This is a genomic window from Micromonospora sp. MP36 (genome assembly GCF_008119785.1).
In the GTDB taxonomy this organism is placed as follows: domain Bacteria; phylum Actinomycetota; class Actinomycetes; order Mycobacteriales; family Micromonosporaceae; genus Micromonospora.
The window spans coordinates 1-56,380 of sequence record NZ_VSFA01000006.1; the positions used below are offsets into that span (position 1 = coordinate 1).

Below are 56,380 nucleotides of genomic sequence, written 5' to 3' on the forward strand. Positions count from 1 at the left end.
AGCGAACCGCCACGGTCCACACAGTTAACCTAGGATCACCGACGATCCCTAATCAAGTTGGTCAGCCTTCCCGCCGGCCCTCCGCGTAACCGACTCCAGGTACGGGATGTGGCGGTATCGGCGGCTGCCGGATAACGCCGTTTCCGCGACATGGAGTGGATCAACCGAGACTGGTCGCCGCAGGACGATTTTGCTCGCACCGTCGGCCGAACACGACGGGACGTACCGGAAAGAAGCGCAAGGGGGCGGGCGGCGAGGGCGCGCGACGGGCTGGGGGCGAGGGTGACCGGCGCAGGGATCAAGCCTGACCGCCCGGAGCCGGTCACCCTCGCCCCCGCCCCCACCGCTAAGCAGGACGGAGGATGAAAGTCCACGTGGTGGTGGTCGTGCTCGCCGCCGCCCCCACCGCCACGAGCCCGCCGTAGCTGCCGGCCGGCACGGTGCTCCCCGAGTCGGCGAGCAGCACGGTCACCCGTCCCCCGCCGGTCTGCGAGCTGTTGCTGCGTACCGCGACGCCGGCGGGCGGGGTCAACATGGTGGACGCGCCGTCCCCGTGCAGCCAGTACGACACCCCCCAGCTCTGGTCCGCGGTCACCGACACGTACGGGGTGGTCCGGGTGGCGGTGCTGGCCGGGTCGGTGGCCCGGGCGAAGACCGGCGCGGTCGGGGCCACCCCCCGGTACGCGGCCACGATCAGGTTGCCCTTGGACTGCGCGTCGAGGGCGACCCGTACGGTCGATCCGGCGTCGCCGGCCGCCGCGACCTTCCACCAGGCGGTGGTGGTGGCGAAGCCGCCGTCGAGGCGGTCGAGCTGGGTCCAGCCGGTGACCCCGGTGGGCTGCCCGGTGCCGGTGTGGGTGTTCTGGCTGAGCAGGAGCAGCAGGGTGTCGCCCGGCTGGACGGTCGACGGCACCGTCACGGTGTGGCTGGTCCAGTTGGCGTTCGCGGTGGCCTGCCCGACGAAGGAGATCCGCTCGGCGACCGGCGCGACGGTCACCTGGACGGTGGTGGTGCCGGTGGCGCCCCGGTCGTCGGTGACGGTGAGCGTGACCGGGTAGGTGCCGGCGGCCGGGTAGGCGTGCGAGGTGGTCGGCACCGAGACGGTGTCGGCGCCCGTCCCGTCGCCGAAGTCCCAGCGGTAGTCCTGGATCGCGCCGTCGGCGTCGGTGGAGCCGGCGCCGGAGAAGGTGCAGACCAGGCCGGCGCAGGAGGGTACGAGGTCGGCGACCGGCGGCTGGTTCGCGGTGCCGCCGGCGCCCTTGAGGATCTTGACGTAGTCGATGTCGCCGGCGAAGTAGTCGCAGGTGACCTTCACGCCGTCGCAGGAGCTCTTGCCGCCGATGGAGAGCTGCCAGTTGTTGGCGATGGTGCCGGTCGGGCCGGTCAGCCGGCTGGTCCGCACCCCGTCGACGTACATCTCCACGTAGCTGGAGGTGCGGTTGCAGGTCACGGTGTGCCACTGCCCGTCGGCGATGGACACGTCCGTGTAGCCGGTACGCGAGGCGCCGTCGCCGCCGCGGAACAGGCACTTCGGCTTGCCGCCGGGGGCCTCGAACTTCCAGTAGCCGCCGACCGTCGCGCCCTGTCCCTTCTGGAGGATGTTGCCGAAGGAGTACGTGGTCCGGTAGCGGATGGTGAACGAGAAGTCCCCCGCGTCGGGGTTGAAGTCGGTGCTGTGCGGGACCAGGTCCACGTGCCCCGGCACGTACTCCATGTCGCTGGGCAGGTGGGTGGCGAACCGGTGCCCGGTCGAGCCGGCGTAGCGCACCCCGGTCACCACCTCGGCGCCGACGGTTCCGTTGCGGCCGTTGCCGCTGCTGTCGGTGAGCACGGTCGACCCGGCCGGCTCGTCCATGCTCCAGAACGCCACGGTGCGGGTGGCGGTCGCCTGGGCGGGTGATCCTCCGACGAGCACCCCCATCCCGGCCAGCAGGGCGGCGACGCCGAGCCGGCCGATGATGCGGGTGCCGCGTCGTACGGTGCCTGACCGCATGCGGTCGCCTCCTCTGGTCTGCGGATCCTCACCCTGTCACGGGCGATCCCGCGCCATCCATGGCCCGTTGGGTGGACCCGCGAGATGCCGTTGACGGAGCGGCGGGTGACCGATGTGCCGGTGCGGGCGGCCCGATTGCGGCCGGCCGGGCACCGGCGACCAGCCGAAGGAGACGCCCGGCTGGGCTCGGCGAGCAGGCGGCCGGAGACCACCGCGGCGCCGCTGGCGCGGCGCACCTGGTCCGCGGCCGGCCGCCGTACGTGGCGGGGCGGGTGGTTGCTGTGGGCGGCGTCGAGGCTGTCTCGAGGCCCGGTTGCTTCAGTCGATCGCCGAAGCTCGACGGCGTACGCCACGAGGACGAGCCGCGGTCGAGAAGACGCGCGTGGTGGGGCGCGCAACCACGAACAGCGTTCAGCACAGACGGCGGAGGCGAGAATTGACCAGGGAACGGGCCAGGGGAACGAGGAATGTGGCCGCCCGTGTCGGCGGGTGGAGCGCACGTCATCGGTGGTGGGCCATCCTGCTCTGGCTGGCGTTCGTGGTGCTCGCGACCGTCGTCGGCAACGCGGTGGGCACCACCCCGATGAAGAGCTACGAGGGCCAGAACGGCGACTCGCGCCGGGCCCAGCAGATCATCGACGAGGCCGGCTTCCCCGATGTGGCCGGTGAGATGGTGCTGGTCCAGGCCCGCGACGGGCGGATCACGGTGGACAGCCCCGAGTTCCGCCAGGCGGTGCAGGACGTCGCGAGCGCGGTCCAGGCCACCGGGCAGGTGGAGCACCTGCGCACGCCGTACGACCCGGCCGCCCCGGCACCGCGGACCGCCGACGGGACCACCGCGCTGGTGCTGTTCGACATGACCGGGGCCGGCGACACCGCGGACGAGCGGGTCCAGCCGGTCCTCGAATCGGTCGCCGGCGTGCAGGACCGCCACCCCGACCTGCGGGTGGAGCAGGCGGGCGCGGCCAGCATGCAGCGGCTGGCCGGCGTGGCGGTCAACGAGGACTTCCAGCGGGCCGAGGCGCTGTCGCTGCCGATCACCGCGCTCATCCTGCTGATCGCCTTCGGCACCCTGCTGCCCATGCTCATCCCGCTCGGGGTGTCGATGACCGCGTTCTTCGCCGCCACCGGCCTGCTGGCCCTGGCCAGCAAGCTGCTGCACGTGGCCGACACGACCACCAACATGATGCTGCTGATCGGGCTGGCCGTCGGCGTGGACTACTCACTGTTCTACGTGCGCCGGGAACGGGAGGAGCGGGCCAGAGGCCGGTCCAAGGAGCACGCCCTGGAGATCGCCGCGGCCACCTCCGGCCGGGCGGTGCTCATCTCCGGCGTCACCGTGATCGTGGCGATGGCCGGCATGTTCCTCACCGGCCACGGCGTGTTCATGGGCTTTGCGCAGGGCACCATCCTGGTCGTCCTCACCGCGATGGTGGCCTCGGTGACCGTACTCCCGGCGACGCTCGCGGTGTTCGGTGACGCGGTCGACGCCCGGGTGATCCACGGGATCGTCCGGGTGGTCACCCGCGGCCGGGTCACCTGGCCACGGCGACTGGGCGGCCGGGACGGCGGCGGCCGGGTGTGGAACGTGATCCTCACCGGCGTGCTGCGCCGGCCGTGGCTGTCCACCGTGCTCACCGTGGGCGTGCTCGTCGCGCTGGCGGTGCCCGCCGTCGGGATGCGGCTCGGCCAGCCCGGCATCGACGACCTGCAGGGCGACTACCCGATCGCGGCCACGTTGAAGGCGATCGACCGGGCCTTCCCGGGCGGCAACGAGCCGGCCACCGTGGCGGTCCAGGCGCCGGACGTGTCCAGCCCCGCGATGCAGGAAGCGATCGGAAGGCTCAAGGATCGGGCGCTGGCCACGGGCGTGGCGCACGAACCGGTGAGCGTGCAGGTGAACCCGGCGAAGACGGTGGCCACGGTCTCGCTGAGCATCGGCTACGGCGAGCAGGGCCGGAAGTCGGTGGCGGCGCTGCGGGAGACGATCGTGCCCGAGACCGTCGGCGCACAGCCGGGCGCGCGGGCGTACGTCACCGGCGCCATGGCCGCCACCATGGACTTCAACCGGCAGATGTCCCGCACCGCGCCGCTGGTCCTCGTGTTCGTGCTGCTGCTGGCGTTCTTCCTGCTGCTGAGCAGCTTCCGGTCGATCATGGTGGCGATCCAGGCGATCGTGCTCAACCTGCTCTCGGTGGCCGTCGCCTACGGCGTGCTGGTGCTGGTGTTCCAGGACGGGCACGGCGCGGACCTGCTCGGCTTCACGCCGGGGGCGATCGTCAACTGGCTGCCACTGTTCCTCTTCGTCATCCTGTTCGGCCTGTCGATGGACTACCAGGTGTTCATCCTCAGCCGGATCCGCGAGGCGTACGACAGCGGGATGTCCACGGAGCGCGCGGTCACCCACGGCATCAAGGCCTCCGCGGGCGTGGTCACCAACGCCGCGCTCATCATGGTGGCGGTGTTCGCGGTGTTCGGCACCATGTCGCTGCTCAGCTTCAAGCAGATGGGCGTGGGACTGGCGGTGGCCATCCTGATCGACGCCACCATCGTGCGCGCCGTCCTGCTGCCGGCCACGATGAAACTGCTCGGCGACCGGGCCTGGTATCTGCCGAGCTGGCTCAACTGGCTGCCGACGCTGTCGCACGGTGAGGCGGCCGAGGAGAGGGAGGACGAGCCGGCGCCCGCCCGCGAGCCGGTCCCGGTGAGCTAGGAACGAAGGAAAGGACCCGCGCCCCGGCGCGGGTCCTTTCGGCGGGGTACGCCGTGTCAGCGGCCGTGTCAGGGTCGTGTCAGGTGGGTGACAGGCCGGGCGCCCATGGTGGTCGCATGACAAGTTCAGCGATTGCGGTTTCCGGGCTGCGGAAGGCATACAAGGACAAGGTCGTGCTCGACGGCATCGATCTGGATGTCCGGGCGGGCACGATCTTCTCCCTCCTCGGTCCCAACGGAGCGGGTAAGACGACGACGGTGAACGTGCTGACCACGTTGGTGAAGGCCGACGGTGGGTCGGTACGCGTCGCCGGACATGATGTCGCGACCGAGGCCAAGGCGGTGCGCGCGGCGATCGGGGTCACCGGTCAGTTCGCGGCGGTGGACGAGCTGCTGACCGGGCGGGAGAACCTGCAGCTGATGGTGGACCTGAGCCCGGTGCCCGCCAATGGCGGCAAACGGGTCGTCGCGGAGCTGCTGGAGCGCTTCGACCTGGTCGAGTCGGCGCAGAAGCCGGTGTCGACCTATTCCGGGGGTATGCGCCGGAAGCTGGATCTGGCGATGACGCTCGTCGGCAACCCGCGGATCATCTTCCTCGACGAGCCGACGACGGGGCTGGATCCGCGCAGCCGGCGCACGATGTGGTCGATCATCCGTGACCTGGTGGCCGACGGCGTGACCATTTTCCTCACCACCCAGTACCTCGAGGAAGCCGATCAGCTCGCCGACCGGATCGCGGTCCTCGATCAGGGCCGGCTGGTCGCCCAGGGCACTCCGGACGACCTCAAGCGCCAGATCCCCGGGACCCACGTCCGGCTCCGGTTCACCACCGTCGCCGAACTCGACGCGGCCGCGCGGGTCCTCAGCGACTCCACGCGGGACGACGAGGCACTGGCCCTGCGGGTGCCCAGCGACGGCGGGACGACGTCGCTGCGGGCTCTGCTGGATCGGCTCGACGAGTACGCGATCAGCGCCGAAGGCCTCTCCGTCCAGACGCCGGACCTTGATGACGTTTTCCTCGCCCTGACGGGCCGTACCACGGAGGTGGCTGCGAAATGAGCACCAAGTCCCACTCGATGGTCATGTTGCGTCGCAACTTCAAGCACATCGCCCGGAATCCGACCTCGGTGTTCAACGCGGTCCTGATGCCGATCGTGATCATGTTGATGTTCGTGTACATGTTCGGCGACGCCTTCAACGTCGGCGTCGACTACATCGACTACGCGACGCCAGGACTGATGCTGCTGGCCGTCTGCTACGGGCTGGGGTCCACCGCGACGGCGGTGAACTCCGACATGACGAAGGGCATCATCAACCGGTTCAAGGTCATGCACGTCTCCCGTGGCGCGGTGTTGACCGGCCACGTGATCGCCACCGTGCTGACCAACCTGGTCGCCATCGCGGCCCTCATCGGGGTGGCCTTCCTGCTGGGTTTCAGCCCGTCGGCGAGTGTCCTCGACTGGCTCGGCGCGATCGGCATGATCGTGCTGCTCGGCTTCGCGGCCAGCTGGCTCACGGTGGCTTTGGGGCTGGCGGCGAAGTCTCCGGAAACGGCGGGACTGGCCTCCGTGCCGCTGGTCATGCTGCCGTTCTTCAGCAGCGCGATCGTGCCGGCGGACAAGATGGGGCCGGGGCTCCGGCAGTTCGCGGAATATCAGCCCTTCACGCCGATCATCGAAACGCTGCGCGGTTTCCTCAACGGCGCGCCGTCCACCGGCGACGTGATCCCCGCCCTCGCCTGGTGCGTCGGCATCGCCCTCGTCGGGTACCTGTGGGCGCGTTCCACGTTCACGAAGCGAGCGTGACCTCGACCAACTGACGCCAGCTCGTCTCAGTGCCCTCCCGAGCCGCCTCGGCGAACCGCGCTTCGCCGAGGCGGCTCCGCGCCGTCTGCTCGATCCGGGCCGCATCCGGATGGGAGCGGTCCGGCAATCCCCGCACACCGGCGCTCGCCGCGAGCAGCCGCGCGGCCTGCTCGGGCTGGTCGCGACGCAGCGCCAGGTCCGCGACCCCGACGAGCACCTGCGCGATCAACGGTGCGTAACCAGCCTCGAGCGCCGCCTGACACGCCGCCACGCGATGGGTACGGGCCTGGCCGATGTCGTCGGCCAGATAGCCCAGCAGGTCGTGCGTCCCCGCCCGGACACCCGCCAGCTCAGCCTCCTTGCCCAGCATCGCCGTCATGACGCCGAGTTGCCGGTACGCCTCCCCGGCGTCACCGCGCCAGCGCGCGAGCTCCGCCTTCGACAGCGCCAGTTCGGCCAGCGCACCCGGCCAGGTGACCCGTTCCGCGAACCGTTGCGCCTCGGCTATGGCGGCCCCGCTGGTATCCTCATCGCCCAGCAACCAGTACAGCCGCGCCTGCCGCGACCGCATCCGGATGACGTCCTCGACGGCACCGACTTCGGTGACGACGCCGATCGCCTCTTCGTAGTGCTCGCACGCCGCGGCGAACTCACCGCGTACGGCGATCAGCTCCGCCAGCTCGGTCAGGGCGAACGAGATCCCGAACCGTTCGCCGAGGGCCCGGAACTCGACGAGCGCCCGCTCGAGATACGCGTCCACATCCGGCCCGTCCTGGCCGAGCCCGATCCGCATCTTGCCGAGGTGCAGCCGGGCCAGCGCGCGTACCCAGGGGTCCTCGTGGTCCAACAACGGTTCCCATGCGGGCAGGAACGCATCCGGCGCCTGCAACATGCGTTCCAGCGGGACGACGAGCGCCATGCCCGGGTGGCTGCCTCGACTGCGCTGGCTGAACCGGTACGCCTGGTGGATCCACTCCGCCGCATGGCGTTCGTCGCCCGGCCCGGAGTTCAGGAACAGCACGACGAGGGCGTACACCGTGGCCCGGATCTCATCGCTCACCTCGCCGGGCGTCTCGGTGGCCGCGGTGATCAGCTCCATGCCCTCGGTCCGGTGGCCGCCGAGCCACCAGTACCAGCCGGCGCCCGCGGCCAGCCGCATCGCCGCATGCGCCTCGCCGGCGGCGAGCGCACCGCGCATCGCGGATCCGATGTTGTCGTGGTCGGCCTCGAGTGCGGCGAGCCAGGTCAGCTGCTCGGCGCGGCGCAGCTGCGGCTCCGCGGTCTCGGCGAGTTCGGTGAAGTAGGCCAGATGCGCGTGGCGCGCCAGGTCCGCCTCCCCCGCCTCGGCGAGCCGGTGCGCGGCGTACTCCTTGATCGTGCCGAGCATCCGGTAGCGCGGTGCGCCGTCGCCCTCGGCGACCAGCAGCGACTTCTCGGCCAGCGCGGTGAGTAACTCGAGCACCTCCTCCGGCTCGACCGCGTCGCCGGCGCAGACCCGCTCGGCCGCTTCCAGGCTCGCCCCGCCGGAGAACACCGAGAGCCTGCGCAGGACCGCCCGTTCGGCGTCGGTCAGCAGTTCCCAGCTCCAGTCGACCACCGCGCGCAGCGTCCGGTGCCGGGGCAATGCGGTACGGCTGCCACCGGTCAGTAGGCGGAACCGGTCGTCGAGCCGGTTGGCGAGTTGCTCGATGGACATCGTGCGCAACCTGGCCGCCGCCAGTTCGATCGCCAGCGGCATCCCGTCCAGCGCCCGGCAGACGCGCGCCATCGTCGACAACGTGGGGGCGTCGACCGCGAGATCCCGGCGCATCGCGCTTGCCCGGTCCCGCAGCAACCGGACGGCGGGAGAGGATTCGATCTCGCCCGGGCCGGCGTCCCCGTCGGGCAAGGCCAGCGGCACGACCGGCCACAGGGCCTCACCGGTGATGCCGAGCGGTTCCCTGCTCGTCGCCAGGATCCGCAGCCGGCGGCACTCCCCGAGCAGTCGATGGGCGAACGCCGCCGCCGCCTCGATCACGTGCTCGCAATTGTCCAGGATCAGCAGCGCCTCCCGCTCGCGGATCGCGGCGATGAGCCGGTCGATCAGCTCCATGTTCGGCGCCTCGCCGAGCAGAGCGTCCCGGAGTCCGAGCCCGGCGAGCGTCGCCTGCACCACGTCACCGTCGGCGCCGATGGCGGCGAGCTCCACCAGCCAGGCGCCGTCCGGCAGGTCGTCGAGCAGGCTGCGCGCGGTTTCCGTGGCCAGCCTGGTCTTCCCCGAGCCGCCCGGCCCGATCAGGGTGGTGAGCCGGTGTTCGGCGACGAGTGCGCCGACCTCGGCGACCACGTCGTCCTTGCCGATGAAGCTGGTCAGCTCGGCACGCAGGTTGGTCCGCCGGCTCTCCTCCCGCCGTCCCAACTCGCCCCGCAGCAGCGCGACGTGCAACGCCGAGAGCTCCGGTGAGGGGTCGACGCCCAGCGCGTCGGCCAGGGCTTCGCTCGTGCGCTGGTACACGAGCAGCGCCTCGGTGTCGCGACCGGTCGCGGCGAGGGCACGCATCAGCGCGGCGACCAGGCGTTCTCGCACCGGGTACGCGGCCACCAGGTCGATCAGTTCCGGGACCAGCTCCACGCCGTGGCCGAGGCCGACCTCCGCGTCGAACCGATCCTCCACGGCGGTCAGGCGTAGCCTCTCCAGCCGGGTGACCGCCGCGTCCAGCGCCGGGCTGTCGGGCAGGCCCACGTCCTGCATGGCCGCACCGCGCCACAGTGCGAGGGCCTCGCGCAGCCGCCGTACCCGCTGCGGACCCTCGCCGTCGCGGGCCTGGTTGACGAGCCGTTCGAACCGTACGGCGTCGACGGCGTCGGGTTCCACCGTCAACCGGTAGCCGTCCGCCTGCCCCTCGACCGACCCTTCCGGGAGCACTTTCCGCAGCCGGGAGACCAGGCGTTGCAGGGCGTTCGCCGCGTCAGCGGGCGGGTTTTCACCCCAGATCCAGTCGACGAGTGCCGCCTTCGGGACTACGTGACCAGGGTTGAGCGCGAGGGCGACCAACAGCCCGCGCAACCGCGCGCCCGGCACCTCGGCTGAGACGCCGCCGTCCGTGCGAACCTCGAACGGTCCAAGCATCCCGATCTGCACCTGGCAGATCTTGCCACGGGCGGTTGACCGGCTCCCACCTGCTGATGCGGCGCGGAAAACACATGCCTCGCCGACGGAGCCAGTAACGAAGCGAAGGCCCAGCTCAACGAGCCGGACCTTCACCTGTGCGAAATGTCCATATTGTGTGGTGGGCGATACTGGGTTTGAACCAGTGACCTCTTCCGTGTCAAGGAAGCGCGCTCCCACTGCGCCAATCGCCCGAGCGCTCGCCGGGGTTGACGCACCGGCGGCGGTCGGCCCCGCGAGGGGCGGATCGCGAGCGGACGACGGGACTCGAACCCGCGACCCTCACCTTGGCAAGGTGATGCGCTACCAACTGCGCTACGTCCGCGTTGTTGCCGGCTCTCGTCGGCGACGGGTAGAACTGTACCCGATGACAAGATCGTCGCGCGGGAGCCCCCACCCACGCCGCCGCCCCCGGTGATTGCGCTGGTCGCCACCGGGGTACTGACTCCACTCGACAGCACAACCCGTCCCCCGGAGAAGGAGGCTGTCGTGGGAATCGGCACCAGCATCTTCCTGATCGCCGTCGGCGCGATCCTCGCCTTCGCCCTGGACGCCAACATCGGCGGGGTCAGCCTGGACGTCGTCGGCTGGATCCTGATGGCGGCCGGCGTACTCGGCCTGATCATGACCACGCTGGTCTGGGGCCGCCGCCGCGAGGTGGTCACCACGGCCGAGCCGGTGGAGTACCGGCGGGTCGAGGAGCGTCGGGACACCGCCCCGCCGCTGTGACCGCCCGGGGGCCGAGGGAGCTGATCGGTCCCCGACCTGAGGCACGCGTACGGGGGCGCCAGCCAGCGCGGCCGGCACCCCCGTTCCGCCTGCCCGGTCAGCCGCGCATCAGCTCGTTGAGCGTGCCGTAGTCGAGGGCGTCGGCCAGCGCGCCGTACGTCCCGGCGGCCAGCGCCTCCTCGGCAGCCCGGCGGGCCACCGCGTACGCGGCCTGGGCGACCGACGAGCCGAGGCTGACCCGGGCCACCCCCAGCTTCGCCAGCTCCGGCACGGCCGGGGCGCCCGGTCCGGCCATCACGTTCAGCGGGGCCGGGATCGCCTCGACCAGGGCAGCCACGGTCGCCGGGTCCACCACGCCGGGCACGAACACCCCGTCGGCGCCGGCGGCCAGGTACGCCTGGGCCCGCGCCACCGTCTCCGGGACGCCGCCGGCACCCCGCAGGAACGTGTCGATGCGGGCGTTGACGTACAACGGAAGGCCGGCCCGGTCCGCGGCGGACCGGACGGCGGCCAGCCGGGCGCACTGCTCGTCGACCGCGCGCAGCGGCGCCGCCCCGTCGTGCTGGGCGTCCTCGACGTTCACCCCGACCGCGCCCGCCGCGATCACCGCCTCGACGGTCACGGCGACCTCGTCGGCGGTGTCGCCGTACCCGGACTCGATGTCGGCGGTGACCGGCAGGGGTGCCGCCGCGACGACCCGGCGGACCAGGTCGACGGCGGCCGCCCGGCCGAGTGCGTCGCCGTCCGGGGCGCCGAGGCTCCAGGCGACGCCGGCGCTGGTGGTGGCGACCGCCCGGGCGCCGGCGGCGGCGACGATCCGGGCGCTCGCGGCGTCCCAGGCGTTGACCAGGACCAGCGGCTCGCCGGGGAGGTGCAGGGAACGGAAGTGCTGGGCTCGACTCTGGTGATCGTTCACCCGGCCAGTCTGGGTCCGCGCCGCCGGCGGACGTAATGTTTCAGTCCCAGCTGAAACGAAGGAGGCGGCGTGGTCGCGATCGGCCTGTCGGCGGGGGCCGTGGCACGGGTCCGGTTCGCCCTGTCCTGCCTCTGGGAGACGGTCGCCAGCGTGCGGGTGCTCCGCGACCCGGGCCAGCACGCGATCCACCTGCCCTGGGCGAACCGGGTCCGGCCGCGCCTGGCCGAGGCGGGGCTGGTCGGCCCGGGCGGCGGCCTGCTCTGGCACCTCGTCCCGCCCGCTCCCGGATACCTGGCCGACTTCCTCACCCCGCCGCCCGCCGGCCTGGCCCCCGACCTGGGGCAGGAGCTGGCCGCGCTGCGCGCCACCCCGCCGGAGACCGTCCGCGCCCACCTGGACCTCTACAACGGCCCGCGGCCTCCGGCCCTGTCCGCCCTCCACGCCGACCCGGAGGACGGGCTGCACCGGCTCGCCGAGGAGATCGAGGCGTACTGGCGGCTGGCCCTGGCCGGCGACTGGCCCCGGATCCGGGCGCTGCTCGAGGCGGAGGTGTTCCGGCGGGCCCGCCTGCTGGCCGAGGACGGCGCCGCCGGGCTGCTCAACGACCTGCACGAGCGGGTCCGCTGGGAGGGCGACGCCCTGCTGATCAGCCAGCGGCACTGCGCCGCCCCCGACGTGCCGGACGGCAGCGGGCTGGTCCTGGTGCCGTCGGTCTTCGCCTGGCCGTCCGTGCTCAGCATCTCCGCCGGGGACGTGCCGCAGCTGGCGTATCCGGCGCGGGGCCTCGGCGCGCTGTGGGCGTGCCCGCCGACCGCGCCGGACGCGCTGGGTGCCGTGCTCGGCCGGGGGCGGGCGCGGCTGCTCGCGGCGCTGGACGCGCCCCGGTCGACCACCGACCTGGCCCGGCGCACGGGTCTCTCCCCGGCCGGCGTGTCGCAGCATCTCACCGCGCTGCGCGCGGCGGGCCTGGTGGTGACGCACCGGCAGGGCCGGTCACTGCTGAGCAGCCGGACGGCGGTCGCGGAGGCGCTGCTGACCGCGTCGGCGTGAGCGGCGCAACCGGGCACCAGGAACAGAAAGGCTCGTCACCGGACTCCGGTGACGAGCCGTCTGCTCATCGAACTGGTGGGCGATACTGGGTTTGAACCAGTGACCTCTTCCGTGTCAAGGAAGCGCGCTCCCACTGCGCCAATCGCCCTCGTCTACTGCCGAGGTGGAGACGGGATTTGAACCCGTGTACACGGCTTTGCAGGCCGTTGCCTCGCCTCTCGGCCACTCCACCGAGGTTGCCCCCGACATGCGTGGCGGCATCTCCGAGCGGACGACGGGACTCGAACCCGCGACCCTCACCTTGGCAAGGTGATGCGCTACCAACTGCGCTACGTCCGCATGCCCCCGGTGTTACCCGGCGACGGATGAGAACTTTAGCCGAGCCGGGGAACGGTTGCCAAATCGGGTCCCGTTCCGGGCGCGTCCGGGTGATGGCCCGGCTCATCCTCGCCAAGCTTCCCAGAGGGGTGGGAGCCGGGCGAGGGAATATCGATTACCGACACGCCGGGAGGGACTGTCCGGCTTCCGACTGTCGGGGGTACGACCGGCCGCGTCGGTAACTCCTCGTGGTCACATCGATGGGTTACGGTAGCGATCGTGACGAGACGCGCCGCCGAAATCCGCCTGGATGCCCTGCTTCGCACGGCCTGTGACGTGATCGCGGAACGTGGACTCGCCAACACCCGCACGGCCGACGTGGCGGAGGCCGCCGGGGTCAGCCAGGCGCTGGTCTTCTACCACTTCGCCACCAAGGACCGGCTGCTCGCGCAGGCGTTCGCGTACGCCGTCGAGCAGAACCTGGCCCGGCTCGACGCGGTGCTCCGCTCCTCCGCCCCGCCGCTGAACAAACTCCGCCGGATGCTGCGCCTCTACGCCCCGACCGGCCGGTCGACCTCCTGGTCCATCTGGATCGACGGCTGGTCCGAATCGCTGCGCACCCCGGAGCTGGAGAAGCTCTCCCGCCGGCTCGATCTGCGGTGGCGGCAGGACCTCGCCGCGGTGATCACCGCCGGGGTCGCCGACGGCACCTTCGACTGCCCCGACCCGGCTGGCGCGGCGTGGCGGATCAGCGCGGTGATGGACGGCCTCGCCGTGCAGCTCGCGGTGCACGAGCGGGTGATCACCCGCCGGCAGATCGCCGAGTGGATCCGGCTGGTGGCCGCCCGGGAGCTGGGCCTGGAACCCGCCCAGCTCGACTGACCGGGCCGCTCACCGCGGTCCGCTGGGCCACCCGTTCACCACCGCCTCGCCCTCCCGTGGGGGAACCGGTCACGACCGCTCGGGATCGCCGGCGGGCGGCGTCGCGGCGTACGACAGAATCAGCCGGTGTCCGACCTGTCCGCGGCCTTCGTCCGGCTGCACGCCCGGCTCGCCCCGGTCGCTTTCGTCCCCGAGGTGCGGCTGCATCAGGCCGACGAGCCGATCGGCCTCTGGGAGCTGACCGAGGGCGAGTTCCACAGCGCGCAGCCCCCACCGTTCTGGGCCTTCGCCTGGGCCGGCGGGCAGGCGCTCGCCCGGTACGTCACCGACCACCCCGACCTGGTCACCGGGCGGCGGGTGCTCGACCTCGCCGCCGGCTCCGGCCTGGTCGCCATCGCCGCCGCCCGCGCCGGCGCCGCCGCCGTCCGGGCCGTCGAGGTGGACGAGCGGGCCGTCGCGGCCGTCGCGCTCAATGCCGACGCCAACGGGGTACGCGTCGACGCCGAACTCGGCGACATCCTCGACGACGACGCCGGGGACGCCGAGGTGGTGCTGGCCGGCGACGTCTTCTACAGCGAGGCGATGGCGCGGCGGATGTTGCGTTTCCTGCTCCGGGCCGCCCGATCCGGGGGCCGGGTGCTGGTCGGCGACCCGGGCCGGGCGTTCCTGCCCCGCGAGCGCTTCCACCGGCTGGCCACCTACGACGTGCCGGTGCCGGAGGCGCTGGAGAGCGTACGGGTGAAGCACACCACGGTGTGGGAGTTGAATCCGGCTCCGCCGGGAGCCGCCCACTAGCGTGACGGCGTGCTGTTCCGGGGCTGGGGGAAGTCCGTCGACGGCGGATGGCCCGAGGTGGCCACCGTGGTCGACCACGTCGGCGTGCCGCACCTGGTGGTGACCCGGCACGCCCTGGTCCGGCAGCTGCTCACCGACCCGGAGACCTTCCGGCCGGACAACGCCCTCGACGCGGTGACCCCGATCCCGGTGGCCGCCCTGCGGGTCCTCGCCGGCCACCGGTTCCGGCTGCCCCCGACCCTGGCCAACAACTCCGGGCCCAGCCACCCGGAGATCCGCGGCATCGTCGCCGACGCGCTGCACCCCACCCGGGTCGCCGCTCAGCAGCCCTGGCTGACCGACCTGGTCCGGCGGCGGGTGGCCCGGCTCGCCGCCGCCCTCGACGCGGGCCAACCGGTCGACCTGTACGCCGAACTCGCCGCCGACCTGCCGCTGCTGGTACTGGCCCGCCTGGTCGAGTTGCCGGACGCCCCGGTCGGCGCGGTGAAGGACTTCGCCCGGGCCGCCCTGGAGCTGTTCTGGGCCCCGCTGGACGAGGACCGGCAGCTCGCGCTCGCCGCCGAGGTCGGCCGGTTCCACACCGTGCTGCGCGCGTTCGCCGCGACCGGCGGCGGGCTGGCCGCCCGGCTGCGGGACGCCGGGCACTCCCCCGACGTGGTCGTCGGCGCACTCTTCTTCCTGCTGGTCGCCGGCCAGGAGACCACCTCGCAGTTCCTCACCCTGCTGCTGCACCGGCTGACCGGCGAACCCGCGGTCCGCGCCGGGCTGCGCACCGGCGAGATCCCGGTCGCCGACGTGGTCGAGGAGGGGCTCCGCCTGGAACCACCGATCGTCACCTGGCGGCGGGTGGCGGCGGTGGACACCACGCTGGGCGGCACCGCCGTCGCGGCGGGCACCAGCATCGTGGCCTGGCTGGCCCGGGCCGGGCGGGACCCGGAGGTGGTCGCCGCGCCGGGCGAGTTCCGGCCGGGGCAGCGCGGCTCCCGCCGGCACCTGACCTTCGGGGCCGGGGCGCACCGCTGCGTCGGGGCGCAGCTGGCCCGGATGGAGGCGGCGGTGGTGGTCGCCGAGGCGGCGCCGCTGCTCGACGGGGTGACCGTGGTCCGCCCGCCGTGGTGCCCGGACAACCTCACCTTCCGCATGCCGGACGCGTTCGTCGTGCGCCGGGCCTGACGAAAGTCAGGGTGGGCCGACGCCGATCGGCAGCGGTGCAACCACCCGCCCGCTGCCTAGCGTCGGAGCATGATCACACTACGTGGGTTGACGAAACGGTTCGGGACGGCGACCGCGGTCGACGACCTGACCGTCGACATCGGACCGGGGCAGGTGACCGGCTTCCTCGGCCCCAACGGCGCGGGCAAGTCCACCACCATGCGGATGGTGCTCGGGCTGGACCGGCCGACCGCCGGACGGGCCCTGGTCAACGGCCGGCCGTACCGGGAACTGCGGCATCCGTTGCACGAGGTGGGCGCGCTGCTGGACGCCACCGGCATCCATCCGACCCGCTCCGGCCGGTCCCACCTGCGGGCGATGGCCCGCAGCAACGGCATTCCGGCTCGGCGGGTGGCCGAGGTGCTCGACCTGGTCGGCCTGGACGGGCGCGCCGCCGACAAGCCGGGACGGGCGCTGTCGCTGGGCATGGGCCAGCGGCTCGGCATCGCCGGCGCGCTGCTCGGCGACCCGCCCGTGCTGCTGCTCGACGAGCCGGTCAACGGCCTCGACCCGGACGGGGTGCGCTGGATCCGCCGGCTCACCCGGACCCTCGCCGACGAGGGACGGACCGTCCTGCTCTCCAGCCACCTGATGAGCGAGATGCAGCAGACCGCCGACCGCGTCGTCGTGCTCGGCCGGGGCCGGCTGATCGCCGACGCACCGCTGGCCGAGCTGATCGCCGCCAGCCCGGCCGCGTCGGTCCGGGTACGCGGCCCCGAGCCGGCCGGCCTGGCGGCGCTGGGCGCCCGGCTGACCGCCGAGGGAGCGACGGTGACCGCGTACGACGCGGACGGGTTGACCGTCACCGGCACCACCGCCTCTCGGGTCGGTGACCTGGCGTACGAGCTGGGGGTGCGGGTGCACGAGCTGACCCCGCTGGCCGCCTCGCTGGAGGAGGCGTTCCTGGAACTCACCGCCGACAGCGTCGAGTACGCCGCCGGCCCGGCCGGAGGGGAGACCCGATGAGCACCCTGTCCACCGTCCCGCCGAACGCCCGACCGACGTCCCGGCCCGCCCCGACGACCGGCCCGTTCGCCGGCGCCGTCGCCGCCGAATGGACCAAGCTGTGGTCGGTCCGGTCCACTTGGTGGACGATGCTGGCGGCGGCGCTGACCATGGCGGCCACCGCCGCCCAGCTCGCCATCTACGCCGTCAACGCCAACACCGACGACGACCCGGCGGTCAACCCTGGCGTGCTCCCGGTCGGCGACATCGTGACCGGTTCACTGGAACTCACCCAGTACGTCGTCCTCGCCCTCGGGCTGTTCGCCGTCACCAGCGAGTACGCCACCGGCACCATCCGCACGACGCTGCGCTGCACCCCGTCCCGGGGCCGGGTGCTGCTGGCCAAGGCGGTGGTGGTCGCCGTCGTGACGTTCCTGCTCGGGCTGCTGCTCGGCGGCATCGGCGCAGCGGTCGCCGGGCCGGTGCTCGGCGAGTGGGGTCGCGCCCCGCTCGCCGGCACCCTCGGTGACGTGGCCGCCTCGGCCGCGTACCTCGCGCTGGTCGGCGTGCTGGCGCTGGGGCTGGCGGCGGCGCTGCGCGGCGCGGTGCTCACCCTGACCGTGCTCTTCGCCCTGCTGATGATCGTGCCGCTGTCGCTGCAGGAACCGGGGATCACCGTGCTCACCCGGCTCGCCGACGCGTTCCCCGGCGTCGCCGGCAACCACTTCCTCGCCGGCGACACCGAGCCGTACCCGGCGGCCGTGGGGCTGCTGCTGCTCGCCGGCTGGGCGGCCGCCGCGCTGGCGCTCGGCCGGTACGCGCTGGCCCGCCGGGACGCGTGAGCGAGCAGCGCGAGCTCGGCAGGGCCCCTCGCGCCGCGACGGAAGCGGTGGCGTGAGCGAGGGCGGGGCTGGTCACCCGGACGGCGGGACCAGCCCCGCCTCGTACGCGAGGATCGCCGCCTGCACCCGGTTGCGTACGTCCAGCCGGGTGAAGATGCTGGTCAGGTAGCTCTTCACGGTGCCCTCGACGAGGTGCAGCCGGCGGCCGATCTCGGCGTTGGACAGTCCCGCCCCGACCAGGGCCAGCACCTCCCGCTCCCGGTCGGTCAGCCCGGCGAGGCGGTCCCGGGCGGACGGGCCCCGGGCCATCCGCCCGCCGCTCAGCTCGATCACCCGGCGCGCCACCCGGGGCGACAGGTACGCCCCGCCGTCGGCCACCGCCCGGATCGCGGCGAGCAGTTCCCGGGGATCACCCGACTTGAGCAGGAAGCCGCTCGCCCCGTGCCCGAGTGCCCGGGCGATCAGGTCGTCCTCGCCGAAGGTGGTCAGCATGAGCGTGGCGGTCTCCGGCACCAGTCGCCGGATCTCCTCCGCCGCGCTGATCCCGTCCCACCGGGGCATCCGGATGTCCAGCAGCGCCACCCGCGGCCGGTGGGCGCGGACCAGTTCCACCGCCGCGCGGCCGTCGCCGGCCTCGCCGACCACCTCGATCGCCGGGTCGGCCGCCAGGATGGCGCGTACCCCTGCGCGGACCATCGCCTCGTCGTCGGCGAGCACCACCCGCAGGGGGCGCCCGTGGTCGTCGGTCACCGCGCGATCCGCTCCTTGCTGGCCAGCCGGCCGTCGGCGAAGCAGAGCCGCCAGGTCGGCTCCGCGAAGGGAAAGTTGCCGTCGGTGTAGTACTCACAGGTCCCCGGCTCGTCCGCCGTCGGCGGGGCAGCCTGCCGCCGGGGCAGCCCGAGACCGTCCCGGGGGTCGCCGACCCGCAGCCGCTCGTACCCGGCCCGGTCGAGCACCGCGCCCGCCGTGGCGAGCGGGTAGTAGACCAGGGCGAGCACCAGCCCGAGGACGGCTGGGGCGCCGAACGCCGTGAGCAGGCTGTGCCGCACCCGGCGGCGGGCGTCCCGCAGCCGCCGTTCCGCCTCGCCGGCCCGGTCGCCGGCCGGAACCACCGACGCCACGACGCCCCGCCGCACGTCGCCCGCCGCCCACGCCCCCTCCCCGCCCAGCGCCGGATCGGGCGGAACCGGCCAGTCCTTCCCGCCCGGCTCCGGGTCTGCCGGAAGCGGCGCGCGGTCCACGCCGGGCGCCGGGTCGGGGGCCAGCGGGAGCAGGGCCCGCACCGCGAAGCCACCGGCACACGGGCCCGCGTCGAGGACCCCGCCGGCGAGCCGGGCGCGCTCGCGCAGGGCGAGCAGGCCCGAGCCGTGCGAGGCCGGCCCCGGCAGCGGCTCGGCCGACGGCCTGGCGTTCACCACGCTGACCGCCACCTCACCACCGGTCCGGCCGACAGTGACGGTCACCGGGGCGCCGGGCGCGTAGCGGGCGGCGTTGGTCAGCGCCTCGCGGACGACCCGGTGCACGGTGTGCCCGGCCAGCGGGGGCAGCGCGTCGACGTCCGCGGCCGCCCGCAGCGCGACCGCCATCCCAGCGTCGCGGGCCCCGGCCACCAGTTCCGCCACAGTCTCGCCCGCCGGGCGCAGTGAGCCCGGCCGGTCCTCCCGGAGCACGCCGATGATCTCCCGCAGCCGCTCGGTGGCCGCGGCCACGCTGGCGCGCAACTCCCCGGCGGCGGCCCGGTGCGCGGGGGCCAGGTCGGCCGCCACCTCCAGCGCGGCGGCGCGCAACGCGATCAGGCTCAGGTCGTGGCCCAGCGAGTCGTGCATCTCCTGGGCGATCCGGGCCCGCTCCCGCAGCCGGATCCGGTCCACCGCGCTGCGCCGCTCGCGCTCCTCCGCCTCGGCGTGCCGCCGCTCGGCCCGCGCCAGCGCCCGCTGCTGCCGCCGGTGCCGCCCGAGCAGCCAGGGGAACACCCCGGCGAAGAGCAGCACCGAGGCCAGCAGGAACCAGGTCGCCGGCTCGGTGCCGAGCAGCCCGAGGTTGACCGCGCTCCCGCCGACCGCGATGGCGCCGAACACGGCCGCCGCCCGCCCGGTGCCGGTGCCGCGCCGCCCGGCGAGATAGCTGAACACCGGGATGGCGAAGACGAAGTTGCCGTCGAGCAGCGAGCCGATCACCACCGCCACCAACGCCGCCAGGGGCAGCCGGCGGCCGAGCGCCACCGCGAGCGCGAGCAGCGACAGGGACCCGACCAGCAGCGGCACCGCGAACCGCGGATAGGGCGGGGTGACCCCGGCGTACGCCACCGGCGCGGACAGCGCCGCCCACAGCAGCAGGTCCCCGACCCACCGCCGGCCGTTCGACCCGCCATCGGGATCCGGGCGTCCCGCCGGCCACCAGCGCAGTTTCACGGCGGCCAGGCTACCCACGGGCGGCCGGGCCGGGCACTGACGAAAGTCAGGTGCTCAGCCGGCGTCCTCGGCCCAGGCCCGCCAGTCGTCCAGCACCCCGTACAGGGCGGGGGTGAGCCAGCCCGGGGCGGACCGCCGGAACACCCCGGGGTCCATCGACCCGGCACCCATGGGCACCGCGCCCAGCAGGTTCGGCACCAGTTCGGACAGGTTGAGCCAGTGCACCAGCTCCGGCTCGGCCGGCCAGGCGCCGATGACCACGCCGGCGGGGATCGCCCGGCGTTCCAGCGCCTCCAGGGTGAGGGCGGTGTGGTTCAGGGTGCCGAGCCCGGCGCGGGCCACCACCACGGCCGGCGTGCCCAGCGACACCGCCAGGTCGGCCACCGTCCAGGGCTCGCCCGAGGGCCGCAACCCCATCGGTACGAGCAGCCCGCCGGCCCCCTCCACGAGCACCAGGTCGTGCTTGTCGGTCTCCTCGCGGATCGCGTCGACGGCGGTGTAGAGCTCCAGTGGCTCCAGCTCGGCGACCCGGGCCGCGGCGAGCGGGGCGAGCGGATCCGGGTAGCTGGCCAGGGTCCGGCCGGTGAGCGGGGCGGCCAGCCGGGTCACCGAGTCGACGTCGCCGGGCTCATCGGTGGCCGTACCGGTCTGGCCGGGCTTGACCACCGCCACCCGTAGCCCGGCGGCCTGGGCGGCGGCCGCGATCGCCGCGGTCACCACCGTCTTGCCCACCCCGGTGTCCGTGCCGGTCACCAGCACCGCCCCGGTCCAGCCACCCGTCATGAGCCCTCCTTCGTTCGCGACTGCGGGGCTCGCAAACCCGGCTCGCTCCTCGCGCTCACGGGCGCACACTCCAGGATCACGTCGAGGGCTCGCTCGAAGTCCGCCCGCGCCACCCCGCCGCTGATGGTCAGCCGGAGCCGGGAGCGGCTGTCCGGGGTGGACGGCGGCCGGAAGCAGCCCACCGCGACGCCCCGGTCCCGGCAGTCGGCCGCCCACGCGGTCGCCGCCTCCGGGCTGGGCGCGGTCACCGACACCACCGCCGCGTCCGGCGCGGAGACCTCCAGCCCAGCCGCGCCCAGCGTGCGCACCGCGACAGCGGCCCGCGCGGCGAGCTCGGCGCGCAGCCCGTCGCCGGCCCGAGCCAGGCCGACCGCGGCCAGGACGCCGGCGGCCACCGCCGGGGGTAGCGCGGTGTCGAAGATGAAGGTCCGGCCGGTCTCCACCAGGTGTCGGACGAACTCCGCCGGCCCGGCCACCACGCCGCCGGCCCCGCCGAGCGCCTTGGAGAGGGTGGCCGTCACCACCACGTCCGGCTCGCCGGCCAGCCCCGCCGCGGCCACCCCGCCGGCCCCGGCCGGACCGGTGACGCCGAGCGCGTGCGCGTCGTCGACCAGCAGCAGGGCACCGTAGCGGCGGGCGACGGCGTGCAGCGCGGCCAGCGGGGCGAGGTCGCCGTCGACGGAGAAGACCGACTCGGTGACCACCACGGCGGGCCGGCCCGGGGCGGCGGCGAGCGCCGCGGCCACCGCGTCGACGTCGGCGTGCGGGGTCACCACGGTCTCCGCGCCGGAGATCCGGCAGCCGTCGATCAGCGAGGCGTGGTTGTGGGCGTCGGAGACGAGCAGCGTACGCGGCTGCACCAGGCCCCGGACGGCGGCGAGGTTGGCCAGGTAGCCGGAGGAGAAGACCAGCGCCCGGTCGGTGCCGAGCCAGTCGGTCAGCGCGTCCTCCAGCGTGTGGTGCAGGTCGGTGGAGCCGCGCACTAGCCGGGACCCGGTCGCCCCCAGCCCGTACGCGGACAGAGCCTGTGCGGCGGCGGCGGTGACCTCCGGGTGGGTGGCCAGGCCGAGGTAGTCGTTGCCGGCCAGGTCGACGACGGCGTCGCCAGCGGCACGCGGACGCAGCGTACGGGTGAGCCCCGCCCTGGCCCGCAGCGCGGCGCGGCGGTCAAGTGCCGCCAGCCAGTCCGCCACCGTCCCGTCCCTTCCCGCCGATCGTCGCCGCTCGGGCGCTTCCGCCGGGCGAAGTTACCACCCGGCTCGGCGGCCCCGGCGTGCCGCGGGCCCGGCTCGCCGAGGCCGGTCGATCCCTGCTCGTGGGCCCCGGGCTCGGCCGTTTCCGCCGCCCGAGCGGCCTTGTAGGGTACGAGCCATGCCAGAGATCCTCGACCAGGCCCGGACCCAGGTGCTGGACAACGGCGTCGGCCTCGACGAGGCGGGCGTCCTCGCCGTGCTGAACCTGCCCGACGAGCACCTGCCCGCCGCGCTCCAGCTCGCCCACGAGGTACGGATGCGCTGGTGCGGCCCCGAGGTCGAGGTCGAGGGCATCGTCTCGCTGAAGACCGGCGGCTGCCCGGAGGACTGCCACTTCTGCTCCCAGTCCGGCCTGTTCACCTCGCCGGTCCGCTCGGTCTGGCTGGACATCCCGGCGCTGGTCGAGGCGGCGAAGCAGACGGCCGCGACCGGGGCGACCGAGTTCTGCATCGTGGCCGCCGTACGCGGCCCGGACGCCCGGCTGATGAAGCAGATGCGCGAGGGCGTGGCCGCCATCAAGGCGGAGGTCGACATCCAGGTCGCCGCCTCGCTGGGCATGCTCACCAAGGAGCAGGTCGACGAGCTGGTCGAGATGGGCGTGCACCGCTACAACCACAACCTGGAGACCTGCCGCTCCTACTTCCCGAACGTGGTCACCACGCACTCCTGGGAGGAGCGCTGGGAGACCTTGAAGATGGTCCGCGAGTCCGGCATGGAGGTCTGCTGCGGCGGCATCCTCGGCCTGGGCGAGTCGGTCGAGCAGCGCGCCGAGTTCGCCGCGCAGCTCGCCGAGCTGGACCCGCACGAGGTCCCGCTGAACTTCCTCAACCCCCGCCCCGGCACCCCGCTCGGCGACCGTCCGGTGGTGGAGGGCAAGGACGCGCTGCGCGCCATCGCCGCGTTCCGGCTGGCCATGCCGCGCACCATCCTCCGGTACGCGGGCGGCCGGGAGATCACCCTGGGCGACCTGGGCACCCGGGACGGCCTGCTGGGCGGCATCAACGCGGTCATCGTCGGCAACTACCTGACCACGCTGGGCCGGCCGGCGACCGACGACCTGAAGCTGCTGGACGACCTGAAGATGCCGATGAAGGCGCTGTCGGCGACCCTGTAGAGACCCGGTGAGGACGACGTGACCGAGCTTGTCGAGCCCGCGGCGGCGCAGCGCTGGTGCGACCGCTGCGGTGAGCCGGCCGACACCGGCGCGCACGCGGCCTGCCAGGCGGCGCGCGAGCTGGAGCCGCCGCGCTACTGCACCCACTGCCGCCGGCGGATGAAGGTGCAGGTCGTGCCGACCGGCTGGTCGGCGGTCTGTGTCGAGCACGGCGAGAGCCGAGGCTGACGTGCTGCGCGGGCGGGCGGTGACGTTGCGCACGGCGACGGACGCGGACGTGCCCGCCCTCGCCGAGATCCGCGCCAAACCGGAGGTCCGGCGCTGGTGGCGCGGCGGCGACGACCTCGCCGAGGCCGTCCGCGCCGACCTGGCCGACGACGACCTGACCGTGTACGCCATCGAGCACGACGGCCGGGTGGTCGGCGCCATCCAGTGGTACGCCGAGACCGACCCCGACTACCGCCACGCCAGCCTGGACATCTTCCTCGACCCGGCGGTACGCGGTGCCGGCCTCGGCGGGGACGCCATCCGCACCCTGGCCCGCCACCTGGTCGACGAGCACGGCCACCACCGGTTCACCATCGACCCGGCCGCGGCGAACACCGCGGCGATCCGCGCGTACGCCAAGGTGGGCTTCCGCCCGGTGGGCATCATGCGGCGCTACGAGCGCGGCGCGGACGGACGCTGGCACGACGGCCTGCTAATGGACCTCCTCGCTCACGAACTGTTCGACTGAGTCACGTCCCAGACCAGGTGGCCGTCGGGCCGGCGGCGGGCCCCCTCGGCGGGGCGGTGCGGGCTGAGCCGGCCGTCCGGCATGAGGTGCCGCACCGGCACCCCGCGGCCGAGTGCCGCCACGTCGGCGATCAGCCGCCGGTGGCAGCGCCACCAGACGCTCTCGCTGCACATCACCGCCGTCGTCCGGCGGGCCGCGTCGGCGAGCACCTCGTCCAGGGCCGCGTCGAATTCCGGCGTGCGGGTGTACGCGGCATACGCCCGGAACGCCGGGACCGTCCACCAGGTGTCCGGCTCCGGCTCGCCGGCCGGGACGTGCCGGCGGCCGCCGAGGCGGGGCTCCCAGCGGTAGTCGATGCCCCGCTCCGGGAGCCAGCTTTCCAGGGCCTCCCGCCGCACGTCCGGGTTGGTCCGGCTGGCCGGGTACCGCCGCACGTCCACCACGAGCGCCACTCCCGCGCCGCTCAGTAGGTCGCCCAGCCGCTCCCGGTCGGCCGCCCCGTGCCCCACCGTCAGTAACACGCACCCAGCTTGCCCCCGATCAGAGGTTCCTACCGTCGACTCGGCTCGGATCCTCCACCAGCCGGCGGCGGCCACGGCGGGTCCGGTGGGTCGGTACGCCGCGAAGGTCCCGCCGTGCCCACCGGACGTTGCCAGTCCGGAACCGGCGACGACCGGACAACCGGGCCGCGCCGGCGGCGACGTCGCCACAGCAGCACCGCACCCAGCAGCGCGGCGAGGAGCATGACGTACGGCGCTGCCGCGAAGACGATGACCGGTCGCGCCGGAAACGGGCGCGGACCGACCGCGGGCCCGCCGAACCGGCCTGCGGTGAGCAGGTCCCGGGCGACGTCCAGCGCGCAGACCTCCGCCGGTGGATCGAGCAGCAGTTCCCGGCCACCGTCGGGGCGCAACGCCATCAGCTGCACGTGCCCCGTCTCCCAGTAGCCGGTGTCGTTCCACTCCAGCGTGGCCATGCCGTCATGCGGGTTCGGCTCGTACCGCAGCACCACCAGATCGGTCCCGGTACGCCAACCGAGCGCGCGGACCGCCTGGCCGCGCACCGGGGCGAGGGCGGGACCATCGGTGTCCTGGCCGGTCGCGGCGTCGAGCCACCCGAACCGCCACGACCGTGCGCCCAGCGAGGCGGCGTCGCACCGGGTGAGGCAACCGTCCAGTTCGACGGTGGCGATGCGGGTGCCGTCCGGGCTGACCGCGCCGCTGCCGGCGAGCACCCGGCGCGGCCCGAGGTTCCGCGACCAGACGGCCCGGCCGGTACGGTCCCGCAGGCTGACCGTGTCGCCGATGGTGGTGACGATCCGGGTCCCGTCCGGCGAGAAGGCGCCCAGCGAGGCGGTCCGGACCCGCCACCGGTCGCTGCGCTCTTCGGCCAGCATCCGGGCCGCACCTGTGTCCAGGTCAACCAGGACCAGCCGAAGACGCTGGATGTCCTGCCCGTCGGCGTCGAGTCCAAGGGACCCGGCGACGGTGTCCAGGACCACGATCGACCGTCCATCCGGCGCCCAGGTGACTGGGGTGGGGCAGCAGCGGTCGCTGTCGGGCAGCCCGTCGTACACCCGGCGGGAGCCGTCGGTCAGGTCGGTCACCCTCAGCCACGCCTCACCGCTGTCGGCGACGTACCGGCCGTCCGGGGAGAGCTGTACGTCCTCCCCGGCGGCGCTCTCGGCGCCGCCGTACAGCAGCGTCCGGTAGCGGCCGTCCCGGCCGACCACCGCGACCTTCCCCTCGTCGTCGATCGGGTCGATCCCGCGCAGCCCGAGCCCGCCGCCGCTGAACAGCACGGCGGCCGGGCCCGGCGGGTCCTGGGCCACCGTCGCCTGCCACATGTACGGCAGGCCGATCTCGGCAGGCACGGCGTCCTGCCCGGCGGCGGGCGCGGGACCGGCCTCGACCCGGGTGAGCGCGACCGGGACCGCCGCGCAGGCGAGCACCGCAGCGGCCGCGGCGGCGACCGCCACCAGCCGGGCGCGGCGCCGCTGGCGCCGGCCGGTGGCCCACAGGTCGGCGGGGAGCCGGGCCGGTGGCATCCGCTCCCCGAGGTCCCGCAGTGCGCTCCGCAGTTCGTCGCTCATCGGTCCTCCCCTGCCCGCACGGGTACGCCGACCAGGTCGGCCAACTCCGGGGCGTGGGTGCGGAGCCGGGCCAAGGCAGCTCGGGTCTGGCTCTTCACCGTCGAGACGGAACAGCCGAGGGCATCGGCGGCCTCCACCTCGGTGCGGTCCTCGAAGAAGCGCAGCACCAGCACGGCGCGCTGCCGTGGGGCCAGCCGAGCCAACGCCTGCCGCACCACCAGGGCACGCGCCACGCCAGCCGTTTCGTCCGGTGCCGTACGCTCCGGCGGCTCCGGCCGTAGGTCCACGTTCCGCCAGCGCCGACGCCACAGCGACACGTGCTGGCTGTACATGGTCCGCCGGACGTACGGGTCCGGGTCGCCGGAGCGGCTCACCCGCTCCCAGTGCCGGGCCAGCCGCACCAGTGTGAGCTGCACCAGGTCCTCGGCCTGGTGCCGGTCGCCGGTGAGCAGGTACGCCGACCGGGACAGCGCGGCGGTACGCGCGGCCACGTACGCCCGGAACGACTCCTCTGGGTCCACACCCACCTCCCACCCCATGACACGCCGGCCACGCGCCGCGCGGGTGGGTGTGCCCGCCGAAAATGTGGCCGGCCACCGCCCGCGCGGAACGGTAACCGGCCACAATCCGCCGGACGCAGCCACGAGACGCTGCACGCATGGTGTCGTCCCGGGCTTGGGGCAGGCGAGCCACGCGACCGACCGCGGTGGCGGAGCGTCGAAGAGACCTTCAGCGTTACATCGACACGCCCCGGAAGTGGCTTGTCTTAAGCCATTTCCGGCTGTCCGCGCCGCATGTCGTCGCAGCTCAGAGTCACCGTCCGGTGTAGCCGGTGGCACGCCCGATATGCGATCATGTGCCGTCCCCTCTCCCGATCTCGGAGGATTCCTCATGCCAGAGCGTCGGCACGTGGCGCGCGCGGCCCTCACCGCAGCCGCCGCCACTGCCTGCCTCGCCTTCGCCGCCCCCGCGTGGGCGGCCACCGGCAACCCGCACAACCCGCCGGGCGACAACGGCACCGTCAAGATCGACGGGATGCCGTTCACCGACCACGTGGACAACCAGCCGCACGTCACCTGCGAATTCGAGCTGGAGTTCTTCAACTTCGACCAGAACCAGCGGGCGAACATCACCCTCTGGGCGCAGCCGCCGTCCGCCACTCCGAAGGACAAGGTCGTCTGGTCCAAGAAGGACGTGCTGATCAGCAATGACCCGGCCTCCGGCGCGGAGAACGACCACGACGAGGTCATCCGGCTCTCGGCCAACGACCTGGACCTGACTGGGCTGAAGCTGCAGCCGAAGCAGGGTTACCACATCAAGCTCGACGTGGAACTGATCGGCGGCAAGTCGTCCGACGGCAAGCACAAGGTCTTCTGGCTGCAGCCGTGCGCGTCGTCGGAGACGCCGACGCCGAACCCGTCCAACCCGGGCGGGGAGTCGCCGAACCCGGGCGGCTCGGAGAACCCCTCGGAGGCCCCGTCGCCGGGCACCTCGGTGGGTGGCGGCAGCGGTGGCGGCAGCGGCAGCCTGCCGATCACCGGCGTGGCCGCGACCAGCATGGCGCTCACCGGCCTCGCGCTGATCGTCGGCGGTGTCGTGCTGACGGCGCTGCGCCGCCGCCGGGACAAGATCACCTTCACTAGCTGACGTACGCCAGCCCTCGACCGGCCGCCGGACCCTCCTCCGGCGGCCGGTTCGCGTATCCGCCAGCGCGGCACCGGCAAGGGGCACCCGCAGCGGGCCAGGAGCGGCCGGACCTTCGGTACGATCTTGAAGTGGATGCTCTCGACCCGCGCCGGACCGCCGTCGTCCTGATCGACCTGCAGCGCCGCATCGTGGACCTGCCCACCGCTCCGCACACCGGTCCCGAGGTCGTCGACCGGTGCGTCGCGCTCGCCGAGGCGGCCCGCGCCGCGGGTGCCACCGTGGTGGTCGTCCGCGTCGACCGGCCCGGCCCCGATCCGCAGCCCGCGGGGAGCGAACTGCTTGCCGAGGTCGCGCCGCGCGACGGCGACGTGTCGGTGGTCAAGCACAGCTGGGGCGCGTTCCACGAGACCGGCCTGGACGAGGCGCTGCGCGCGCGAGGGGTGGACACCCTGGTGATCGGCGGGCTGGTCACCAACTTCGGCGTCGAGCAGACCGCCCGGATCGGCGACGAGATCGGCTACCGGGTGGTGCTGCCGCACGACGCGATGTCCGGGTTGGACGGGTACGCGCACGAGTTCGCCGTCGACTACGTCTTCCGCCGGCTCGGCACGGTCTGCACGACGGAGGAGGCCATCGCGGCGCTGCGCGGCTGAACCGCAACGCGCATCGATCCGTGCTGAGGGGCAACCCGGTCGACACCGCTCGGACGTGGATCACATCATCGACGTCACTCGATAGCTTGCCCGCGTACTCCCAGGTCAGGGCCGGTGTGGATCGGCCGCAGCCAGCGCCAACCGGTGGACCCGCCGTCCTGGCATACGAGCGTACGGTTGCCCGCCCGCTCGACCGCGCGGGACAGTACGCCTCACCAGCGGTGCCATCGACGCCGCCGCTCCCCGGACAACCCTGAGGAGATCGCGATGGCCCTCACACTCGCCGACGGCACCTCCTGGTCCGACACCCTCGCCCGCGCGGTGGCCGCCACGCCGGAAGCCTTCGGCACAGCGCCGGACGGCGGCGCCACGCTGCACAACCTCATCGAGGACGGGTGGCGGGCGGTCGGCGCGCCGACCCCGGTCCGCACCCCCGTCGACAACACCGTTCTGGTGAACCTGGCCCGGCTCGACGCCGACACGGCGCGCCGGGCCGTCGAACACGCCGCCGCCGCGCACCGGGACTGGGCGCGGACCCCGCTCGCCGACCGCAAGGCCCGGGTCACCGACGCCCTCGACGCGCTGACCGCCCACCGCGACCTGCTCGCCATGCTGCTGGTCTGGGAGATCGGCAAGCCGTGGCGGCTGGCCTGCGCCGACGTCGACCGCGCCCTGGACGGCGTGCGCTGGTACGTGCAGGAGATCGACCGGATGCTCGCCGACGGCCGCGAGCCGCTGCCCGGCCCGGTCAGCAACATCGCCTCCTGGAACTACCCGATGAGCGTGCTGGTCCACGCCGAACTGGTGCAGCTGCTCGCCGGCAACGCGGTGATCGCCAAGACCCCGTCCCAGGGCGGGGCGGTCTGCCTCACCGTGGCGCACGCCCTGATGCGCCGCGCCGGGCTCCCCGCCACCCTGCTCTCCGGCAGCGGCGAGGAGCTCTCCGAGGTCCTGGTGCGCGCCCCGGAGATCGGCGCGGTGGCGTTCGTCGGCGGCCGGTCCAACGGCGGCAAGGTGGCCGCGGCGCTGCTCGACTCCGACAAGCGGCACTTCATCGAGCAGGAAGGCCTCAACGCCTGGGGCATCTGGAACTTCTCCCAGTGGGACCTGCTCGCCGCGCACCTGAAGAAGGGCTTCGAGTACGGCAAGCAGCGCTGCACCGCGTACCCGCGGTTCGTGGTCCAGCGGGACCTGGTCGACGAGTTCCTCGACATGTACCTGCCGGTCGTCCGCTCCGTCCGGTTCGGTCACCCGCTCGCCGTCGGCGCCGACTGGTCGGCCGGCGACCCGCTGCCCGAGCTGGACTTCGGCCCGCTGATCAGCGCCGCCAAGGCCGAGGAGCTGCGCCGCAAGGTGGACGAGGCGGTACGCGGCGGCGCCGTGCCGCTGCACCGGGGCAAGCTCGACGGCGCGCCTTTCCTCGACGGGCAGGACACCTCCGCGTACGTGGCGCCGGCCGTGCTGCTCGCCCCGCCCGGCCGGTCCCGGCTGATGCACGCCGAGCCGTTCGGCCCCGTCGACACCATCGTCGTGGTGGACACCACCGACGAGCTGCTCGCCCAGATGAACGCCTCCAACGGCGCGCTGGTCGCCTCCCTTGCCTGCGACGACGAGGAACTGGCCGGCAAGCTCGCGGTCGACCTGCAGGCGTTCAAGGTGGGTATCAACAAGCCCCGCTCGCGCGGCGACCGGGAGGAGCCGTTCGGCGGCCGGGGCGCCTCCTGGAAGGGCGCGTTCGTCGGCGGCGACCTGCTGGTGCAGGCGGTCACCGTGGGCGGCGACGGCCGGCTCTACGGCAACTTCCCCGACTACAGCAGCTACCCGACGACCTGACAACGACACGGGCAGGGCCCCCGAACCGGGGGCCCTGCCGTGTCACCGTCCCCCGCACCGGAGGTCGGCCAGGTGGCGCCGGGTCGGCGCCGGTACCGGTCATCCGCCGGCCGTCGTGGGGCGTACCGCGCCGTTGCGGCACCCGGCGCCGGCGGGCGACCATCGAGTCAGGGCGACGGTCGGACGGCCGCGTCGGCCGGCCGGGGCAGCCCCGCCCGGCGCGCCCCCAGCGGCACCGTCACGGTCAGCACCGTGCCGTCCCGGTCTACCGCCGTGGGCCGGTCCAGCCGGCGTACGGTGCGCAGCATCGCGGCGTTCTCGGCGAGCACGTGCAGCAGCACGGCGCCGTAGCCGACCCGCTCGGCATGCCCGACCAGCCGACGCAGCAGCGCCGAGCCGAGGCCACGCCGCTGCCAGTCGTCGCGGACCAGCAGCGCCACCTCCGCCTCGTCCCCCTCGCCGAGGAGGTTCGCCAGCGCCACGACCGGCTCCGCCTCCCCGTCGGAGCCGGCCGTGGCGACCAGGGTGAGCCCCTGGGCCGGCTCCAGCAGCCGCCGCAACCGGGCCGGTGACGGCAGGGCCGCACCGCTCAGGTAGCGCCGCTGCCGGCTCCGCGCCGAGCAGGTCTCGTGCAGCTCCAGCACACCCGGCAGGTCGTCGACGGTGGCCGGCCGGACCAGCACCTCGGCCGAGTCGGGCAGCACCAGGGTCACCTGGTCGGCGTCGCGCCGGGCGACCGTGGCGGCCAACTCCACCAGCGCCTGGGCCCGGGCGTACTCGGCCGGGGTGAAGCTCGGCTCCCGGCGGCGCAGGTCGTACGACCCGCCGGACGGGTCGGCCAGCAGCATCGTCGTCGCGCCCACCCCGCCCAGCGGGCCGGCCGGCGTCGGCCGCCAGGTCACCGCGTCCGCGCCGAGCAGGGTGCGCAGCGCCTCGCCGGTCGCGTCCGGGTCACGGACCAGCCCGGTAGCCAGGCCGAGCACCCGGGTGGGCTGGTCGGCCAGGCCGCGCGCCTCGCTGCGCGCCACCCAGCAGTCCCGGCCGCGGCCCCGCTCGACGGCCGCCCGCAGGTCGGCCTCGGTCAGCTGGTCGGGCGCGTCGACCAGGAAGTCGTCGACCGCGCCCACCTCGGTGGTGTGCACCTGCACGGTGAGGATGTTGACCCCGCGCAACGCGAGGCTCGCCGTGAGCACCGACAGGTAGCCCGGCCGGTCGTCCACGGTGGCTCGGATCCGCCACAGCGCCATGTCTGCTCCTTTCCTCACCACCAGGCTGCCGCGCGGCTGTTGCGCGTCCGTTGCCCGACGGTGACACGGCGGGAACCGCTCACGTGACGGTGGTCACCGGCGGCGCGCCGACCAGGTCGAGCCGGTCGCCGAGGATCACCGCGCTGGCGCGGACCAGCTGGGCGAGTCGGTCCACCTCGGTGGAGTGGAACGCCGGGGCGGCGAGCGGCTCGGTGTGATCCCGCGCCACCACCAGCACCAGGCCGGCGCGGCCGAACGGCGCGACCGCGTGGTGCCGCCCGTCCGGGCCGGTCATTGCCCGGGCCCGCAGCGGGGTGACCTCCGGCAGCCGGGGCGGGCTCGGCGCCCGCCAGCTCGCGTGCCCGACGGTGGCCTCGCCGGTGCCGCTGCGCGCGGCCCAGTCCAGCGGTACGACCGCGGCCACCGCCCAGTCCGCGGCGAGCAGCCCGGGCACCGCGTCGACCAGGGTGGCGACCCCGTCGGCCGGGTTCGCCGCGATCTGGGCGAGCAGCTCGGCGTCCTGACCGCTGGTGGTCGGCGCGCCGATCGCCCGCCACACCCCGTCGACCCGCACGCCGGGGATCGCGGCCAACCCGGCCAGCAGGCGTTCCACCCGCGCCGCACCCGGCCACACCACGGTGAAGTCGTCCACTGCCCGGCCGCCGAGCCGTTCCAGCACCACCACCTGCACGATGTCGGCACCGGAGACGCCGAGTGTGCGGGCCACCTGGCCGAGCGTGCCGGGTCGGTCCGGCAGGGTCACCCGAACTCTCAGCAGCATGTCTGATCCCTCCGCTCGGCGGGCCGGCCGGGCGGCCGGCAGGCTGGGTCCCAGCCTGCCGGTTGACCATTTCGCCCCGGTTGCAGCGCCATGTCCCGCCGGGAAAATGCGACCTTGACAAGGAAGCTGAGCTGCCATCAACTAACCGGATGACCGATCCGGCCGTCGACGCACCCCCGACCGGTCCGGCTCCCCGCGGTCTCGATCTTGTGCGGCTCGCCGCGTACCTGGCCGCGCACCGGCCCGAGCTGATGGCCGGGCCGCTGACCGCGCGGCTGATCGCCGGCGGCAAGTCCAACCTGACCTACCTGCTGCGCAGCGGCGACCGGGAGGTGGTGCTGCGCCGCCCGCCGCTCGGGCACGTGCTGGCCACCGCGCACGACATGGCCCGGGAGCACCGGGTGATCGCCGCGCTCGCCCCCACCGACGTGCCGGTCCCCGCCGTGCTGCTGCTCTGCCCCGACGACACGGTGATCGGCGCGCCGTTCTACCTGATGGAGAAGGTCGACGGCGAGGTCTACCGGAGCCGGTCGCAGACCGACCCGCTCACCGCCGGGCAGCGGCGCGACCTGGCGATGGCGATGATGGACACCCTCGCCGCGCTGCACGCGGTCGAGCCGGCCGCGGTCGGGCTGGCCGACTTCGGCCGCCCCGACGGCTACCTGGCCCGCCAGGTCCGTCGCTGGGCCGGCCAGCTTGACCGGTCCCGCAGCCGCCCGCTGCCCGGCATCGACGAGCTGCGCGACGCGCTCGCCGGCAGCGTGCCGGAGGGCGCGAACGCCGGGCGGATCGTGCACGGCGACTACCGGCTGGACAACCTCCTCACCTCGGTCGACCCGGTCGCCGTCCGGGCGGTGCTCGACTGGGAGATGGCCACCCTCGGCGACCCCCTGGCCGACCTCGGGCTGCTGCTGACCTACTGGGACGTGCTCGGCGACAGCGACGCCGCCGCGGGCAACCCGGTCGCCGACGGCCTCGGCCCGCGCGCCGGCTTCCCGACCGGTGCGGAGCTGATCGACCGCTACGCCGGGCGCAGCGACGTCGACGTCGGCCCGCTGCACTGGCACGTGGCGCTCGGCTGCTTCAAGCTCGCGGTGATCTGCGAGGGGATCCACTACCGGCACACCCTCGGGCAGACGCTCGGCGGGGGCTTCGACCGGATCGGCGAGCTGGTGGCGCCGCTGGTCGAGCACGGTCTGCACGCGATCAGGGAGACGTGATGGACTTCGCGTACGACGCCCGCACGGTCGAGCTGCGCGACCGGCTGGAGGCGTTCCTCACCGAGTGCGTGTACCCGGCCGAGCCGGTGCACGCCGAGCAGGTCGCCGCCGCCGGCGACCCGTGGGCGCGCCCGCCGGTCATGGACGAGCTCAAGGCCGAGGCCCGCTCGCGGGGCCTGTGGAACCTCTTCCTCCCCGACCCCCGGTACGGCGCCGGCCTGACCAACCTCGAGTACGCCCCGCTGGCCGAGCTGACCGGGCGCAGCCCACACCTGGCCCCGGAGGCGCTGAACTGCGCCGCCCCGGACACCGGCAACATGGAACTGCTCGCCGAGTTCGGCTCCGCGGCGCAGCGGGAGCGCTGGCTGAAGCCCCTGCTGGACGGGGAGATCCGCTCCGCCTTCTGCATGACCGAGCCGGAGGTGGCCTCCTCCGATGCCACCAACATCGCCACCCGGATCAGCCGGGACGGCGACTCCTACGTGATCAACGGTCGCAAGTGGTGGTCGTCCGGGGCGATGGACCCGCGCTGCGAGATCTTCATCGTGATGGGCAAGACCGATCCGGGCGCCGAGCGGCACCGCCAGCAGAGCATGATCCTGGTCCCCCGGGACACCCCGGGCGTAACGGTACGCCGGGGCATGACGGTGTTCGGCTACACCGACGGCCCGCACGGCGGCCACGCCGAGATCGACTTCTCCGACGTACGGGTGCCGGCGGAAAACCTGGTCGGCGCCGAGGGCGGCGGCTTCGCCATCGCCCAGGCCCGGCTCGGCCCGGGACGCATCCATCACTGCATGCGGCTGATCGGGATGGCCGAGCGGGCCCTGGAGCTGCTCTGCCGGCGGGCGCTGGACCGGGTGGCGTTCGGCCGGCCCCTCGCCGAGCAGGGTGTGGTGCGGGAGTGGATCGCCGAGTCCCGGGTGCGCATCGAGCAGGCCCGGCTGCTGGTGCTCAAGACCGCCTGGCTGATGGACACCGTCGGCAACAAGGGCGCGCACACCGAGATCCAGGCCATCAAGATCGCCACGCCGGCCATGGCCGAGTGGGTGATCGACAGGGCCATCCAGGGGTACGGCGGGGCCGGCGTCAGCCAGGACACTCCCCTGGCCGCCCTCTGGGCCCAGGCCCGCACCCTGCGCCTGGCCGACGGCCCCGACGAGGTGCACCGGGCCTCCCTCGCCAAACGCGAACTCCGCCGCTGGTCCTGACCCCGATCCCCGTCCCCGTCCCGTGCGCGTCCGGATTGATCATGAAGTTAGCCGGGACAAGAAGGACAAACCGCGCGGCTACCCTCATGATCAACGCGAGGGCCGGTCTGCGGGGTATGCGCGGGCGGGCGGGTCAGGCGGAGGCGCGGTGGATGAGTCTGGTGTCGAGGAGGACGTGGGGGGACACCTGCTCGCCGCGGATGCGGGAGACCAGCAGGCGGGCCATCTGGCGGCCCATCTCCTCCACCGGCTGGAAGACCGTGGTCAGCGGCGGCTCGGCCTGCCGGGCGATCGGGGCGTCGTCGAAGCCGATCACCGCCACGTCCTCGGGCACCCGACGGCCGGCCTCGCGGAGCGCCCGCAGGGCGCCGAAGGCCATCAGGTCGGAGGCGACGAAGACCGCGTCCAGGTCCGGGCAGACCTCGAGCAGCCGGCGCATGCAGGCGGTGCCGCTGCCCTCGCTGAAGTCGCCGTACGCGATCAGGTCCGGGTCCACCTCGCCGCCGGCGGCCCGGACGGCCTCCCGGTAGCCGGTCAGCCGGGCCAGGCCGGCGCCCATGTCCTGGGGGCCGGCGATGGTGGCGATCCGCCGCCGCCCCTGGGCGAAGAGGTGCTCCACCGCCTGCCGGGCGCCGCCGACGTTGTCCACGTCGACGAACCACGCCGGCTGGGCGTCGGGGTGCAGCATCCGGGCCGGCCGGCCGCCCAGCACGGTGGGCAGGCCGCGCTCCTCGAGCAGGCTGGGCAGCGGGTCGTTGTCGTGCAGCGAGAGCAGCAGCACGCCGTCGACGTGCTGGTTGGTCAGGTGGTGCTCGACCCGCTCCCGCTCTAGCTGCGACTGTGCCATGGCCAGCCAGAGCTGCATCGGGGTCTCCAGCAGCGCGGAACTGACGCCCCGGACGATGCCGGCGAAGAACGGCTCGGTGAAGACCCGCTCCCCCGACTCGGAGACCACCAGCGCCACCGAGTCGGTCCGCTGGGTCACCAGCGCCCGCGCGGCGCGGTTGGGCACGTACCCCAGCTCGGCGATCGCCGCCTGGACGGCGGCCCGGGCCTCCGGGCTGACCTGGGGCGAGCCGTTGACCACGCGGGAGACCGTGCCGCGCCCCACGCCGGCGCGGGCGGCGACCGCGTCGAGGGTCGGGCGCCCGAGCGACCGCGTGCGCTGCGTTGTCATCGTCTGCTGCTTCCTACTCGTTGCTCATTGCTGAGCGGTTCGGATAATTCGCTCTCCGCTCGGCTAATGCCGGGCTGGAGTCCTGGACCGGCAGTCTGGTCCGGTGGCGATCGGTCCTATCCTGCAGGATCTGCTTCACCCGCTGGTGTGGGGTGTGCAGGGCGATGTCGGGGTCGCCGGCTCGGTGCAGGATGTTGATCGCGGCGTTCACGTCGGCCTGCCACACCACCCCGCACCGGGTGCAGTGAAACCGGTCCCCACTACGTCGACCGAAGTCGCCGCAGCGGTGACAGGTTTGTGAGGTGTAGGCGGCGTTGACGGGAACGAGCGCAGAACCTCTACGCTCCGACACGCTCTTCAGCGCCTCCGCGGTGACCCCCTTGGTCCACGCGGCGAGACGCCGATTGATGTTCTTGGGTAGCTTCTTACGCCCGGTGAAGCGTTTGGTGAGGTCCTCGGCGACCACGGTGCCGGCCTTGTCGACGACCTCGTGCACGGCGGTGAAGATCTCCGTACGCACCCGCACCCGGTGCCGGGCGGCCTGCCGATCCCGCTTCACCGCGCCGAGGTTGTTGACCTTGATCCGGTGCGCCTTCGGGTGGTCACCGCGCAGCGCGGCGGCATTGGCTATTGAGCGCAGCTTCGCCCGCCGCCGGTTACGTACCTTCAACCGATCCGACTCGCTGGCCAACAGTAAGCCGAGCTGCTCACCGTAGGGGGCACCGTCGGAGTCGGTCAGGGCTTCGGTGTAGCCCTTGTCCACACCGACCGTCGCCTCGCCGCACGGCCGCTGCGACGACCGCATCTGCGAGGCGTCGATCTGGTAGTGCACCTCGACCCGCTCGCCGCGCAGGATCAGCCGCAATGTGCCCCTTGGCGCGACAGTCGTCGACAGCGGGATCTTGACCATCTTGCGGGGCTCGAGACCGGGAACCGCCAGCCACAACCGGCCACGCCCATCAACAACCGTGTTGTAGTTGTCGGCGCGCACGACAATCTGATCGTGCGTACGGTTGCGGCCACGCTTCCAATGCTTGCGCATCTGCCGAGCAAGGAACGGATCACTGGCCCACTGGTCGGCCTTCAACGCGGTGAACATCCGCTTACGCTCGCCCAAATCTTTAGTGCGCCGGCAGATCGCCCGCCGGACCTCGACCTTGGCCGCCTCCATGTTTGCCGCGATGTCGGCCATCGCGTCGCGGACGGTTTCCTTCCACGCATTCGCCAACAAACCGAACTGCAGGTGCGTGCCGTCCGCCAACCAGCGATCCCGCACCTGCCGATCCCTCAGCCCCGACCCCACCCCGTGAATCGACCCGTAGCGCTGCCACACCTGACTACGAACACGACCCAACCGCCGAGCCTGCTCCACCAACCCGGCGTACTTACCCCTATTCAGGGCCGTCGAGTATGCAATCCGCGTGACCTTCATCGGTCAGCCTCCACGGCCAGGTGCGCCCCTGCGAGTTCTTTCTCCAAGCGTCGCAGCCCGACCAGCCGGCCAGAGAAGGCGTGCACAACCGCCAGCAGGTCCTCGACCAACTCCTGCTGCGGGGACAACGCCTCCTGGTTCACGGCGACGATCTAGAACCACCTCCGACGTCGGACGGACCGGCACCTGCCAGGGCGTCGGTGCCGGGCCGCCCGTTACTGGCTGGCCTTCCGCCCTATTGTGCGGCCAGCCCGTTGCGTCGGATCACCTCGGCGTACCACCTGGCGCTGGACTTCGGGATCCGCGCCTGGCTGTCGTAGTCGACGTGGACCAACCCGAAGCGCTTGGTGTAGCCCCAGGCCCACTCGAAGTTGTCCATCAGCGACCAAGCGAAATATCCCTTCAGCGGCACCCCGGCGCGGATCGCGGCGTGCGCGGCGCGCAGGTGCGCGTCGAGGTACGCCAGCCGGTCCGGGTCGTCCACCCGGCCGTCGACCACCGCGTCGACGAACGCGGCGCCGTTCTCGGTGATGTACAGCGGCAGGTCGGTGTAGTCGCGGTGGACGCGTTCCAGGGTCTCCACCAGGCCGGGGGCGTCGATCTCCCAGCCCATGTCGGTCACCGGCACACCCCGGGTGACGAACCGGACGTCCTCGCTGCCCGGCCAGCACGACGGCGCCCGCCAGTAGGCGTCCGGCCCGGTCCCGGAGACCGGCGCGGCGACCACGTACCGGCTGTAGTAGTTGATGCCCACCATGTCGAGCGGGGCCGCGATGAGCGCCAGGTCGCCGTCGCGCACGTGCCCGAAGTCGGTGACCTGACGCAGGTCGCCCGGCAGGTCCGCCGGGTACGCCCCGCGCAGCACCGGGTCGAGGAAGAACCGGTTGGCCAGCGCGTCGATACGGCGGGCGGCCTCGGCGTCCGCGGGCGAGTCGGTGGCCGGGGTCACCGGGTAGAGGTTGAGCGTGATGCCCAGGTGCGCTTCCGGTCGGGCCGCCCGCAACGCCTGGACGGCCAGCCCGTGCCCGAGCATGAGGTGGTGCCCGGCCCGGACCGCGTCCGCCCCGTCCGAGCGGCCCGGCGCGTGCGCGCCGGAGCCGTAGCCGAGGAAGGCCGAGCACCACGGCTCGTTGAGGGTGGTGAAGTGCCGCACCCGGTCGCCGAGGGCGTCGGCGACGAGCTGCGCGTAGTCGGCGAACCGGCCGGCGGTGTCCCGGGCCGGCCAGCCGCCGGCGTCCTCTAGCGGCTGGGGCAGGTCCCAGTGGTAGAGGGTGAGCCACGGCTCGATGCCGTGGGCCAGCAGCTCGTCGACCAGTCGCCGGTAGAAGTCCAGGCCGGCCTGGTTGGCCGGGCCGGAGCCGCCCGGCTGCACCCGGGGCCAGGAGATCGAGAAACGGTACGACGTCAGCCCCAGGTCGGCCATCAGCCGCACGTCCTCGGGCATCCGGTGGTAGTGGTCGCAGGCCACGTCGCCGGTGTGCCCGGCCACCGTCCGGCCCTCCGTGTGGCTGAAGGTGTCCCAGATCGACGGGGTTCGGCCGCCCTCGGCCGCCGCGCCCTCGATCTGGTACGCCGCGGTCGCCGCGCCCCAGCGGAAGCCGGGCGGGAAGGTGAGTTCGTAACCCTGGTCGAGGAGCCTGCCGGCGGGCGGGCTGGCTGGGTTGCTCACGACTTGACGGCGCCTTCCATGATTCCGCCGATGATCTGGCGGCCGAAGATGATGAACACGACCAACAGCGGCAGGGTCGCCAGCGCGGTGCCGGCGAACAGGGCCACGTAGTCCGTCTGGTACGGCCCGGACGAGAGGATCTTCAGGGAGTACTGCACCGTCGGAGTGTCCGGGGTGAGCACGATGAACGGCCAGAGGAACTCGTTCCAGGTCTGCATGAAGGTCAGCAGGCCGAGCACCGCCGCCGCCGGCCGCAGCACCGGCAGCACCACGTTCCAGTAGATCCGCCAGGTGGAACAGCCGTCAAGCCGGGCCGCCTCGATCAGCTCGTCGCTGATCGCGGACATCGCGTACTGGCGCATCATGAACACCCCGAAGCCCTGCACCAGGAACGGCACGATGACCGCCTGCAGGGTGCCCGTCCATCCGAGATCCACCATCATCAGGTAGAGCGGGATGACGCCGAGTTGGGTCGGCACCATCATGGTCAGGATGATGACCAGCAGCAGCGCGTTGCTGCCCCGGAACCTGAGCTTCGCGAAGGCGAAGCCGGCCAGGCTGGAGAAGAAGATCACCGAGATGGTGACCACGCTCGACACGACGGCCGAGTTGACCAGACCGTAGACGAACGCGGCGTCCTCGTTGGCGAGCATCCGGTCGAGGTTGGTGAACAACTGGTCGCCGGGGGTCGACGGCATCTCGTAGACCGCGCTGTTGTCCCGGGAGGCGATGATGAACGACCAGATGATCGGAAAGATCGACAACACACAGCCGATGATCAGCGCGAGGTAGGTCAGCGGGCTGGCCTGCCAGAGCCGCGCGCCGGGGGTACGCCGGCGACGTCGCTGGGTCGGCGGGAGCGGGGCCACCGACCGGGGCAGGGTCTGCGCGGTGCTCACTTCTCGTCCCCCTTCACCGACCGGCGGATGAGCACGAAGTTGATCAGCGCGAAGATGATGATCATCATGAAGAGCAGCCAGGACATCGCCGAGCCGTATCCGTACTCGGCGTTGCCGGTGAAGGTCCGCTCGTAGATGTACATGGCCAGGGTCTGGAACTGGTGGTCGGCGCCACCGCGGACCAGGCCGAACCCGTACATCAGGGGCTCGGTGAAGATCTGGAAGCCACCGATGGTGGAGATGATGACCGTGAAGAGGATCGTCGGCCGGATCAGCGGCACGGTGATCGCCCAGAACTGCCGCCAGGCCGAGGCGCCGTCCAGCGACGCCGACTCGTACAGGTCCTTCGGGATGGCCTGCATGGCACCGAGGTAGATCAGCGCGTTGTAGCCGGTCCACCGCCAGTCGACCATGAAGGCGACCGCGAACCAGGAGGCGTAGCGGTTGTCCCGCCAGGCGACCGGGTCGACACCCACGGTGCCGAGCAACCAGTTGATCAGGCCGTACCGGTCCGCGAAGATCAGCGCGAAGATGATCCCGACCGCGGCCACCGAGGTGATGTTGGGGATGAGAATGCCCATCCGCAGCAGCGTGCGGGCCCGCATCTGCCGGTTCAGCAGGTTGGCGAGGAGCAGCGCCACGATGAGCTGCGGCACGGTGCTGAGGATGAAGATCCCGACCGTGTTGTAGGCCGCGTTCCAGAATTGGGCATCCGCCATCAGTACCCGGTAGTTCTCCAGCCCCGCGAACTCCTTGGTGCCGCTGAGCAACTCGTAGTCGAAGAGCGAGACGTAGGCGGTGTAGAGGAGCGGGAAGAGGCCGAAGATCCCGAAGAGGACGAAGAACGGGGCGATGTAGAGGTACGGGGAGTAAGTGATGTCCCAGCGGCCGAGCCGGTACGACGGGCGCTGGCGCGGCGGGGTGGTCGGGGGTGGCGAGGCGGCGCGCGACGGTGGCACCGCATCGACGGTGGAACTCATTGCGGGTCCTTCCGGGAGTTGGGCGTCGGTGACGTCGTGGCGGCGCCCACACCCGGGCCGGATGTGGGCGTCGCCACCGGCCCGCGCGCCCTGGACGCCCGCGGACCCGGCAGGTCATCGGCGACTCAGCTGGTTGCCTTCCTGGCCTCGTCCACCGCCTTCTTCCAGGCGGCATCCGAACTGAGCTGGCCGCGCTCGGCCGCCTGCATCTGCGGCTCGAAGATCGTCTCCCAGACCTGCTGGTGCTTGGCGCCGAGGAAGACCGGCTTCATGTTCTTGACGCTCTCCCCGAAGATCTGCCCCGTGGGCGCGCTGCTGAAGTAGTCGCTCGTCTTGTCCTTGAACGCCGGGTCCTCGAGGCCGGCGATGTCGGACGGCATGGCCCCCGCCTCCTTGAACGCCGCCAGGTGCCCCTCCTTGCTGGTCAGGTACTTGGCCAGCAGATACGCCTCCTTCGGGTGCTTGGTCTGTGCAGGAATGGCGAGGTAGGAGCCACCCCAGTTACCGCCACCGCCGGGGATCCGGGCGATGTCCCACTTGCCGGCGTTCGCCGGGCCCGAGCGCTGGGCGATGACGCCCTCGGTCATCCAGGCCGGGCAGGGCAGGGTGGCGAAGGCGGAGTTCTTGAAAGCCGCGTCCCAGTCGGCGCTCCACCGCTGCGCCTTGGCGGTCAGCCCGTCAGCGGCCATCTGCAGGCCCAGGTCCCAGGTCTGCTTGATGATCGGGTTGGTGTCACCGATGAACTTGTTGTCCTTGTCGAAGAAGAAGGTCTCCGAGTTCTGCATGACGTACGGCTGCATCAGGCTGGTCGCGCTGTCCAGCCAGGCCGCCTTGACCTTGCCGCTGGCCTTGAACTGCCGGCCCAGCGCGATGTAGTCCGGCCAGGTGCTGATCCGCTTCGCGACCTCTTCCCGATCGGTGGGCAGGCCGGCCTGTGCGAACAGGTCCTTGCGATAGCACATGGCCAGGCCGCCGACGTCGGTGCCGAGCCCGATCAGCTTCTTGCCGTCCGGCGTCAGGGCGTTGTTCCACTTCCACTCGGGGAAGTTGGCCTTCAGCTCACCGGCGCCCAGGTCGAGCAGGTTGGTGAACTTGTCGTGGTTCTGGACGTACCCGAGCAGGACGCCCTCCTCCAGGCCGACCACGTCGCCGGCGCCGCTGCCCGCGGCGAGCCACTGCACCAGCTTCGGCTGGAAGTCGCGCAGCTCGCCCATCTTCTGGTGCTCGACCGTGATGTCCGGGTGGGCCGCCTCGAAGTCCTTGATGGCCTGGTCGTAGCCGAAGTTCTGGAAGGTCTGCAGGACCAGCTTGACCTGGCCGCCCTCGCCGGTCGACCCGTCGTTGTCGCTCTTGCTGCACGCCGTGCTGACGAGAGCCACGCCCGCGGCGAGCGCGGCGACCGCGACAGTTCGGAGCCGGCGCCTGATGACGCTCATCCCTGACCCCTCTCAGGTGGGTAACTCGTGTGGTGGTTGCTGGCTGGCGCCCGCCCGTCGGCCGGGCCGGACACGTGGTGGGGTTCCGGTTCTGGGACGCCCCCGGGACGAGCGATGTGGGCCAGGCCACAGGCCCCGGGAGCGCTCCCATGAGCTTGCCGACGCGTTTCAGGAGTGTCAATGACGCGATGGGAGCGTTCCCAGATTGTTACCGGCGGCGGCTCCGCCCTGGCCGGGCGAGCCGGACACAGGGGACTCTTCGCCAGCGGGGGAGGTGCGCAGGACCGGGACGCCCGGCCCCGGCCCGGCTGCGATCAGCCGGTCAGCAGAAGCGGCGCAGCAGGGTGGTGGCCCGGGCGGCGTCGAACGAATCCGGGTCGAAGGTGTGGCCGACCCACTCCCGCATCGCCTCGTGCTCGGGGTGCGCCGGGTCGGCGAGCGCGGCCAGCAGGACCGCGTACCCGGACGGGCCGCCCACGTTCTCCGGCGGGCAGGTCCGCTCCCCCTCCAGGCAGGACGGGTAGCGCTCGTCCGGGTCGGCGGTGCAGGAGTCCTCCACCACCAGGTCGTGCTCCCACCAGTCGCCGAAGTCGTAGGTGTAACGGAACCGGCTGCCCTTGCCCAGCACCTCGTCCAGCCGCACGTCCAACTCGTCGCGCAGCGCGAGGTCGCCGTCCGGGTCGGGTTCGCCGTACTGGCGGCCGTCGATCTCGAACGAGTGCAGGTGGCAGTCGCGCCAGCCCATCGCGTGCTGCACCACCCGGTGCAGCCGGTCCAGGGTGTAGCCGCCGGGGACCTGCACCCGCCGCCACACCGGCGGCCGGACCCCGACGAGGGAGACCTTCAGCTGGAAGATCTGACGCGGCATGCTGTCCCATCCTTCCTCGGCATAGGCTGCCAGCATGATCTGCCGAGCGTGCCGGGAGCGGCGGCACGACGACTGTCCAGGCCGGAAGTGGTGCGACTGCCAGCACCGTACCCCCGAACCCACCCCTCCGGTCACCGGTCCGGCCGGCGAATGACCGCCGGGACGCCGATTTCGCGGGTCTGGCCGGCACCCGCGACCGGGCCGCTGGCCGACCCGGAACTGGCCGCCCTCTACGGCCGCACGACCCGGCCCCACCTGCGGGTGAACTTCGTGGCCAGCGCCGACGGGGCGGTATCCCTCGACGGCTACTCGGCCGGCCTCTCCGGGGAGCCGGACAAGCGGGTCTTCGGGCTGCTGCGGATGCTCTGCGACGGGCTCGTGGTGGCCGCCGGCACGCTGCGCCACGAGGGCTACCGGGCGGTCCGGCTGGACGAGACGCGCCGGGCCTGGCGGCGGGAGCACGGCCTGACCGAGTACCCGACCCTGATCGTGGTCTCCGCCTCGCTCGACCTCGACCCGGCCCAGGCGGCCTTCGCCGACGCGCCGATCCGGCCGCTGGTGCTCACCCGGGCCGCCGCCGACCCGCCACCCGGGCTGACCGACGTGGCGGACCTGGTGCGGTGCGGCCAGGACCGGGTCGACCTCAGCGCCGGCCTGGCCGAGCTGCGCCGCCGCGGGCTCGGCCAACTGCTCTGCGAGGGCGGCCCCTACCTGTTCGGCGCGCTCACCGCGGCCGACCTGGTCGACGAACTCTGCCTGACCGTCGCGCCGCTGCTCGCCGGGGCCGGCCCGGGCCGGATCACCGCCGGAGACGGCAGCGCCCCGCGGCAGCTGCCGCTGCGCCACGTGCTGGCCGCCGAGGACGGGGTGCTGATGCTGCGCTACGCCCGCGACCCGGGCGAGCCGGCATCGGCCGGGTCCGCCCCTGCCGCCTGACCGGACCGACCCCGGTCGGCGACGTGGTGGGGTCCGGGGCGGCCGGATGCCGCCAGATCGGCGACGCGACACGCCCTGCGCGCGCGACGAAGGGCGCGGGCACACCCGGGAGGGTGGGCCCGCGCCCGTGGCGACGCGGCGGACCGGGGCCGGCGGCGGAGGAGACCGTCGGCCCGGGTTCCGCGGGTCAGTTGACCGAGACGGCCGACCAGGCGGCGGCCACGGTGTTGTACTCGACGCTGCCGGCGCCGTACAGGTCCTTCGCGGCCGACAGGGTGGCGGTGCGGGCACCGGCGTAGTCGGTCCGCGAGGTCATGTACGTGGTGAGCGCGCGGTACCAGATCGCGCCGGCCTTGGCGTTGCCGATGCCGGTCACGGTGCTGCCGTTGCAGGTCGGGCTGTTGCCGTACGACGACGAGCCGCTGCCCACGGCGAGCAGGTAGAAGAAGTGGTTCGCCACGCCGGAGGAGTAGTGCACGTCCAGCCGGCCGACGGACCTGCTCCAGCAGTCGGCGGACGAGCCGTCCTTGGACGGCTTGTCCATGTAGCGCAGCGGGGCGCCGCTGGTGCGCAGCTTCTCGCCGATCAGGTAGTCACCCGGGTCCTTGGCGTTGTTCGCGTAGAACTCCACCAGGGTGCCGAAGATGTCGCTGGTGGCCTCGTTGAGGCCGCCGGACTCACCGCTGTAGCGCAGGCCGGCGGTGTTGCTGGTGACGCCGTGGCTCATCTCGTGACCGGCCACGTCCAGCGAGGTCAGCGGGTACCAACCGGAGCCGCCGTCGCCGTAGGTCATGCAGAAGCAGGAGTCGCTCCAGAACGCGTTGGCGTAGTTGGTGCTGTAGTGCACCCGGCTGTACGCGCCGACGCCGTCGTTGCGGATGCCGTTGCGACCGAACGTGGTCTTGTAGTAGTCCCAGGTCATCTGGGCCCCGTACGCGGCGTCGGCCGCGGCGGTCTGCCGGTTGGCCAGGGTGCCGTCGCCGAAGACGTTCAAGGCGCTGGTGACCAGGGTGCCGGTGCCGCTGGTGCCGCCGTTCAGGTCGTACGTCCGGTGGCCGCCGCGGGTGGTGTCGGCGAGCTGGTAGGTGCCGCCGGAGAGGGTGCTGCCGACCGTCACCGTGCCCGAGTGGAAGGTGTTGCCGGTGCCGTCGCGCTGCACGCCCTCCCACGAGTCGCGGACCCGGCCGGTGGTGGCGTCGACCAGCACGTGCAGCTCGCTCGGCGTGCCGTCGGCGTACGCGCCGCCCACCACGACCTCGTAGGCGAGGGCGGTGCCCGCGGCGTCGGCGTCGTACACCAGCTGGCTGCCGTCGACGCGGCGGGTGGCGGCGGTGGATGCGGCGAGTGCGGTGCGGCCGGCCGCCGCGGCGCTGACCCGGGCCTTCGCGCCCCGGGTCGGGGCGGCGGCGAGGCTCTGGCTGGCGCCCCGCCAGGTGTTGCCCTTGCCCAGGTGGACGACGGTGTCGCCGCCGAGGACCGGCAGGCCGTCCTGGTAGCGGTTGAGCCGGACGTGCTCGGTGCCGTCGGCATCGGTCTGGACGTTACGGAGCGTGAACGTCTGACCGTCGGTGACGAGGGCGCTGCCGGAGTGGGCCCGGAGCTGGGCCACCGCGCGGGTGAACGCGTCGGTGGAGACGGGGGCGGCCGAGGCCGTGGCGGGCAGGCCGGCCGCCAGTAGCGCGGCCGTGGCCAGGCCGCCGAGGAGAGTGGTACGACGCATGTAGTCCCTACCTTCACTAGGACTGTCGGTCGGGGGGTATCGACCGACGGGCGATCCGCCGGTGGACGACGGATCCGCACGCCCGGTGGTACCGGACGTGACGACGCACGAGGTATCGACGGAGGAAAGATCCTCGATGCGTTGTGGCACATTCTTGCGCCCTGGGGCCCTCGTCTGTCACGACTTGCGGCCAAGATTTTTTTCCAGAACTTTTCGTGGCCCGTTCACCACCGGCTCACGCGGGTGACCGGCCACGCCGGCCGGAGGGGGCCGTAGCCTGGGACAATGGACTCCACGGGGTGGGTCGCGCCGGCCGGCCGGCCCGGACGCCCACTGCTCGCCGGCGGCCTGCTGGCCGGGGCGGGGCTGGTCGACGTGCTGACGGCCTGGGCGCATACCGCCGGCGACCAGTTCGTGGCGCGGACCTCGGAGGGGATGTACGCGGTCGACATCGTCGCGTGGGCCTGGCTGCACGTCGCGATCGGCGTCGCGCTGACGCTCGCCGGGCTGCTGGTGCTCACCGGGCGACGCGGCACCGTGCTGTTCGCCGTCTGCTGCGCGCTACCGGCCATCGTCGTCGACGTGCTGCTCTTCCCGTACGCGCCGATCCGGGCGCTGATGGTGGTCGCGCTCGAGGGTGCGGCCCTGCGCCTGCTGTTCCGGCACGCCCGGGCCGGCGCCCGACCCGGTGCGGTCAGCGCGGCTCGCAGACCCGGCCCGTCAGCGCCGGATCCCCCTCCCGGGTCGCCGACCACAGGGGGTTGAGCGCAAGCACCAGCGGGGGCGCCTGCCAGGCCGCGCCCAGCCGCTGGAGCAGCACGTACTCCCGGCGGGGCTGCGCCACCGGCTCGCCGGCCAGGAAGGCCTCCACCCGGTCCTCCACCATCCGCCGCCCGATCAGGCCGCCGTGAAACGCCGGCTCCTGATAGACCGGGATCCGGCTGTACTCGCCGGGCGGCGCCTCGGCGGCGCTGACCGTGGGCAGGAAGGCGATCATCCGGACCCCCGGCACCGGGCAGAGGATCCGGTTGCGGTAGAACGGCGCGTCGACCAGCACCGAGCGGACGAACGGCTCGTCGGGATGGTCCTTCACCGGCCGGGGGAGATTCGCGAGCCAGAACAGCACCCGCAGCTCCCAGCCCGCCGCGACGCCCCAGCCCTCGTGTCCCGGCGGCGGGTAGTAGGTCCGCCCCGCCTGCACCAGCGGGCTGAACATCACCACGGCGCTGACCGGGCCGCGGGGCAGCCGCTCCAGGTAGGTGCGCGCCACCATCGCCCCCTCGCTGTTGCCGAACAGGGCGATCGGTCGGCCGGTACGGTGGTGCAGCGCGTCGACCTGCGCGGCGAGCAGGGCGCTGGCGGAGTCGAGCGACCGGTGGGTCGCGTCCGGCGGGTACGGCAACGGCCGGCCCTGCGCGTCCAGGCCGCGGTAGGAGAAGCGCTCGACCCGGGGATCGGCGGACGGCTCGCCGTTCCAACGCGAGTCGTGCCCGCTGAGGACGATGATTGCGTACGGCACCCGGTCGGACAGCCGGTCGGCGAGGATCGGGGGCATCCAGGGGCCGCGCCGGCCACCCCCGGCGATCCCGACCAGCGCCTCGGCCCAGATCGCACCCACCACCGCCAGCGTGATCGCGATCGGGGCCACCGGAACCCGGGGCAACCGGACCCGGGCCGGCAGCACGGCGGCGGCCACCGCCCGCCACCACAGCAGCCCGTTCGCCGCCCCGGCCAGGGCGGCCACCCCGACCGCCCTCCAGCCCGGGGCGCTGGAGATCAACGCACCGGACAGGGTCAGCAGCAGGAAGTTCAGCGACGACCAGCCGAACAGCTCGATCGTGGGCAGCCCCCGCCACCAGCCGGCGACCACGCCGGCCCGGGCCAGGAAGGGGGCGAGGACCAGCATCGGGGCCAGCGAGCCGAACAGGTACCAGGAGAGCGACACCGCGGAGAAGGCGACGGAGAGCGCAGCCCACGGCGAGATGACCAGCGCGGCCAGCAGCGCGACCCCCAGGTTCCGCCGCAGCAGCCAACTCCAGGCGGGACGCGCCACGCCTGCCGGCCAGGCCAACGCGGTCAGCCCGGCGGAGAGCAGCCCGCGGGCCACCGTGACCACGACCAGCCCGAGCAGGAAGGTCGCCCACGAGTCGTGGTACACCAGCAGCCAGCGCAGGTCGTGGTACGAGTCGTAGGGCCAGACGGCGGTGGCCTGCGGGGCGAGTCCCCGAGCGGCGCGGAAGCCGAGCGCCAACAGCAGCCCGTCCTCGAGCATCGGCGGCAGCGCGGCGAGCACGAGCAGCGCGACCACCCGGCGCCGTGTCGATCCCACGTCCACTCCCCGCTTCCCCAGCCTTCCGAGGATCTCGCGGATCAGACGCTGGCGGGATGGGAATCCCGCGAAGAGGCGCACCCTCCGTGGTCGGCCGACCCCGCTGGGCAAGCTCGACGGACGAGGGCCGTGGCGTCCGCCGCGTCGCGTGGCAACCTGTCGCATCCCTCGGGCAGGATGCACCTCGTGCGCCGCGAACGGGACGACCAGCCGACCGGAGACCGCCGATGACCGACGACCTGATCGACGGCCCCGGCGACGGGGTCGGCCGGGTGCTCGGCACCGCCGACGCCACCCCGCTCACCTTCTGGACCGCCGTCGCCCCCGGCAGCTACCTGCAACTCGACGACGTGGTGGTCACCCGCCGCGAGCTGCCCGACCGGGAGCCGGTGACCATCGCGGGCGTGGTCACCCAGGTGCGCGCCCGGCACGAGGGGGCGCAGTTCGACTCCGACGTCTTCGCCATTGCCGACGGCACGCTCCCGGCCCAGGTGCAGGAGGCCGCCGAGGTCACCACCACCCGGGTCGACCCCGAGTTCTACGTGCCACCCACGCCGGGCGCTGTGGTGCACCGGGCCGAGGGCGACGCCCGGGCCCGGGCGCTGCACTTCGACCGGATGGAGCGGCGCATCCCGATGGGCATGGGCCGCGACGGCGTGCCGGTCTACCTCAACGCCGACTTCCTCGACGGCACCCGGGGCGCGCACGTGTCCATCTCCGGCATCTCCGGGGTGGCCACCAAGACCAGCTTCGCCACCTTCCTGCTCTACTCGGTGTTCCGCTCCGGTGTGCTCGGCGGCGACGCGGTCAACGCCAAGGCGCTGATCTTCAACGTCAAGGGCGAGGACCTGCTCTTCCTCGACCACCCGAACGCCCGCCTCGACGACGACACGCGGGCCGGGTACGCGAAGCTCGGGCTCGACGCGGGCGCCTTCCCCGACGTGCGGGTCTACGCGCCGCCCCGGGTCGGTGACTCCTCCGGCACGCCGGACGTGAGCAGCCGGCTCACCGGCGTGGACAGCTTCTACTGGACGCTGAGCGAGTTCTGCGCCGACCGCCTGCTGCCCTACGTCTTCGCCGACGCCGACGACGAGCGGCAGCAGTACACGATGGTGGTCCACTCGGTCGCCGCGCACCTGGCCCGGTACGCCCAGCCCGCCGACGGTGGGGTGAGCATCGACGGGGTCCGGCTGGGGTCCTACGCCGACCTGGTCGACCACATCGTCGAGCAGCTCAACGACGACGAGACCCGGGGCGACTGGGCGGGCAGCGCGGTCGGCCTGGGCACGGTCAACGCGTTCGCCCGCCGGCTGATCGGCAGCAAGAAGGACCTCGGCCGGCTGATCCGGGGCGACCTGGCCATGCGCCGCCCGCACTCGATCAACACCGCGGAGAGCGCCCAGGTCACCGTGGTCGACCTGCACAACCTGCCGGACCGGGCGCAGCGCTTCGTGGTCGGGGTGACGCTCAAGAGTGAGTTCGAGCGCAAGGAGAAGGCCGGCACCGCCAAGCCGCTGCTCTTCGTCGTGCTCGACGAGCTCAACAAGTACGCGCCGCGCGAGGGCTCCTCCCCGATCAAGGAGGTGCTGCTCGACATCGCCGAGCGGGGCCGCTCGCTCGGGGTGATCCTGGTCGGCGCGCAGCAGACCGCCAGCGAGGTGGAGCGGCGGATCGTGACCAACTCGGCGATCCGGGTGGTCGGCCGGCTCGACCCGGCCGAGGCGTCCCGCCCGGAATACGGCTTCCTCCCGCCCGCCCAGCGGCAGCGGGCCCTGTTGGCCAAGCCGGGCACCATGTTCGTCAACCAGCCCGACATCCCGGTGCCGCTCTGCCTGGAGTTCCCCTTCCCGGCCTGGGCCACCCGGGTCTCCGAGGCCGGCCGGGCGCCGTCGGAGACGCTGCGCTCGATCACCCAGGCGGCCGACCCGTTCGCCGTGGTGGGTTCCGGCAGCTCCGACGACGACATCCCGTTCTGAGGGCGGTGACCGACCGGTGAGCGCGAGGAGTGCAGCGCAGCGGAGCCCCGCAGTCGCGAACGAAAGGCCAGCACGGTGAAGATCCTGCACACCTCCGACTGGCACGTCGGCAAGGTCCTCAAGGGGCAGTCCCGCGGCGAGGAGCACAAGCAGGTGCTCGCCCAGGTGATCGAGATCGCCCGGGTCGAGCGGCCCGACCTGGTCATCGTGGCCGGCGACCTCTACGACACCGCCGCGCCCACCCCGGAGGCGACCCGCCTGGTGACCCGGGCGCTGACCGCGCTGCGGCGCACCGGGGCCGACGTGGTAGCGATCGGCGGCAACCACGACAACGGGGCGGCCCTGGACGCGCTACGGCCCTGGGCCGAGGCGGCCGGCATCACCCTGCGGGGCAGCGTCCGGGACAACCCGGCCGAGCACGTCATCGACGGCGTCACCGCCGGCGGCGAGCGCTGGCAGCTGGCTGCGCTTCCCTTCCTGTCCCAGCGGTACGCCGTCCGCGCCGTGGAGATGTACGAGCTGACCGCCGCCGAGGCCAACCAGACGTACGCCGACCACCTCGGGCGGGTGCTCGCCCGGCTGGCCGAGGGCTTCGCCGAGCCCGACCGGGTGCACCTGGTCACCGCCCACCTCACCGTGGTCGGGGCGAGCACCGGCGGCGGCGAGCGGGACGCGCACACCGTCCTCGGCTACGCGGTGCCGGCCACCGTCTTCCCCGGCAACGCGCACTACGTGGCGCTCGGCCACCTGCACCGGTCCCAGCGGGTCATCGGCCCGTGCCCGATCCGCTACAGCGGCAGCCCGCTCGCCGTCGACTTCGGCGAGCAGGAGAACGTGGGTTCAGTGACGCTGGTCGAGGTGACCGCGACCACCGCCGCCCAGATCCGCGAGGTGCCGGTGCCGGGGGCGGTGCCGCTGCGCACCGTCCGGGGCACCCTGGCCCAGCTCGCCGAGCTCGACCCGCCCGAGGGGTGGCTGCGGGTCTACGTCCGCGAGCAGCCCCGCGCCGGCCTGCGGGAGGAGGTGCAGGAGCTGCTGCCCCGGGCGCTGGAGATCCGGATCGACCCGGAGCTGGTGCCGGCCCCCGGCAGCGCCACCCGCACCGCCCAGCGGGCCGGCCGCTCGCCGCGGGAGCTCTTCGCCGACTACCTGAGCAGCCGGGGTCACGCCGACGACGGCGTCCAGGAACTCTTCGACGAACTGCTCGAGGGGATCGACCACTGATGCGACCGATGCGACTGGACATGGCCGGGTTCACCGTCTTCCGCGAGGAGACCACCGTCGACTTCACCGACGCGGACTTCTTCGCGTTGGTCGGGCCGACCGGCTCCGGCAAGTCGACGGTGCTCGACGCGATCTGCTTCGCCCTCTATGGCACCGTGCCCCGCTGGGGCGGCGCCCGGGGCCTGGCCAACGCCCTCGCTCCGTCGGCGAACGAGGCCCGGGTCCGGCTCGTCTTCGAGTCCGCCGGTGACCGCTACGTGGCGACCCGGGTGGTGCGCCGGGACGGCCGGGGCACGGTGAAGACCGCTAACGCCGGGCTGCAGCTGATGCCGGCCGGGTTCGACGTCACGAAGCTCGACACCGGGCTCAGCCCGGAGGACCTGGGCGAGGTGGTGGCCGGCACGCCCGCCGAGATGGAGCAGGCGGTGCTGGACGCGGTCGGGCTGCCGTACGAGCAGTTCACCAGCTGCGTGCTGCTGCCGCAGGGGCAGTTCGCCGACTTCCTGCACGCCAAGCCGGCCACCCGGCAGCAGATCCTGGTCAACCTGCTCGGCCTCGGCGTCTACGAGGAGGTGCAGAAGAAGGCCACCGAGCGCGCCGGGCAGGCCGAGGCGAAGCTGGAGACGGTCGACAAGCTGCTCGGCGGTCTCGCCGACGTCGACGACGAGACGCTGGCCGGCGTGCGGCAGCGGGTGGACCGGATGCGCGAGCTGGCCGGGGCGGTCGCGGTGGCCGTACCCGAGCTGGACCGGGCCCGGGCGACGGCGCGCGAGCGGGCGGCGGCGCTGGCCGCGCTGGACGCGGAGCTGGCCGTGCTGGCCGGGGTGCGACCGCCGCACGGGATCGCCGAGCTGGCCCGGGCGGTGGCGGCGGCCCGCGTCGCGGCCGACGAGGCTGCGGCGGCCGTCGGGCTCGCCGAGGAGCGGGAGGAGAAGCTGCGCGGCGAGCTGGCCGCGGCCGGCGACGAGAGCGCCCTGCGGCTGCTGCTCAAGGCGCACGCCGACCGGGAGAAGCTGACCGGCCAGGTGGCGGCGGTCCGCGCGGCGGTGGCCGCGGCGCAGACCGAGCACGACGCGGCGGTCGGCGCCCTGACGGAGGCCCGGGCGGCCGCCGAGCGGGCCGAGGCGGAGCTGGAGGCGGCGTTCCGGGCGCACGAGGAGGCGAAGGCCACCGACCAGGCCGTGGCGCTGCGCGCCCATCTGGTCGAGGGCGGCCCGTGCCCGGTCTGCGAGCAGGTCGTCCCGCGGGTGCCGGGCGTGCCGAAGGGGTCGGCGGTGGCTCGGGCGATCGCGGCGGGCAAGGCGGCCCGCACGGCCAGCGAGGCGGCGAAGCGGGTGGTGCAGGAGCGCGACGCCGCCGCCCGCGAGCTGGACCGGGTGCTGCTGCGCGCCCGCGCCGAGCACGATCAGTTGCGGACCCGGCTGACCGAACTGGACGAGCAGCTCGCCGACGCCGCCGCGCCCGGCGCGCTGCGGGAGGCGCTGGACGAGCACGCCCGGCTGCGTCGCGGTCTGGAGGAGGCGGCCGGGGCGGTCCGTGCCGGCCGGGACGCCGCCCGCCGGGCCCGGGGCGCGCTGGACGGCGCGGAGGAGCGGCTGCGCCGCGCCTGGCGGGACTTCGACGCGACCCGGGACGGGCTGGCCCGGTTCGGTCCGCCGGCCGCCGACCGCGACGACGTGGCCGCCGCCTGGGCGGCGCTCGCCGGCTGGGCCGGGGAGCAGGCCGACCGACGGCGGGCCGACCGGGGCGGGCTGGGTGCGGCGGTCGGTGCGGCCGAGGCCGCCGCAGCCGAGGTCGAGGAGCGGATCGGCGGGCTCTTCACCGCGGCCGGGCTGGACGTGCCCGACGATCCGCTGCGGGACGCCGCGGTGGCGGTCGAGCGCGCCGAGGCGGAGCTGCGCCGGCTGACGGAGCGCCGCGAGCAGGCCGCCGAGCTGCGCGAGCAGCGGGCCGGCCACGAGCGGGAGGCCCGGGTGGCGCGGGCCCTGGCCGGGCACCTGCGGGCCAACAACTTCGAGCGGTGGCTGCTGGCCGAGGCGCTGGACCTGCTGGTCGACGGCGCGTCGCGGATCCTGCGGGAACTCTCCAACGGCCAGTACGACCTGGTGCACGACAAGGGCGAGTTCTTCGTGGTCGACCACCACGACGCCGGGCTGCGCCGGGGGGTGCGGACCCTCTCCGGCGGGGAGACCTTCCAGGCCTCGCTGGCGCTGGCCCTGGCGCTGTCAGAGCAGCTCGCGGGAATGTCCACCAGCGCGGCGAGCCTGGAGTCGATCGTCCTGGACGAGGGCTTCGGCACGCTGGACGCGGCCACCCTGGACACCGTCGCCGCCACCCTGGAAAACCTGGCCGCCCGGGGTGACCGGATGGTCGGCGTGGTCACCCACGTGCCGGCCCTCGCCGAGCGGATCCCGGTCCGCTTCGAGGTCCGCAAGGACGCCCGCACGGCCCGCGTCGAACGGACCGGCCTGTGACCGCGGGGAGCGAGCGCTCCTGGGCGGCTCGCGTGGGAGTGCGAGGCGCAGCGCAGCGGAGCCCCGCACCCGCGAACGACGGGTCGGGGCCGGCGCGCGGGGCGGGGGCGGCGTGACGCGGTTCTACGTCGACGCCTGGGATCCGGCGTACGGGGCGTCGTTCGAGGCTGCTGGCGGGGGCGGGCCGGCGGCGCCAAGCAGCGCCCAGGTCGACCCGGGCGTCGAGCTGCCGGCGACGGACTGGCGGGCGATCGACGTCCGCCGGGACGTGCTCGCCCCGGGCGTGGTGCTGCTGGTCGACGGGGTACGCCGGATCGACGCGAGCGTGTGGACGGCCGAGGACGACGGCGGCTCGTTTCCGGGCATCGCCGCCTCGTACGCCGCCGGGGTGGTCCGCTGCGACCTGGAACGCGGCGCGGCGGAGCTGGCCGGGGCCCAGGTCGGCCGGGGGCTGTTCACCGCCAGTCCCTCCGCACAGGACGTGGTGGCCGGGCAGATCCGCTACCCCGTGCACCGGGTCGGCGGCACCGGTGAGCTGAGCAAGCTGCCGGCCGCGGTGCAGGCCCCGCTGACCGCGCTGGAGGTGGCCGTCTCCGACGCCGCGCGTACCGAGGGTGACCTGCTGGTGGTGGACGGGCCGTTGCGCAGCCGCCGGCACCTGCCGCGCACCCTGGGCTACATCAAGACGCAGCACAGCCAGTATCTGGACGCGCGGCTGACCGCGGTGGTCACGGGGCTGGCGCCGGGCCAGCGCTGCCCGGTGTTCCGGCTGGACACCGCGTGGGGCGGCTACTCCTGGTATCTGCGGCTGCCGGTGGCCGGGGGCGCGCCGTGGGCGGGCATCGTGCGGATGGAGTGCTCCGCCGAGCTGACCGCGGCCGAGGCGATCGAGCTGGCCGACCTCTCCCTGGTCACCCTGCCCCGGTTCGCCTCCACCCCGTACAAGGATCCGCGGGCCCCGCAGAACCTGATCCCGATCGCCGGCCTGGAGCGCCGGCTGCGCGGGCTGCTCGGCGACGCCCGCCTGCTGCACCGGGTGCTGACCGCGGCCGCCCGGGGGATCCGGCGCTGATGGGTCGCCGACGCGGCACGGACCGGGTCGTCGAGCAGGTCGACACCGGGCAGGCCGAGCTGGTGCCCGACCCGGATCGGCCGGGTTCCTGGACGCTGCTGCTCGACGGCGCCCCGCAGTCCCATGTGGATCTGGCGGATCCGACCCATCTGGAGTTCGAGTACGTCCGGCGGCTGGCCGCCGCGATCGACCTGGTCGCCCCGGCCGGTGCGCCGCTGCGGGTGCTGCACCTGGGCGGGGGCGCGCTGACCCTGCCCCGGTACGTCTCCGCCACCCGTCCCGGGTCGACGCAGCGGGTGTCCGAGGTGGACGGCGCTCTGGTGGAGCTGGTCCGCCGGGCGCTGCCGTGGCCCGCCGACGCCCGGCTGCGGGTGCGGGTGGCGGACGCCCGGGCCACCCTCACCGCCAGCCGGGAGGCCAGCTACGACCTGGTGGTTGCCGATGTCTTCGCCGGCGCCCGCACCCCGGCCCACCTGACCTCGGTGGAGTACGCCGCCGAGGTGGCCCGGGTGCTCCGCCCGGCCGGGTTCTACCTGGCGAACATCGCCGACGGCCCGCCGCTGCGGCACGCCCGCGCCCAGGTCGCCACGGTCCGCACGGTGCTGCCCCGGGCCTGCCTGGTCAGCGACGCGGCGGTGCTGCGCGGGCGCCGCTACGGCAACCTGGTGCTGGTCGCGTCCCGGGTCGATCCGCCGGTGGCGGAGCTGTCCCGGCGGGCCGCCGGGGACTGGTTCCCGGGCCGGGTGCTGGCCGGCGAGGAGTTGGACCGGTTCGCCGGAGGCGCCCCGGTGGTGCGGGACGCCGAGGCCCGGGATTCCACTCCGCCCCCGCCCGGGATTTTTTCCGTGCGCCGTTGATCCGTCCGGCGGACCGCTCCGTATCACCCGGCCATGCCCGTGGGGGCCGGACGCCGGCGCCCGGCGCGGCGACGGTGTCGCCCGTCACGGCCGGCCCGCGTGGCAGAGTGACCGGGTGACCTCCCCCGCCGCCCGCCGGACGCTGCGCCCCCCGGCCGGCTACCGACTGGCCAGGTCGGTCCGGGCGCTCACCTTCAGCGCGTACGACCCGTGCGCGCGAATCGCCGGCGGCACGTTCTGGTGGGCCACCCGCACCCCGGCCGGGCCGGCCACCCTCGCGTTGCGCCCCGCCGGGGACGAACTGGTCGCCGAGGGGTACGGGCCGGGAGCGGACTGGGTGGCCGAGCGGGCCGAGGCGATCGCCGGCCTCGGCGACGACCTGGCCGGCTTCGCCGACCTCGCCGCCGCGCACCCGCTGGTGGCCCGGCTGGCCCGCGAGCACCACGGGCTGCGGATGCCGGCCACCGGCCAGGTCTTCCCCCGGCTGCTGCGGGCCGTGCTGGAGCAGAAGGTCACCGGCAAGGAGGCGTACCGGGCGTACGCGGCGACGGTCCGGCACTTCCGGGAGGCGGCGCCGGGGCCCGTGCCGCTGCTGCTGCCGCCGGAGGCCGCGGCCGTGGCGGCCACCCCGTACTGGGTCTTCCACCCGTTCGGCGTGGAGCAGCGGCGCGCGGACACGCTGCGCCGCGCGGCCGCCGCCGCCGAGCGGCTGGAGCAGTGCGCCGACACCGTCGAGGCCACCCGCCGGCTCACCGCGATCCCCGGGATCGGCCCGTGGACCGCCGCCGAGGTGGTCCGGATCGCGTACGGCGACCCGGACGCGGTCAGCGTCGGCGACTACCACATCCCGAACACCGTGGCCTGGGCCCTGGCCGGGGAGCCGCGCGGGGACGACGCCCGGATGCTGGCGCTGCTGGAGCCGTTCCGCGGCCATCGCGGCCGGGTCTGCCTGCTGCTGGAGGCGGCCGGCATCCAGGCGCCGAGGTACGGTCCGCGCGCCACC

The 56,380-nt window shown here is 73.5% G+C and carries 48 protein-coding genes and 5 tRNA genes (1 of these 53 cut by a window edge); 26 read left to right on the forward strand and 27 right to left on the reverse strand.

Features of this window, described 5'->3' with window-relative positions; all coding sequences use genetic code 11:
- Positions 1-346: 346 nt before the first annotated feature.
- Positions 347-1,993 carry a PKD domain-containing protein gene (locus FXF52_RS08535; RefSeq protein WP_148795174.1) on the reverse strand — a complete coding sequence of 549 codons (1,647 nt, stop codon included), beginning with the start codon at positions 1,991-1,993 and terminating at the stop codon, positions 347-349.
- 469 nt (positions 1,994-2,462) lie between these two features.
- Here FXF52_RS08535 and FXF52_RS08540 point away from each other — a divergent pair, with 469 nt between their 5' ends.
- From FXF52_RS08540 to FXF52_RS08550, 3 genes are all read left to right on the forward strand, one after another.
- Positions 2,463-4,706: an MMPL family transporter gene (locus FXF52_RS08540; RefSeq protein WP_255471812.1), complete on the forward strand. Its 2,244-nt coding sequence runs from the start codon at positions 2,463-2,465 to the stop codon at positions 4,704-4,706.
- A gap of 116 nt (positions 4,707-4,822) precedes the next feature.
- Entirely contained in the window at positions 4,823-5,764 is a 942-nt protein-coding gene (locus FXF52_RS08545) for an ATP-binding cassette domain-containing protein (RefSeq protein WP_148795178.1), read from the forward strand.
- The gene (locus FXF52_RS08550; RefSeq protein ID WP_148795180.1) at positions 5,761-6,510 is read left to right on the forward strand and encodes an ABC transporter permease; all 750 of its coding nucleotides are present in this window, start codon (positions 5,761-5,763) and stop codon (positions 6,508-6,510) included. The genes FXF52_RS08545 and FXF52_RS08550 overlap by 4 nt, the downstream gene beginning before the upstream one ends.
- Here FXF52_RS08550 and FXF52_RS08555 read toward each other — a convergent pair.
- The 3 genes from FXF52_RS08555 to FXF52_RS08565 form a co-directional block, all read right to left on the reverse strand.
- Complete coding sequence (locus tag FXF52_RS08555; RefSeq protein ID WP_148795182.1) at positions 6,494-9,631, reverse strand: BTAD domain-containing putative transcriptional regulator; 3,138 nt, start codon at positions 9,629-9,631, stop codon at positions 6,494-6,496. The genes FXF52_RS08550 and FXF52_RS08555 overlap by 17 nt on opposite strands.
- Before the next feature lie 146 nt (positions 9,632-9,777).
- Positions 9,778-9,852, reverse strand: a tRNA-Val gene (locus FXF52_RS08560).
- Positions 9,853-9,910: 58 nt separating this feature from the next.
- Positions 9,911-9,983: transfer RNA gene (locus tag FXF52_RS08565), tRNA-Gly, on the reverse strand.
- 164 nt (positions 9,984-10,147) lie between these two features.
- On the opposite strand from FXF52_RS08565, the gene FXF52_RS08570 reads away from it, so the two are divergent.
- Positions 10,148-10,387 (forward strand): DUF6458 family protein, encoded by a 240-nt coding sequence (locus FXF52_RS08570; protein ID WP_148795184.1) that lies wholly within the window; start codon positions 10,148-10,150, stop codon positions 10,385-10,387.
- A 97-nt stretch (positions 10,388-10,484) separates the two neighbouring features.
- Here the strand turns inward: FXF52_RS08570 and FXF52_RS08575 are convergent, their stop codons facing one another.
- A complete protein-coding gene (locus FXF52_RS08575) occupies positions 10,485-11,303 on the reverse strand; it encodes an isocitrate lyase/phosphoenolpyruvate mutase family protein (RefSeq protein WP_148795186.1) in 819 nt (272 codons plus the stop codon).
- A gap of 69 nt (positions 11,304-11,372) precedes the next feature.
- On the opposite strand from FXF52_RS08575, the gene FXF52_RS08580 reads away from it, so the two are divergent.
- Complete coding sequence (locus tag FXF52_RS08580) at positions 11,373-12,353, forward strand: helix-turn-helix domain-containing protein (RefSeq protein WP_148795188.1); 981 nt, start codon at positions 11,373-11,375, stop codon at positions 12,351-12,353.
- A gap of 73 nt (positions 12,354-12,426) precedes the next feature.
- Here the strand turns inward: FXF52_RS08580 and FXF52_RS08585 are convergent.
- From FXF52_RS08585 to FXF52_RS08595, 3 genes are all read right to left on the reverse strand, one after another.
- Positions 12,427-12,501 (reverse strand) — tRNA-Val (locus FXF52_RS08585).
- A 13-nt stretch (positions 12,502-12,514) separates the two neighbouring features.
- Positions 12,515-12,585 (reverse strand) — tRNA-Cys (locus tag FXF52_RS08590).
- Between the two features lie 34 nt (positions 12,586-12,619).
- A tRNA-Gly gene (locus FXF52_RS08595) sits at positions 12,620-12,692 on the reverse strand.
- A gap of 258 nt (positions 12,693-12,950) precedes the next feature.
- On the opposite strand from FXF52_RS08595, the gene FXF52_RS08600 reads away from it, so the two are divergent.
- From FXF52_RS08600 to FXF52_RS08620, 5 genes are all read left to right on the forward strand, one after another.
- Positions 12,951-13,553 (forward strand): TetR/AcrR family transcriptional regulator, encoded by a 603-nt coding sequence (locus tag FXF52_RS08600; RefSeq protein ID WP_148795190.1) that lies wholly within the window; start codon positions 12,951-12,953, stop codon positions 13,551-13,553.
- A gap of 126 nt (positions 13,554-13,679) precedes the next feature.
- Positions 13,680-14,348 (forward strand): methyltransferase, encoded by a 669-nt coding sequence (locus FXF52_RS08605; RefSeq protein ID WP_148795192.1) that lies wholly within the window; start codon positions 13,680-13,682, stop codon positions 14,346-14,348.
- A gap of 9 nt (positions 14,349-14,357) precedes the next feature.
- On the forward strand, positions 14,358-15,521 hold the full coding sequence (locus FXF52_RS08610; protein WP_148795194.1) for a cytochrome P450: 1,164 nt from the start codon (positions 14,358-14,360) through the stop codon (positions 15,519-15,521).
- Positions 15,522-15,590: 69 nt separating this feature from the next.
- Positions 15,591-16,526 carry an ABC transporter ATP-binding protein gene (locus tag FXF52_RS08615; protein WP_148795196.1) on the forward strand — a complete coding sequence of 312 codons (936 nt, stop codon included), beginning with the start codon at positions 15,591-15,593 and terminating at the stop codon, positions 16,524-16,526.
- The gene (locus FXF52_RS08620; RefSeq protein WP_148795198.1) at positions 16,523-17,347 is read left to right on the forward strand and encodes an ABC transporter permease; all 825 of its coding nucleotides are present in this window, start codon (positions 16,523-16,525) and stop codon (positions 17,345-17,347) included. Before FXF52_RS08615 ends, FXF52_RS08620 begins: the two co-directional genes overlap by 4 nt.
- 72 nt (positions 17,348-17,419) lie before the next feature.
- Here FXF52_RS08620 and FXF52_RS08625 read toward each other — a convergent pair whose 3' ends face one another.
- The 4 genes from FXF52_RS08625 to FXF52_RS08640 are packed head-to-tail and all read right to left on the reverse strand — an operon-like array spanning position 17,420 to position 21,734.
- Positions 17,420-18,097 (reverse strand): response regulator transcription factor, encoded by a 678-nt coding sequence (locus FXF52_RS08625; protein WP_148795200.1) that lies wholly within the window; start codon positions 18,095-18,097, stop codon positions 17,420-17,422.
- Positions 18,094-19,758 carry a sensor histidine kinase gene (locus FXF52_RS08630; RefSeq protein ID WP_255471813.1) on the reverse strand — a complete coding sequence of 555 codons (1,665 nt, stop codon included), beginning with the start codon at positions 19,756-19,758 and terminating at the stop codon, positions 18,094-18,096. Before FXF52_RS08630 ends, FXF52_RS08625 begins: the two co-directional genes overlap by 4 nt.
- A gap of 54 nt (positions 19,759-19,812) precedes the next feature.
- Positions 19,813-20,541, reverse strand: a complete 729-nt coding sequence (gene bioD, locus FXF52_RS08635; protein ID WP_148795202.1) for a dethiobiotin synthase — start codon at positions 20,539-20,541, stop codon at positions 19,813-19,815.
- Complete coding sequence (locus FXF52_RS08640; RefSeq protein WP_148795204.1) at positions 20,538-21,734, reverse strand: 8-amino-7-oxononanoate synthase; 1,197 nt, start codon at positions 21,732-21,734, stop codon at positions 20,538-20,540. The genes bioD and FXF52_RS08640 overlap by 4 nt, the downstream gene beginning before the upstream one ends.
- A gap of 178 nt (positions 21,735-21,912) precedes the next feature.
- Between FXF52_RS08640 and bioB the strand changes: the two genes are divergently transcribed.
- From bioB to FXF52_RS08655, 3 genes are read left to right on the forward strand one after another with little or no spacing between them, the layout of a single operon-like run.
- A complete protein-coding gene (gene bioB / locus FXF52_RS08645) occupies positions 21,913-22,908 on the forward strand; it encodes a biotin synthase BioB (protein WP_148795206.1) in 996 nt (331 codons plus the stop codon).
- A gap of 18 nt (positions 22,909-22,926) precedes the next feature.
- Positions 22,927-23,136 carry a hypothetical protein gene (locus tag FXF52_RS08650; protein ID WP_148795208.1) on the forward strand — a complete coding sequence of 70 codons (210 nt, stop codon included), beginning with the start codon at positions 22,927-22,929 and terminating at the stop codon, positions 23,134-23,136.
- Position 23,137: 1 nt separating this feature from the next.
- Positions 23,138-23,644, forward strand: a complete 507-nt coding sequence (locus FXF52_RS08655) for a GNAT family N-acetyltransferase (protein WP_148795210.1) — start codon at positions 23,138-23,140, stop codon at positions 23,642-23,644.
- Here the strand turns inward: FXF52_RS08655 and FXF52_RS08660 are convergent.
- From FXF52_RS08660 to FXF52_RS08670, 3 genes are read right to left on the reverse strand one after another with little or no spacing between them, the layout of a single operon-like run.
- Positions 23,626-24,165, reverse strand: coding sequence for a DUF488 family protein (locus FXF52_RS08660; RefSeq protein WP_148795212.1), 540 nt, complete (start codon positions 24,163-24,165; stop codon positions 23,626-23,628). The two genes, FXF52_RS08655 and FXF52_RS08660, sit on opposite strands and share 19 nt — an antisense overlap.
- A gap of 29 nt (positions 24,166-24,194) precedes the next feature.
- Positions 24,195-25,736 (reverse strand): WD40 repeat domain-containing protein, encoded by a 1,542-nt coding sequence (locus FXF52_RS08665; protein WP_148795214.1) that lies wholly within the window; start codon positions 25,734-25,736, stop codon positions 24,195-24,197.
- The gene (locus tag FXF52_RS08670) at positions 25,733-26,257 is read right to left on the reverse strand and encodes a SigE family RNA polymerase sigma factor (protein ID WP_148795471.1); all 525 of its coding nucleotides are present in this window, start codon (positions 26,255-26,257) and stop codon (positions 25,733-25,735) included. The genes FXF52_RS08665 and FXF52_RS08670 overlap by 4 nt, the downstream gene beginning before the upstream one ends.
- A gap of 370 nt (positions 26,258-26,627) precedes the next feature.
- Here FXF52_RS08670 and FXF52_RS08675 point away from each other — a divergent pair, with 370 nt between their 5' ends.
- The 3 genes from FXF52_RS08675 to FXF52_RS08685 all read left to right on the forward strand — a co-directional run bounded on the left by FXF52_RS08675 (position 26,628) and on the right by FXF52_RS08685 (position 29,869).
- Positions 26,628-27,383: an LPXTG cell wall anchor domain-containing protein gene (locus tag FXF52_RS08675; protein WP_148795216.1), complete on the forward strand. Its 756-nt coding sequence runs from the start codon at positions 26,628-26,630 to the stop codon at positions 27,381-27,383.
- Between the two features lie 128 nt (positions 27,384-27,511).
- Positions 27,512-28,036, forward strand: coding sequence for an isochorismatase family protein (locus FXF52_RS08680; protein WP_148795217.1), 525 nt, complete (start codon positions 27,512-27,514; stop codon positions 28,034-28,036).
- 267 nt (positions 28,037-28,303) lie between these two features.
- Complete coding sequence (locus FXF52_RS08685; protein WP_148795219.1) at positions 28,304-29,869, forward strand: aldehyde dehydrogenase family protein; 1,566 nt, start codon at positions 28,304-28,306, stop codon at positions 29,867-29,869.
- 167 nt (positions 29,870-30,036) lie between these two features.
- On the opposite strand, the gene FXF52_RS08690 is transcribed toward FXF52_RS08685, so the two are convergent.
- Positions 30,037-31,116 (reverse strand): GNAT family N-acetyltransferase, encoded by a 1,080-nt coding sequence (locus tag FXF52_RS08690; protein ID WP_148795221.1) that lies wholly within the window; start codon positions 31,114-31,116, stop codon positions 30,037-30,039.
- Between the two features lie 79 nt (positions 31,117-31,195).
- Positions 31,196-31,897: an amino acid-binding protein gene (locus FXF52_RS08695; RefSeq protein WP_148795224.1), complete on the reverse strand. Its 702-nt coding sequence runs from the start codon at positions 31,895-31,897 to the stop codon at positions 31,196-31,198.
- A gap of 149 nt (positions 31,898-32,046) precedes the next feature.
- On the opposite strand from FXF52_RS08695, the gene FXF52_RS08700 reads away from it, so the two are divergent.
- Together FXF52_RS08700 and FXF52_RS08705 are read left to right on the forward strand one after the other, a co-directional pair.
- Positions 32,047-33,117 carry a phosphotransferase family protein gene (locus FXF52_RS08700; RefSeq protein WP_148795225.1) on the forward strand — a complete coding sequence of 357 codons (1,071 nt, stop codon included), beginning with the start codon at positions 32,047-32,049 and terminating at the stop codon, positions 33,115-33,117.
- Positions 33,117-34,328 (forward strand): acyl-CoA dehydrogenase family protein, encoded by a 1,212-nt coding sequence (locus tag FXF52_RS08705; RefSeq protein WP_148795227.1) that lies wholly within the window; start codon positions 33,117-33,119, stop codon positions 34,326-34,328. The genes FXF52_RS08700 and FXF52_RS08705 overlap by 1 nt, the downstream gene beginning before the upstream one ends.
- 133 nt (positions 34,329-34,461) lie before the next feature.
- Here the strand turns inward: FXF52_RS08705 and FXF52_RS08710 are convergent, their stop codons facing one another.
- The 8 genes from FXF52_RS08710 to FXF52_RS08740 all read right to left on the reverse strand — a co-directional run bounded on the left by FXF52_RS08710 (position 34,462) and on the right by FXF52_RS08740 (position 42,789).
- Positions 34,462-35,505 (reverse strand): LacI family DNA-binding transcriptional regulator, encoded by a 1,044-nt coding sequence (locus FXF52_RS08710; RefSeq protein WP_148795229.1) that lies wholly within the window; start codon positions 35,503-35,505, stop codon positions 34,462-34,464.
- Between the two features lie 13 nt (positions 35,506-35,518).
- Positions 35,519-36,937 carry an RNA-guided endonuclease TnpB family protein gene (locus FXF52_RS08715; RefSeq protein ID WP_148795231.1) on the reverse strand — a complete coding sequence of 473 codons (1,419 nt, stop codon included), beginning with the start codon at positions 36,935-36,937 and terminating at the stop codon, positions 35,519-35,521.
- Positions 36,934-37,080, reverse strand: a complete 147-nt coding sequence (locus FXF52_RS41545) for a hypothetical protein (RefSeq protein WP_187413393.1) — start codon at positions 37,078-37,080, stop codon at positions 36,934-36,936. Before FXF52_RS41545 ends, FXF52_RS08715 begins: the two co-directional genes overlap by 4 nt.
- A 92-nt stretch (positions 37,081-37,172) precedes the next feature.
- On the reverse strand, positions 37,173-38,606 hold the full coding sequence (locus FXF52_RS08720; RefSeq protein ID WP_148795233.1) for a GH1 family beta-glucosidase: 1,434 nt from the start codon (positions 38,604-38,606) through the stop codon (positions 37,173-37,175).
- Positions 38,603-39,475, reverse strand: coding sequence for a carbohydrate ABC transporter permease (locus FXF52_RS08725; protein WP_148795473.1), 873 nt, complete (start codon positions 39,473-39,475; stop codon positions 38,603-38,605). The genes FXF52_RS08720 and FXF52_RS08725 overlap by 4 nt, the downstream gene beginning before the upstream one ends.
- Positions 39,476-39,501: 26 nt before the next feature.
- On the reverse strand, positions 39,502-40,485 hold the full coding sequence (locus FXF52_RS08730) for a carbohydrate ABC transporter permease (protein ID WP_148795235.1): 984 nt from the start codon (positions 40,483-40,485) through the stop codon (positions 39,502-39,504).
- A 125-nt stretch (positions 40,486-40,610) separates the two neighbouring features.
- Entirely contained in the window at positions 40,611-41,921 is a 1,311-nt protein-coding gene (locus FXF52_RS08735; protein ID WP_148795237.1) for an extracellular solute-binding protein, read from the reverse strand.
- 322 nt (positions 41,922-42,243) lie between these two features.
- Positions 42,244-42,789 (reverse strand): plasmid pRiA4b ORF-3 family protein, encoded by a 546-nt coding sequence (locus tag FXF52_RS08740; RefSeq protein ID WP_148795239.1) that lies wholly within the window; start codon positions 42,787-42,789, stop codon positions 42,244-42,246.
- A 150-nt stretch (positions 42,790-42,939) separates the two neighbouring features.
- Here FXF52_RS08740 and FXF52_RS08745 point away from each other — a divergent pair, with 150 nt between their 5' ends.
- Positions 42,940-43,725 carry a pyrimidine reductase family protein gene (locus FXF52_RS08745; RefSeq protein WP_148795241.1) on the forward strand — a complete coding sequence of 262 codons (786 nt, stop codon included), beginning with the start codon at positions 42,940-42,942 and terminating at the stop codon, positions 43,723-43,725.
- 187 nt (positions 43,726-43,912) lie between these two features.
- On the opposite strand, the gene FXF52_RS08750 is transcribed toward FXF52_RS08745, so the two are convergent.
- Positions 43,913-45,445 (reverse strand): M4 family metallopeptidase, encoded by a 1,533-nt coding sequence (locus tag FXF52_RS08750; protein ID WP_148795243.1) that lies wholly within the window; start codon positions 45,443-45,445, stop codon positions 43,913-43,915.
- 285 nt (positions 45,446-45,730) lie between these two features.
- On the opposite strand from FXF52_RS08750, the gene FXF52_RS08755 reads away from it, so the two are divergent.
- Complete coding sequence (locus FXF52_RS08755; protein WP_148795245.1) at positions 45,731-46,210, forward strand: hypothetical protein; 480 nt, start codon at positions 45,731-45,733, stop codon at positions 46,208-46,210.
- Here FXF52_RS08755 and FXF52_RS08760 read toward each other — a convergent pair.
- Positions 46,140-47,717, reverse strand: coding sequence for a hypothetical protein (locus tag FXF52_RS08760; protein ID WP_255471818.1), 1,578 nt, complete (start codon positions 47,715-47,717; stop codon positions 46,140-46,142). The genes FXF52_RS08755 and FXF52_RS08760 overlap by 71 nt on opposite strands.
- Before the next feature lie 284 nt (positions 47,718-48,001).
- On the opposite strand from FXF52_RS08760, the gene FXF52_RS08765 reads away from it, so the two are divergent.
- The 6 genes from FXF52_RS08765 to FXF52_RS08790 all read left to right on the forward strand — a co-directional run.
- The gene (locus FXF52_RS08765; RefSeq protein WP_148795247.1) at positions 48,002-49,750 is read left to right on the forward strand and encodes an ATP-binding protein; all 1,749 of its coding nucleotides are present in this window, start codon (positions 48,002-48,004) and stop codon (positions 49,748-49,750) included.
- A gap of 75 nt (positions 49,751-49,825) precedes the next feature.
- Positions 49,826-50,974: an exonuclease SbcCD subunit D gene (locus FXF52_RS08770; RefSeq protein ID WP_148795249.1), complete on the forward strand. Its 1,149-nt coding sequence runs from the start codon at positions 49,826-49,828 to the stop codon at positions 50,972-50,974.
- The gene (locus tag FXF52_RS08775; protein ID WP_148795251.1) at positions 50,974-53,448 is read left to right on the forward strand and encodes an AAA family ATPase; all 2,475 of its coding nucleotides are present in this window, start codon (positions 50,974-50,976) and stop codon (positions 53,446-53,448) included. Before FXF52_RS08770 ends, FXF52_RS08775 begins: the two co-directional genes overlap by 1 nt.
- A 112-nt stretch (positions 53,449-53,560) precedes the next feature.
- On the forward strand, positions 53,561-54,520 hold the full coding sequence (locus tag FXF52_RS08780) for a hypothetical protein (RefSeq protein WP_148795254.1): 960 nt from the start codon (positions 53,561-53,563) through the stop codon (positions 54,518-54,520).
- Positions 54,520-55,377, forward strand: a complete 858-nt coding sequence (locus FXF52_RS08785; RefSeq protein ID WP_148795255.1) for a spermidine synthase — start codon at positions 54,520-54,522, stop codon at positions 55,375-55,377. The genes FXF52_RS08780 and FXF52_RS08785 overlap by 1 nt, the downstream gene beginning before the upstream one ends.
- Before the next feature lie 115 nt (positions 55,378-55,492).
- Positions 55,493-56,380: the 5' portion of a DNA-3-methyladenine glycosylase gene (locus FXF52_RS08790; protein ID WP_148795257.1), read on the forward strand. Its footprint extends 24 nt past the window's final position; the window shows 888 of its 912 coding nt (coding positions 1-888); it begins with the start codon at positions 55,493-55,495; the stop codon falls past the right edge of the window.

What these genes read in the sequence shown, in the direction of transcription:
- FXF52_RS08535 (WP_148795174.1), bottom strand. Translation starts at nt 1,993, where the DNA reads ATGCGGTCAGGCACCGTACGACGCGGCACCCGCATCATCGGCCGGCTC.
- FXF52_RS08545 (WP_148795178.1), top strand. Translation starts at nt 4,823, where the DNA reads ATGACAAGTTCAGCGATTGCGGTTTCCGGGCTGCGGAAGGCATACAAG.
- FXF52_RS08550 (WP_148795180.1), top strand. Translation starts at nt 5,761, where the DNA reads ATGAGCACCAAGTCCCACTCGATGGTCATGTTGCGTCGCAACTTCAAG.
- FXF52_RS08615 (WP_148795196.1), top strand. Translation starts at nt 15,591, where the DNA reads ATGATCACACTACGTGGGTTGACGAAACGGTTCGGGACGGCGACCGCG.
- FXF52_RS08620 (WP_148795198.1), top strand. Translation starts at nt 16,523, where the DNA reads ATGAGCACCCTGTCCACCGTCCCGCCGAACGCCCGACCGACGTCCCGG.
- bioD (WP_148795202.1), bottom strand. Translation starts at nt 20,541, where the DNA reads ATGACGGGTGGCTGGACCGGGGCGGTGCTGGTGACCGGCACGGACACC.
- bioB (WP_148795206.1), top strand. Translation starts at nt 21,913, where the DNA reads ATGCCAGAGATCCTCGACCAGGCCCGGACCCAGGTGCTGGACAACGGC.
- FXF52_RS08665 (WP_148795214.1), bottom strand. Translation starts at nt 25,736, where the DNA reads ATGAGCGACGAACTGCGGAGCGCACTGCGGGACCTCGGGGAGCGGATG.
- FXF52_RS08675 (WP_148795216.1), top strand. Translation starts at nt 26,628, where the DNA reads ATGCCAGAGCGTCGGCACGTGGCGCGCGCGGCCCTCACCGCAGCCGCC.
- FXF52_RS08685 (WP_148795219.1), top strand. Translation starts at nt 28,304, where the DNA reads ATGGCCCTCACACTCGCCGACGGCACCTCCTGGTCCGACACCCTCGCC.
- FXF52_RS08690 (WP_148795221.1), bottom strand. Translation starts at nt 31,116, where the DNA reads ATGGCGCTGTGGCGGATCCGAGCCACCGTGGACGACCGGCCGGGCTAC.
- FXF52_RS08695 (WP_148795224.1), bottom strand. Translation starts at nt 31,897, where the DNA reads ATGCTGCTGAGAGTTCGGGTGACCCTGCCGGACCGACCCGGCACGCTC.
- FXF52_RS08700 (WP_148795225.1), top strand. Translation starts at nt 32,047, where the DNA reads ATGACCGATCCGGCCGTCGACGCACCCCCGACCGGTCCGGCTCCCCGC.
- FXF52_RS08705 (WP_148795227.1), top strand. Translation starts at nt 33,117, where the DNA reads ATGGACTTCGCGTACGACGCCCGCACGGTCGAGCTGCGCGACCGGCTG.
- FXF52_RS08710 (WP_148795229.1), bottom strand. Translation starts at nt 35,505, where the DNA reads ATGACAACGCAGCGCACGCGGTCGCTCGGGCGCCCGACCCTCGACGCG.
- FXF52_RS08715 (WP_148795231.1), bottom strand. Translation starts at nt 36,937, where the DNA reads ATGAAGGTCACGCGGATTGCATACTCGACGGCCCTGAATAGGGGTAAG.
- FXF52_RS08730 (WP_148795235.1), bottom strand. Translation starts at nt 40,485, where the DNA reads ATGAGTTCCACCGTCGATGCGGTGCCACCGTCGCGCGCCGCCTCGCCA.
- FXF52_RS08735 (WP_148795237.1), bottom strand. Translation starts at nt 41,921, where the DNA reads ATGAGCGTCATCAGGCGCCGGCTCCGAACTGTCGCGGTCGCCGCGCTC.
- FXF52_RS08740 (WP_148795239.1), bottom strand. Translation starts at nt 42,789, where the DNA reads ATGCCGCGTCAGATCTTCCAGCTGAAGGTCTCCCTCGTCGGGGTCCGG.
- FXF52_RS08745 (WP_148795241.1), top strand. Translation starts at nt 42,940, where the DNA reads ATGACCGCCGGGACGCCGATTTCGCGGGTCTGGCCGGCACCCGCGACC.
- FXF52_RS08750 (WP_148795243.1), bottom strand. Translation starts at nt 45,445, where the DNA reads ATGCGTCGTACCACTCTCCTCGGCGGCCTGGCCACGGCCGCGCTACTG.
- FXF52_RS08755 (WP_148795245.1), top strand. Translation starts at nt 45,731, where the DNA reads ATGGACTCCACGGGGTGGGTCGCGCCGGCCGGCCGGCCCGGACGCCCA.
- FXF52_RS08760 (WP_255471818.1), bottom strand. Translation starts at nt 47,717, where the DNA reads ATGCTCGAGGACGGGCTGCTGTTGGCGCTCGGCTTCCGCGCCGCTCGG.
- FXF52_RS08765 (WP_148795247.1), top strand. Translation starts at nt 48,002, where the DNA reads ATGACCGACGACCTGATCGACGGCCCCGGCGACGGGGTCGGCCGGGTG.
- FXF52_RS08775 (WP_148795251.1), top strand. Translation starts at nt 50,974, where the DNA reads ATGCGACCGATGCGACTGGACATGGCCGGGTTCACCGTCTTCCGCGAG.
- FXF52_RS08785 (WP_148795255.1), top strand. Translation starts at nt 54,520, where the DNA reads ATGGGTCGCCGACGCGGCACGGACCGGGTCGTCGAGCAGGTCGACACC.